Here is a 54,193-nt window from a genome sequence, read left to right on the forward strand (position 1 = left end):
AACGGTTACAACGGTTACAACGGTTACAACGGTTACAACGGTTACAACGGTTACAACGGTTACAACGGTTACAACGGTTACAACGGTTACAACGGTTACAACGGTTACAACGGTTACAACGATGACTGCAGCGTTTATTACAGCCTTGTCAATAAATGCTCATCCGCCGATGATTGATTAAAGGCGCTGCAGCAGCTCGGATTTTTTATTGGAAAATTCCTGCTCCGACAAAATCCCCATATCTCTCAGACTGGCGAGTTTTTCAATCGCGGCAAAAACATCATCACGATTACCGCCATTGTTTTGCGGTTGTGCCGGTGCCGACTGAACAGGCTCTGGCGCACGATTGCTTGTGTGGGACGCTGGTGAAGAAGCAGAGGATTGGTCAAGAAAAGGATTATGACCAGAAACAATCGGCAGACTGGTCAGATACACGGTACCAAACTGGCTGCTGAACGTCAGCGAGCTGCCACCACCCTGCTGTTGGCTAACGCCACCAATCTGGTGTTGCTGGGTGTCGTAAACACTGACTTGTCCATTGGCGTCGAGCGCCAACCGATGACAATGCGGGAAAATAGCGTAACGGATGTTATTTTGAGCGCCCGATGACGAAGGGCTACCCAACTCTGGCGGCCACCAGTTGTTAGACTGAAAACCACCACTCCCTGATGCACTGGCAGCTGGCGCTTCAAATATCATCTGGCCGCCAGCAAGAATCGACGCGATTTCACTGCACAGATTGTTGACCGTATTTTTCAGCCCATGGTTAAACATATCGCCAACCATGGTCATGCCACCACGCATCCACTGGCCACCACCACCCAGTTCCGGGCAATAAAATTGCGCCATGGTGCCATTACCATTAATCACCGCCTGGATCATGCAAATAACCGCGCCACTGGACAGCCCGTACCGACGACCCAGGTCATTAACAATGCCCTGACCATACTCTGTTAAATTGCTCATAATAACCTCCTGCTGCGTGACGACCTTTTGGCGCCACCATACAGCATCTACAACGGGAATGTGTGATATTTATAATGGTTTCCAAGGCGATTTGAGTGGCCGCCGAACACACTGAATAAACAAGTATTCCCGGCAAGAAAGTGTTGTCCGAATCACCCGCCATGGGCACTTTTATGCACCATAACAGGTCGGGCAACTCACCTGCTTGACATCATTGGAATGACCTCACCGCCATCCAGCTGACGGGCATCCTGCCATCACATAATAACCGCAACATTTGCACACTCCAGCCTGGGTTCTGTTGTAAAAGAGGGACTTTTCTGCTCGTAGACACTTTGTTGCTGGCGTTAAGGAGCGTTCTCACTGATTAAACCGGGCCTGCTGAAGGCCAGTTGGTTGCAGAACAAGGCATGAAGAGCGGGGCGTCCAGCGGGCGAGTTGCTGCAAAGCCGGAGAAGCGGTGAGCCAACCGGATCCAGACGCGACATGATCACCATAATTGACCATCACCCTGGGCACCGCTGGCCAGCAGTCGGCTCTCGCGTACCAGTAACCACAAAAAAGCCGCTACCTTGAGGCAGCGGCTTTTTTGTGGTTACTGGGCGCATCTAAAAACGTAGCGAGCAATGAAAGGACAAGGCAAAAATTGGTAAAAAAGCGCAGTTTATGAATGATAAATGAGCATTTTGAATCAATTTTTAACACCGTAATTTCGAGTGCCGTACTTTGGAGATGTACCCTTCAGGTTGTTAGGAGCGTTCCCAATTATTTGCCACAGCCTGTCAGGAGGAAAAATTCCGTCAGGCAAGGCGTTGGGCGCCGAGAATAACGCGTCCTTTTCAAATCCGACAACAGCGCCGGGCTGTCGGTCTGCCTTATCGCCCTGCGACTTCGTGACGCTTAGGCAACTTGAAGGTCCAGACTGTCCCGCCCTGGTTCAGGTTTTTCACCCGCTTCGCCACTTCGCCACCCCACAGCGGTACCGCACCACCCCAGCCAGATACCACTGCGATGTACTGTTCGCCGCCCTGTTCCCAGGTTACGGGTGTACCCACGATGCCAGAGCCGGTGTTGAACTTGTACACCATTTCACCGGTCTTGGCATCAAATGCCATCAGGTAGCCTTCCGGGTTACCGGTAAACACCAACCCACCAGCGGTTGTCATCACCCCACCCCACAGAGGTGCGTTGTTTTCATAGCGCCAGACTTCCTTGCCGCTCTTGGGATCGATCGCACGCAAAACGCCGATGTATGCATCGTTGATTGGCTTGATAGTGAAGCCAGCACCCAAGTAGGCAGCGCCTTTTTTATAGGCTGTTGGTTCGTTCCAGATGTCCATTTCCCACTCGTTGGAGGGGACATAGAACAGCCCGGTATCCTGAGAATAAGCCATCGGCATCCAGTTTTTGCCACCCAGAAAAGCAGGGGCAGCAACAACGGATTTACCTTTGTGGCCGTCTGCACTGTCGGCCGGGTTACCAGGGCGGAAGTCGTCGTTAAAGATCGGACGACCTTTTTTATCCAGTCCCTTGGCCCAGGTAATCTTGTCGACAAACGGGAAGCCACGGATGAAGTCGCCGTTTTCGCGGTTCAAGACATAGAAGAAGCCGTTACGGTCAGCTGTTGCAGCGGCTTTGATGGTTTTCTTGCCGTCTTTGTAGTCGAAAGAAACCAGTTCGTTAACGCCGTCGTAATCCCAGCCATCATGTGGCGTGGTCTGGAAGTGCCATTTGATCTCGCCGGTATCCGGGTCAATACCCAGACGGGAAGAGGAGTACAGGTTGTCGCCAGGGCGCAGGTGAGAGTTCCACGGTGCCGGGTTACCGGTACCAAAGAACAGCAGGTCGACGTCCGGGTCATAGGTGCCGCCCAGCCAAGTGGCTGCGCCACCGGACTTCCACAGGTCGCCAGGCCAGGTTTTACCTGCCTTGCCACCAGTAATGCCATTTTCCTTGCCGTTCAGGTAGCCCATATGGCCTTCAACGGTAGGACGCGTCCAGACCACTTCACCAGTTTTGGCGTCGTAGGCTTCGACTTTACCGACGATACCGAATTCACCACCGGAAACACCGGTAATGACTTTGCCTTTCACTACGATAGGAGCCGCAGAGATGGAGTAACCACCCTTGTAGTCAGCTACTTTTTTCTTCCAGACGGTTTTACCGGTGTCTTTGTCCAGCGCGACCAGTTTGGCGTCCAGTGTGCCGAAGATCACCAGGTTGTCGTACAGCGCCACACCCCGGTTGATCACGTCGCAGCAAGGCATGATGTTTTCTGGCAGACGGGCATCGTACTGCCACAACTCATCTCCTGTAGCGATATCAATCGCGAACACCCGTGAATAGGAGGCGGTTACGTACATAACGCCGTCTTTGATCATTGGCTGGGATTCTTGACCGCGCTGCTTTTCACCACCAAAAGAGAAACCCCAAACAGGCGTCAGATCCTGAACAGATTGGGCATTGACCTTGGCCAATGGGCTGTAACGTTGACCACGAAGACCCATGCCGTAGCTCACTACGTCGCTGGTGATTGCCTGGTCGTTGATAATATCTTTGTCGGTAACACCAGCCTGAACAGAACTGGCCAGAGAGACGGCCGCTACCAAAGTGGACAGCGCGAGTCCCTTCAAGCCGATAGAAGTTGTTTTCATTGTGTTCTCCTTAAAAGGATTTTCTTATTCGTGTAGGAGCCTCTGTGTCCGCTCAGAGTGGAGCAGCAGTCACAGGATGCACTGGCCCTAGAGTCCAGATACGTCACCATTGTTGGTTTTGACAGGTCATCATCCAATCCGACCTGAGGCGTGATTTGCTAGTGCCTTGGTAGCACTCCTGATACGGGAGTAGTAGGTACTTGGAGTCTGTCGGGCTTAGGACTGCGTTACTGCGGAAAGCTGAAGCTGACTTTTTTGCGCACATTCTTGGTAAACAGAACCACCATTCGCCTCCATTTCACGTAAAAATCGCTCAAACCCGTCTTTCCCATGCGACAAACGCCTAAGTCGGACAAGCTCCTGGTTTACGCTTTGAACAGCTGTCAGAGACACTTCCAGGTGACAGCTTCCAGGTACTGGAGGTCAGGTATCGCAGAGGTTGAAACTGGAGATGTCAAACTTGGATGGCAGCGGTTTGACGCCTGATGTCAGCCATCAAACGCCAAATGGCTCGGCCATCCACCATCCACACCCAGAGAGGAATGAGAGGGATTATTCAGCTTGTTCTTGTACTAAAGACTGCTCGGTTTTGAGGAATTCCACCCCGTACTGCGCCACCAGCTTCTTCATGTCGCCGCTGTTTATCATTGCAGTAACAACGTCTTCCAGTGCATACGCCAGGCTGCGGTGATCGTCCTTGACGGCCATTCCCACTTCCCAGTAACGGCTGACCAGGTTAGGCATGGGGATATCAGCCAGCTGATAACGCTCAGGATTACCCAACTGCTGCATGCCCCACTCAAGTTGGGATTTCATGCCCATCACTCCGGCTACCTCACCCGTACCCAGTGCAGTGACCGCATCGGCAGTGGTGGTGAAATGCACGACGTTATTGCGAACCTTGCCCCGAAAGGCACTGGTGAGATAAAAATCGGGCAGCGAGTCAATCTCCACACCGACCTTGTCGTACATGAAAATAGCCAGGTTCTCGATCGATTCGATCTGTTGCCGATCGATCAGCAATTCCCAGCGCTCGCGTTGATAGGGCGCAAAAAAATGCACCAGATCGTTGATCACCCTGCCATCCTGATCGACCTTGAAGGCAAATTCACGGTCATACGGCACCCGCAGCATCACGTCGGCAACATCCCGCCGTAACATGGGTTCGTCTTCAATCCGCGCCAGATAGTGGCCTTTCCAGACATGGTTACGCAGGTCGTCATCCAGATTTTCATCCGGGATCATCCAGTGCAGATGCAAACGGACTCCCAGCCCCTTGGCCAGCGTACGAGCAATATCCACGTCAAATCCCATGGCCTTGCCATCCGCTTCCCAGGAATAGGGCGGAAAATCACGATACACCGCCACACTGAGCTCACCACTCTCCTGAACATCTTCCAGTGAGCGTGAGCTGGCATGGCTACTCGCCAAAACCATAAAAGCCGCCAGTAAAACCCGCAACAGCGCGGGTTTCAGTAGCAGCACCCAGGATGTATTCGACATCACAGGCATTATCAGGACAGACAAGTGATTATTCGTCTGCAGGTCGGGTTTCAAGCCATGAACGGATAGCCCAGAGACCTTCTTGACTGAGGAAGTCGGCCATTTTTGGCATATAGGGTACGCCATTACGTACTGCGCCGTTACGCACGCGGTAGACAAACCATTCATCACCATCAACACCGTGATCCAGCAGGCGTAAATCCGGCGCGATACCACCAGAAATGGCATCGAGACCATGACAACGGGCACAGTTCTGTGCGTATGCTGATTCACCTATTTCGATCGCACGGGCGTTACCACGGTATGGATTTTCTTCGCGCCACTCATCACCCAAAGGCTCCAGACCGGTAGTATCAATCGCCTGAGGAGTCACATCACCATGCGCCCAGACGACACATGACGCAGCCATAAAACCAGCCAATGCGATGCCATGAAAGGCAGAACTGAATTTTTTCATTATTGAGTACCCGATTGTTATTTTCATTGCGCTTATTCTAGGTACGAGTAAAAACGGGCCACAGAACACTTTGGTAGCCGATTTTCAGTACCTTGGTACTAGGTTAAGCGGCGTTTTTTTCATCAGTTGCCTGTTTGTCCGACAGCGTAATCCCACTGCACTAACCCGCCTAACTGCTGGCCGCAACCTCCATTCTGATACATCAATATAGTTCCGATCAGCGCTCATGCCAGTTAAGGCTATCCAGAGGATCTCCAGATTGCAGCATCAAGAGATAGTACGAGAGGCGTAAATGTTGGGTACTTAATGCCTATACCTGTCTGTTGACGGGTTGCGTAATCTCAATCAACCATGAAGCCGCCAGACTGTGATCAGGCTTGAAAAAACAGAACAACAATAAAAATGACCCAGCGACTGAACACTATGACAAGCACCCAAACTTGCAGCATTTACCCTGTTTGCCTTGCCACCTTGCGCCGCATTCCGGCAATGCTACCAGCGCTGTTGATAACCGTACTGTCAATGGCCTGGCTATTAATGATCTTGCTAATGCCGACCGGAACCGCAGTCGCCAGCCCTCTCTCCCAGCCCCAGCAATCGATTGTCGTTGGCTATCTCGAACTGCAGTTGCCATCCCCGCCGCTCCTGTCCAACGTGCTGCCCGAGCCGGAAGACAACGGCCTGCAAGGAGCAATACTGGGAATCAGCGATAATAACGCCGGTGGGCGTTTTCTCGGGCTGGCCTACACGCTGGAGCAAGCCCGCAGCGCGGACGAAGCCGAACTGGGGGCCGCGCTCAATCGCTGGCAGCAGCAAGGTATCCAGCTAGTGCTGGTGAATGCTCCGGCAGCCACTCTGAACGCTTTTGCCAGCCAGTATCCCGAGCTGCTGTTTTTTAATGTCGGCAGTTATGACGATGAATTACGTATCCGCCACTGTCTGCCCAACGTCCTGCATACTCTGCCCAGCCGCGCCATGCTCACCGATGCTCTGGCCCAATGGCTGATCAAAAAGAAATTGAAAAAATGGCTGCTGATTACCGGCACCCGCTCACAGGACAAAGACTACGCCAACGCAGTTCGACGTTCGGCCAAGCGCTTTGGTGGCAAAATTGTCGCCGACAAAGACTGGACCTTTGATTCTGACTTGCGCCGATCGGCCCAGACCGAAGTCCCGTTGTTTACCCAGACCAAAGAATACGACGCCGTGGTAGTGGCCGATGAACTCGGCGACTTCGGCGAGTTCCTGCTCTACAACACCTGGTATCCACGCCCGGTGGTCGGCACTCAAGGACTCAAGCCGGTCGGCTGGCACCGGGTGATTGAGCAATGGGGGGCTGCACAATTACAAAGTCGCTTTGACCGCCAAGCCAAACGCTGGATGACCGACAAGGATTACGCCGCTTGGGCAGCCATGCGCTCAATTGGTGAGACTTTATCGCACCAGGTGCCCTACTCTGCCACTAGCATCCGGTCACACCTGCTAGGAAGCCAGTTTGAGCTGGCCGGTTTCAAGGGCCGCAAGCTGACTTATCGCAACTGGAATGGCCAACTGCGACAGCCCATTGCCTTGGTGCATCCTCGGGCGCTGGTTTCCCAGTCGCCGCAGGAGGGCTATCTGCACCCCCATACCGAACTCGACACCCTGGGCTTTGACCAACCCGAAAGTCAGTGCCGACTGGCCGATCAAATCGATTAAGCCACCGTGCAACCATCTGCCGAAACCCGAGGAGCCACTGGATGAATCCCTTTAAACACCTGTTAGTGTCCGTTGCACTGATCGCCCCCCTGCTGTTGGCAACCCCGGCTCAGGCGGCACTGGCCTACGTTTCTAACGAAAAGGACAACTCGCTCTCGGTCATTGATCTGAGCCGTTTTGAAGTGGTCGACACCATTGAAGTAGGCCAACGCCCGCGTGGCATTACCTTTAACCAGGACTATTCACTGCTGTATATCTGTGCCAGCGATGACGACACCGTACAAGTGCTGGATGTCGCCAGCAAACGCATTGTCGCCAACCTGCCTTCTGGTGAGGATCCGGAACAGTTTGCCCTCCATCCTGATGGCGATCGCCTCTATATTTCCAACGAAGACAGCGCTCTGGTGACGGTGGTTAATCCCCTCACCCATCAGGTCACCGGTCAGATTGATGTTGGCGTCGAACCGGAAGGCATGGCCGTCAGCCCGGATGGCAAACTGGTGGTCAACACCTCGGAAACCACCAGCATGTTGCATTGGATAGATACCAGCACCCAGCAGCTGGTGCACAATACCAAGGTGGATCAGCGACCGCGCTACGTACAGTTCAGTCAGGATGGCAGCCAGCTCTGGGCCAGTGCTGAAATCGGCGGTACGGTGTCGGTGATCGACGTCGCCAGCAAGGAAGAGATCCACAAAATCCGCTTTAATATCCGGGGTATTCATCGTGACAAGGTACAGCCGGTCGGCATCAAGCTGACGTCTGACGGTCGTTATGCCTTTGTTGCGCTTGGCCCTGCCAACCATGTTGCGGTGATTGACGCCAAAACCTGGGAAGTACTCGATTATTTACTGGTGGGTCGGCGGGTCTGGCATATGGCGCTGACGCCCGATGAAAAGTTTCTGCTCACCACCAATGGTATCAGCGGTGATGTCTCGGTGATCGATATCGAACATCTGAAAGTGACCAAATCCATCAAGGTCGGACGCTACCCCTGGGGGCTGGCGATCAAGCCGGACTGAATCATGAATCAGCCAGTACAACCGTTAGTTGAAGTGGATCAGCTTGGCCATTGCTACCCCGGTAAACAAGCGCTGGATCAGGTATCTTTCACCATTCAGTCTGGTCAATTCCATGCCCTGCTCGGCCCCAATGGCGCGGGCAAAAGTACCTTGTTCGCGCTGATCAGTCGGCTATTTCAGGTGCAACAGGGCGATATTCGGGTGAATGGCCACAGTCTCCGCCACGCCCCCGCCGCCCTGCTGGGCAGTATCGGTATGGTGTTCCAGCAAAGCACCCTGGATCTCGACCTCAGTGTCGAGCAGAACCTCGACTACCACGGCTGCCTCCACGGGCTGTCTGCCGGGATACGCAAACAACGCATACAGGAAGAATTAGCCCGAGTGGAGCTGCTGGATGCCCGTGGCAAAAAAGTCCGGGCGCTGAATGGTGGCCATCGCCGCCGGGTAGAAATCGCCAGAGCTTTATTGCATCACCCCAGTCTGCTGCTGCTGGATGAAGCCACCGTCGGTCTCGACCCTCACACACGGGCCAGCCTTAACCGCCATGTTCGTTCGTTGTGCGAGCAGCAACAGGTCACTGTACTTTGGGCTACTCATTTGATTGAAGAAATTCTGCCCGCCGACCCTGTCACTCTGCTGCATCAGGGCAAGGTGCTGGCCAACGAGTCGGCCCACAATTTGTGTTTACAAACCGGCAAGGCGTCACTGGTGGAAGCTTTTGAACTGCTGACCGCCGACCGGCGTCGTGGCGATGGAGCCAGCGTATGAACCCGGCCAGCTACTGGTATGCCTTTAGCGGCATTCTCAAACGTGAAAGCCTGCGTTTTGTGCATCAACGCAGCCGGTTTTTCAGCTCGCTGATTCGGCCATTATTATGGCTGGCGGTGTTCGCTGCCGGTTTTCGGGCCGCCTTGGGGATCTCCATCATCGCGCCATACGACACCTATATTACCTACGAGGTGTATATCGTTCCCGGCCTGGTGGCCATGATTCTGCTGTTTAATGCCATGCAAAGTTCGCTGTCGATGGTGTATGACCGGGAGATGGGCAGCATGCGCGTACTGTTAATGAGTCCGCTGCCACGCTGGTATCTATTACTCAGCAAGCTTGCCGCCAGCACCCTGGTCGCCATTCCACAGGTGTATGCCTTTCTGGCTATTGCCTGGCTGTTTGACGTCGAATCGCCATTGATCGGCCTGCTCTGGGTCGCTCCTGCAGTGATACTAACGGGGGTTTTACTCGGTGCTATCGGGCTGTTTATATCCAGCTTTATCAAACAGCTGGAGAACTTCGCCGGAGTGATGAACTTCGTTATCTTCCCGATGTTTTTTATGTCGTCCGCCCTGTATCCGCTGTGGAAAATGCAGGAATCCAGCGAATGGCTTTATTGGCTGTGCAGCGTCAACCCGTTTACATTTTGTGTGGAACTGATTCGTCATGCTTTGTATGGCAAGCTGAACGGCGAAGCACTGGCCGTAGTGAGTGGTTGCCTGCTGGTATTTACTCTGCTGGCGGTACTGACCTTTAATCCGGAACGGGGACAAATTGGCAAGCCAGGGCGTTCCTGACTCCCTGGTAAAACGAGCTTGGGGCTGATTGAAACGCGCCAGGGTCTGGGTCTGGCGGTTAAAGCAGGGGTTAAAGCAGGCAGTTTTAAAGTGCAGCTAAAAAGGCAGCGATCGATTTTAACACCGTCATTTCGACACGCAGTCATCTATAGCAGTCATCTACAGCAGTTATCTATAGCTGTGCCTGTTAATAATCAACCCAGCTATTGCCCGTACCTTCATCGTCAATGTCAACGTCTTTATCAATGTACAAAAAGTTATTGTTGCCGTTAATAATCACTTTATCCGGGGTATGGAAAAACCAGAGTTCGTTAAAATTGCCGTTCACATACACGGTGTAGCCCTGGATGTAATAGAGATAACGTTGCTCTCCAGAGAAATTCAGCGTCATGATGTTTGACGTTGTCGAACTGCTGCTACCCGACGTCGCCGTTGAAGCAGACTGCGTGCCTTCCGGTACCACCGGATCGCCACTGCCACATCCTGCCAACGCCACCAACCAAACCCCGGATACGTACCCCAACAGCCGCTGAATCTTCATCTCGCCTCCCTGGAAATGCCACTATTTGTCGTTTTATGTCAGTAAAGTGTCGTTAAAGCGCCAGTATAAGGTAAGACGGTTCATCCCGGCGACCAGCGTTACAATTATCCTAAAAGTGTGGCTCCAAGCTGCTTGAAATGTGACTTGATCAACAAACCGCACGCCTGAGCGGAGCAATTGGCACAGTGTGAACAGGCTGGCAGGTGGATAGAGACCGGGTAATCGTCCTTATTAACGAGAAAATAGTTAATCATCCGCCCAGCTATGCTGTAATCCACTCCTTACCCTGTTCACCAATGTATTCCGAAAAACATGCCTTCAAAAACTTCACCTGCAGCATCGCTTGATCTGGAGCGCTACGTTCCGGCACTGATCACCTTTCTGGCTAACAAAATGTCTGCCGGAGCGTCCAGGCTCTATCGGGATAATTTTGGTGTTGGCATCGTCGAATGGCGTTTGCTGGCGCTGTTGAAAGTGGAAGATGCCATCACCCCCAACCGTATGTGTCAGGTGATCGGTCTCGACAAGGCTGCCGTCAGCCGCTCGCTCAAATATCTGCAAGCATCCGCTTATGTGCATTTCCGCTCGGATCCCGAAGACGCCCGAAAAACCATTGTCTCGCTGACCGAATCCGGCAACGTGTTACACGACGAGATATTTCAGGTTGCCATCAAACGGGAAGCACTGCTGCTGGGCGATTTTTCTGCAGCAGAACGCGATACGCTGATCAACCTGCTGTCCCGTATGAACGCCCGAGTCGGGTTGGTAAATGCTTACGATCCGAATAGCCCAGCGAACACTCAAGAGAACTCCCAGACAAACAGTCCATCGACAGGTTGTTAACTCCAGCGCTTGGCCCCATCTCCTCTACCCTACGCTTTTAATCAACCCGCCTTCGTGCAGGTGACGGCTCACATCGCCGTCACCTGCTGTCCCGCCCTCTCTATTTTGAATAACAACCAACAAAATCCAATGGTCATATAGTTGACATAACAACTATAAAAACCATATCGTTGATACATCAACAATAATAATCAAGCCAGGAAACCACATGATCGAGACGATCGAGGTCGTGATCCTCAACAAATACCCGGCGGCAAACGCTATCTGCGGGCTCGACTTGGCACTGGAAAACGGTGCTGACCTACCCGCGTTCTCAGCCGGAGCTCACATTGATCTTCATCTGCCTTCCGGCCTGGTACGGCAATATTCGTTACTGAACGCTGGTAGCGACTGTCACCAGTACCAGATCGCAGTTTTGCGTGACCCGCATTCTCGTGGCGGTTCCGTCGAAGTTCACGAGGTGTTGCAAGCCGGTCAGCGTGTACAGATCAGCGCACCGCGTAATCTGTTTCCACTGCAATCCGGCGTCCGGCATTCTGTGCTGATTGCGGGCGGTATTGGCGTTACCCCGATTTTGTCCATGGCGCGTGAACTAAATGCGTCAGGCAGTGACTTTGAAGTCCACTACGCCGCACGCTCCAGGGCGACAGCAGCCTTCGGTGACCAATTTCAGCAAGCGCCGTTGGCAGCTCACAGCCACTGTTATTTCGATGATGACAATCAGCGTCTCGATATCGCCCGAATCATCACCTCCGCCCCAGCCAGTGCGCACCTGTACGTTTGTGGCCCTGGGGGCTTTATCGACTACGTTCTTGATGGTGCCAGGCAGCAAGGCTGGGACGAATCCCGCCTGCACCGGGAGTTTTTTGCCGCTCCAGTCCATCACCTCGACAGCGCGGCTGACAGTCCGTTTGAACTGGTGATCAAAAGCAGTGGCCAGATCATCACCGTTGCCGCCAATCAAAGCGCCTTTGAAGCACTCGATGACGCCGGTATTGATATCCCCGTGTCCTGTGAACAAGGTATTTGCGGCTCTTGCCTGACGGCGGTTGTTCATGGCATCCCGGATCACCGCGACAACTTTCTTACCGATGACGAAAAATCTGCCAACAATCAATTCACCCCCTGCTGTTCCCGAGCCAAAGGCAAGCGCCTGGTGCTGGGGCTTTAAGTACGGCAGTTGATTGCCCAACAACAAGAATGAGGAGATCCAGATGACCGTATCCATTTACATCCCTGGCGTCAGTGCCGAGGTCAACAACGGGCCAGGCCGCCAGCAGGGCGCTTACCCATTGAACCAGTGGTACGTTGCAGCACACAGCAAGGAACTGACCGACACCCCCGTGGGCCGCACCCTGCTCAACGAAGCCATTGTACTGTTCCGCAAGGGCAATGGTCAGGTTGCCGCCGTTGAAGATCGCTGTTGTCACCGTCACCTGCCGTTGTCGGCAGGCACAGTCGAAGAGAACGGCATCCGTTGCGGCTACCACGGCATGCTGTACGACGACAGCGGCCGCTGCATCGACATTCCTGGCCAGGACAAGATCCCACGCCGGGCCAAAATTCATGCTTACCACATACGGGAACAAAACAAGTTGGTCTGGATATGGTTTGGCCAGCAGCAAGACAGTGAGCCAACCTGCGAGCCACCGGCTTACCCCATTCACGATGATCCGCGCTACGTCTCCGATGGCGACGTCTATCACTACAATGCGCCTTATCAGCTGATTCACGACAACCTGCTGGATCTCAGCCATCTCGGCTATGTGCATCTGCGCACCATCGGCGGCAACGCCAAACTGCATATGAACGCCAGGATGGACGTCGAAAGCGAAGGCACCAGCGTACGCGTCGTGCGTCATATGCCCGCCTCAGAGCCACCTCCAACCTACACTGCAGCCTATCCGTTCAAGGGGCTGATCGACCGCTGGCAAGAAATTGTCTTCCACCCGTCGCACCTGGAAATCTGGACCGGTGCCGTGGATCAGAATAGCGAAGACGTCAACAACCCGGAGCGTGGCGGCTTTCATATGCGCGGTTTCCACGGCATTACCCCGGAAACCTCCACCAGTTGTCATTACTTCTGGTCAATGGCAACCAATCCGAGCCAGAACATCGAAGCAACCAAGGCCAAGGTCATTGAACAAACGGCTCTGACTTTTGATGAAGACAAGGTCGTCATTGAAGCGCAATACGAAAACATGAAACGCTTTGTCGGCGAAGCCATGATCGATATCCATGTAGACGTTGGCCCCAATCGGGCGCGCCGCATTATTGAACAGTTGAAAACTGAAGCCAGTGCCGGATAACAGCTTGCCATGCTCGATCAAACGCGACTGAAAACGCTACAAACGATGATGAGAACGATAAAAAGCGCCGTAAAAATCGGCCAGAAAGTGCCGTTTATTGAGTAATAAATGAGCATTGAGAGGCCAATTGTTATCGCTGTTATTTCGGGCGTAGCCGTTTTTGGCTGCGCACTGAAGCGCTCAGTCGCCCCACAATTTAAAAAACAACCCCCAGCCAGACGCATTAATAACAATAAACGTTTTATAAAAATAACAAGGGTACACCATGAAAATTATCAGCAACATACTGCGCAGTGCACTGTGCTTCAGTGTCAGCGGATTGATCACTACAGGCCAGCTGCAAGCAGCTGAGTTCAATTTCAAATTACACCACCTGCTGCCGCCCATGTCCGAAGTACATACCAAAATCATGCTGCCATGGGCAGAAAAAATAGAGCAGGAATCCAACGGTCGTATTCATATTGATGTATACCCGGCCATGCAACTGGGTGGTAAGCCGGCACAGCTATTTGACCAGGCGCGCAAGGGAAGCGCCGATATCACCTGGACAGTCGCGGGCTACACACCGGGCCGTTTCCGTAAATCAGAAGTATTTGAACTGCCGTTTATGGCATCCAGTGCCGAAGTCACCAGCCAGGCATTGCAACAATTTGCTACCGAAGAAATGACCGACGATTTCCGCGAAGTAAAGCTGTTGGCCATTCACACTAATGCCACCGGTGTTCTCCATTCCCGAGGTAAAGGCATCCATAAAATGGAAGACCTGGCCGGTCTGAAAATTCGTGCACCCAATAAGGCCATGGCAGAAGTTTACGCCCTGATGGGCGCATCACCGATATTTATGCCTGCACCACAAATGTCCTCTGCGTTGTCCAAAGGTGTACTGGACGTTGCGTCACTTTCATACGATATTGTTGGGCCATTAAAAATACACGAACTCACCCAATCAACCACAGAAATCAGTGGCGATCGCGGTTTGTACGGCCAAGTGTTTTTGTTCAGTATGAATAAAAAATCCTATCTCAAACTGCCCAAAGAGTTACAGCAGGTGATCGATAATAACTCGGGCATCAAACTGGCCGCCTGGATGGGTCGTATTCTGGATGAGATGGGGGCCAAAGGCAGAACGCTGGTAAAAGATTCCGGCAATGAAATCATCGTCCTGTCAGCAGACGAAACCCGCCACTGGCGTGAAACCGCACAGCCTGTGATCGATGCCTGGATGGACGATATGAACAGCGATGGCGAAGATGGCAAAAAACTCTACCAGCGAGCCAATCAGTTGATCGACCAATACGGCCGCAAGCCGTAATTCAGACAACCACTTGCTTCGCTCGTTTGCGGAGAGAAAACTCCGCAAACGAGCGTAAAAGAAAGCAAGATCGGCAACAGTCTGCCAACACTATGTCCCTTTTACCAAACTCCACCTCACTCAAACATCCGCTTAATGCATCCGCTTAATGCATCCGGATTCCCGGCATTTGTACACTTGAGCGCATATTACTGTTTCGTTTATCTGATTAAAAAACCATCTGAAAAAGAAATACCCAGCTACAATCATCAAACAGCGCTGTCATTTCGTACACTCTGAACAAAAAAACAGGTTGAAAAACACCCATGATGGCGCATTTTTTAATGTTGCTATCTTGGTAGACGGGCGAACTCTGTGCTATATAGTAAATGTCAGGAACATCTGAAAGACATTGCACCTGAAATTACAGCATAAAAAATCAACTCTGGATGTGCGTTTATCCTGCATACACTGCGCGTTATCGTCGATTTTTCCTTGTCTTTTCTGCGTCCGACACTTTTTAGACCCTGCAGATATCCACATTAAATCATTAGAGGTTTGAATGACCGTATCCATTCTCGACACTAACATCGACGAGCTGATTGAAGCTGAACAAAAGAAACTTGCTGAGTTAATTCAGGCTAAAGCAGATCAGCAGAAAAAATACGCTGCCTTGAATGACATCGCAGAAGCCTTTCAGTCGGCATTAACGCAGTACGGTGTTACCGAGAAAGAGTATTACCAGTACATTGCAGCAGATCTGGAAAACTGGATTAAAGACAACCAAGATAGTCCTATGTACGAATCACTGCTGAAACACTTCAACAAAGCAGCGCTTAAAGTACAGAAAACATCCAGTCTGCCTCAGCCCAAGCTGAAAGTGGGCAAATACCGCAATCCGGCAACTCAGGTGGTTGTCGAAAAAATCAAACGTTCGCCAAAGCTGCTGGATCAGTGGATTGCCGAATATGGTTTTGCCGTAGTAAGAACCTGGAAAGAATAAGCACACCGGGTATAACAACCCGCTTCAAGTGCTTCTTATACCTGCACCAGGAGACGACTTATCGTCTCCTGGTGTCGTTTTTGCCTATTACTTACAAATAATTACATATAACGTATCCGCCACTACCCTGAAAATTGCCATTAATCTAATTTGAAGCTGAACGTTGTCTAGATTTCGGCAATAGCATCCAGGCTTTCCGGTAAGATCTGCCCACCATCAACAATAATTTGCTGACCAGTAATATAAGACGCTTCGTCCGAAGCAAAAAACAACGCCGCATTACCAATGTCTTCCACCGCTCCCAAGCGTTTAAGCGGGATAGACGCCGCCATACTGCCAAGATATTCCTCGCCCAAACCTGCCAGTCCTTCCGTCATAATATTACCGGGCATAACCGCATTAATCGTGGTGTTGTAACGAGCCAGTTCCATCGCGGCCGTTTTGAGAAACCCCAGTTGACCCGCCTTGGAAGCGCCATAATGAGCCCAGCCAGGGTAGCCCGTCACCGGCCCGGTAATCGATGAGGTCACAATAATCCGTCCCTTACCTGCCGCTTCAAACGAGGGGATACAAGCCTTGACGCACAAGAATGTGCTTTTAAGATTGGTATCCATCACCTGATCCCATTCATCTGGCTCCAGATCGATCAGCTTTTTTTGCGGAAAGATTCCAGCGTTGGCGCACAGAATATCAACCGGGCCGAACAGCTCTTCGGTGACTGCCACCATTTCCTTGACCGATGTCCAATCTGCCACATCGCAGGTACACCAGGCGGCAGTGCCTCCTTCGGCTTCAATATCAGCAACCGTGCGCTGCGCGTCCTCTTTGCCCCGTGCGGCAATCATGATTTTGGCACCCTGACGGGCAAACACCTGGGCAATGCCTTTGCCAATACCTTTCGAGCCACCGGTCACAATCACGACCTTGTCTTTGATGGAACTGAACATGATTTTCCCTCTGTCTGCAGTTAGTTGGTTGATCACATCATTACGATATATTTTTGCTCTTGCAACATTTTAATTTGCAAGACAAAGATTTTATCGTTCTAATAACCGCATTCGTTGACAATCATCCGCAGCAGAGATCACACCATGACAGGTATTTACGACGACGATTTTGTCTACCGGCTACAACAGGGCGTGTCACAACTGGCTCCTCGCTGGGGTGCAGGAACGGATGTCAGCGTGCGTCTGCTCACCTTGTCTGAAAATGCGACTTTCCTGCTGGAACAACCCGGTAAAGACCCGCTGGTTATTCGGGTACATCGTCCGGACTACCATTCGCGAGCCGAGATTGAATCCGAGCTCAGCTGGATTCAGGCGCTGCGTGCCAGTCATGTTGTAACCACACCGGCATTGATACCACTGGACGACGGCTCACTGATCGCCAGTTTCGACGATCAGGGCCAAACCCGTTACGTTGTTGCCTTTGCCTTTATGCCGGGCAAGGAGCCGGATGCCGACGCCAATCTGATTCCCGGTTTTGAACTGCTCGGAGCCACGTCAGCCCGCCTGCACCAGCAAGCCAGCACATGGCCATTACCAACCGGGTTTAGCCGCAAAACCTGGAATTTCGACAGTGCCTTCGGTTCTCAGCCGCTCTGGGGCGACTGGCGTGCAGCACCGGGCCTGAGCGCACCAGACCAGAGCCTTCTGCAACGACTGTGTGATCAACTGCAACAACGGCTGGCACACTATGGTGCCAGCGCCGACCGCTTCGGCCTGGTACATGCCGACTTGCGTCTGGCCAACCTGCTGGTCAACAACGACCAACTGGCGGTGATTGATTTTGATGACTGCGGCTTCAGCTGGTTTATGTACGACTTTGCCGCCGCTATCTCCTTTTATGAAACGTCGCCACTGGTGCCCGACTTGCAACAAGCCTGGCTGCGCGGTTACCGCTCCGTGCGACCATTAGCGGACGAGCATATCCAGATGATCCCGGATTTTATTCTGTTCCGTCGTCTGCTACTGACTGCCTGGGTCGCCAGCCACCCGGAGACCGCAACGGCAGCTGCCGCCGGACACGAGACCTACACCGCCGGGACGGTCGAGCTGGCCAGACAATGGTTACGGCAGCAACAGGAAGATACACAATGAACCAGACCGATACCGCAGTGCGCCCCATTCTGGACATGAACGCCTTTGATGCCACACAGGCCTCCTCCAATCACCAGGTAAGCCGTCGACTGAACAATCTCGGCGCAGCCTCCGTGCTATTTTACCGCCAGCCAATCGAGATGGTCACAGCACAAGGCTGCTGGATGACTGCCGCCGATGGCAGCCGTTATCTCGACTTTTACAACAACGTGCCCAGTGTCGGCCACTGTCATCCAAAGGTGATCGAAGCGGTGACAGAGCAAATGTCCCGGCTGAACACTAACACTCGTTACCTGGTGGCCGTCGTCGACGATTACCTCGACGCCCTCAAGGCCAAGCTGCCTGACGCTCTAGCCAACGTCGTAATGACCTGCTCCGGCAGCGAAGCCAACGACCTCGCCATGCGCATTGCCCGCAAGGTCAGCGGCGGCACTGGCTTTATCGTTACTGAGGCCGCTTACCACGGTAATACCGCACTGGTCACCGAGGTATCTCCCTCCGCCTTCAGGCATGCTTCCCTGCCGGATCATGTGGTCGCCATTCCAGCACCGTCGGCTCTGGTTTACGGCAACGACATTGCCACAGGCTTTGCCAACGCCGTACGTGCAGCGGTTAAAACGCTGGCCCAACGCGGGCATCGACCCGCCGCTTTGCTGGTCGATTCCATTTTCTCCTCCGATGGCGTCTTTGCCCAACCTGCCGGATTTCTGCAAGCCGCTGTCGATACCATCCATCAAGCGGGTGGTCTTTATATTGCGGATGAAGTCCAACCGGGATTCGGCCGTCTGGGTGACGCTTTCTGGGGCTTTGATTATCATGGCGTCCAGCCGGATCTGGTCACCATGGGCAAGCCGATGGGCAACGGCTTTCCGATGGCTGCCATGGCTTCCCGACCGGAGTACCTGGCGGCGTTTTGTGAAGACACTGGCTACTTCAACACCTTTGGTGGCAACCCGGTGGCCGCCGCCGCCGGTCTTGCAGTGCTGAAAGTACTGGAACAGCAAGGCTTGCAACACAACGCGCGCGATACCGGATACTGGCTACAGCAACAGCTGAACCAACTTGCTGCTGAGCATCACCGCATAACGGATGTTAGAGGTAGTGGACTGTTTATTGGTGTGGATCTGGGTGCTGAAGATGACCCGACCCGACCCGACCCGGTATATACGGTGCAGATCATTAACCGCATGAGGGATGCCGGGGTACTGATCGGTGCCGCAGGCAAACACGCGGCAACGCTGAAAGTTCGTCCTCCGCTATGCCTGACACGCAACGAAGCACAACAGTTCGTCGATGCCCTGTCAGCCGCCTTGACCACCGACTGACATTATCATCGGCTGGTGGCTTGTATTTACCCTGCCAGCTGAATATCAACACCACCGCTTGCCAGCGCCTGACCTAACGGGCCCTGGGGAGCGATGTCGGTCACCAGCACATCGATATCCTGCCACTGCGAAAAACGCGCTGTCGCCATCCGATCAAACTTGGAGTGATCCGCCACAATCATATGACGGCTGCTCTGTCGCAGCATGCAGGCATACACTTCGGCTGCATCCATTAACGCATCCGTTGGCCCCGCCGGAGAAATGCCGCTGGCCCCCAGAATCGCCCAATCCACACTGTAGTCCGATAAAAACCTCAGGGTCTGGGCACCGTGAACCGCCCCTTCCCCGGCATGATACACACCAGGTGCCAAGACCACCTCGATCGTCGGATTCAGCGACAACGCCGTGGCCACCCCAAAAGAATGGGTAACCACGGTGATATTGTTCATTTCAAAGGCTATACGCTTGGCCACCTGAACCGTCGTTGCCCCCGATCCCATCATCAGTATGCGCGCGCCTTTCAGCAATGGCGCTGCCGCCTTGCCGATCATCGCCCGCTCTTCGACATTAGCCTTGTGGCGCTCCGACAACACTGGCTCGGCAGGCTGACGTAACAGCGCACCGCCGTAAGTCCGGTTGATCAGCTGTTGTGCCGCCAGCTCCTCCAGATCACGGCGGATGGTCTCGGTAGTGACCCCCAAGGCATCCGACAACTCACTGACCCGCATCGATGGATTCACCGACAGCTGATCAATAATGGCTTTATGGCGTGTGGTTTTCTTGCGAGACATGGCGGCGTTCCGTAATTCAGACGGGGCAGGAAGGGTGATTCCAGACAATCAGGCCGCCAGCATGCCATACCCCACACCGCTTGCAACCCGTAACCCAGTCCGTCACAACCCGCGTTTACTTCATTTCAAAGCCTTTGGAAAACAGGAAATCTTTCATATGAGGGCGCAATTTGTGACTGAACATCGGCCGCAATTGCTGCGACCAGTTGGTTTCCTTGTTATTGCCAGTGCGTTGCTGATAGTAGGACTGCATAGTCTGATCAAAAGCCGCAACCTGGGCCTCATCCTCACTGCCATTGTAATAATCCTGCTTCAGGATGGTCTCCAGTGGCAAACGCGGTTTCACCTCCGGCTGCTGATCGGGATACCCCAAACACAAACCAAATACCGGGTAGACATGCTCAGGCAACCTCAATAACGCGCTGACGTCTGCCGGGTTATTACGCAAACCACCGATATAACAGATCCCCAAGCCGACCGACTCTGCAGCCACCACCAGATTCTGGGCAATCAGAGCGGCATCTATGGTTGCCACCAGCAACTGCTCCGTCATCCCCGTCACAATCTCTGCTCCAGCGCGTTCTGCCGCTTCGAACGAGCGTTTCATATCGGCACAAAACACCAGAAACTCGGCACAACCGGCAACATAAGGCTGACCGCCAGACAAGGCCACCAACTGCTCACGGTTGCCCTGATCTACCACCCGAATAATCGAGTAAGCCTGCACATGGTTGGAGGTTGCTGCACACTGTCCAGCCGCCACCAGCGTATGCAGTAACTCGTCGGTAATCGGTTGATGGGTAAACTTGCGAATGGAACGGTGAGACTTGAGCAAATCGATAACCGTGTTCATACAACCTCGTGCAGTTCATGAATTTGAACGTAGTTGAACAAATAAAATTACCATTTGCCAATGCCATTAGCTGACGTATGACGGCCCCCCATAGATACCACCCTCGTGACTACTGAACCGGGCCTATCACGCCTTTCCAATTCATACATATTGGCAATTCACAGCGGCCCTCCCTCCCGAAGCGTTGGAGCGCTACCTAGCACCCTAACGCCAATGCCTGTTCCAGGGTGATCAGTTCAGTACTGTCCCGGTTAATTCTGAGAATTTGCCGCCGATTGTGTGACTGGCTGGCGCTGATGTGCACCCAGGCCGGTTGCCCATCGTCGCCGTATTCATGAATCAGTTGGTCTATATCCAGTTCGTGCAAATACATCACCGCTGTCGCAAACAGGTAGAAGTTGGCGGAAGCATCAGCCCGGATCGAGCGGCCAATGCGATCCCGCACCTTGTGTTCGATGATTCGCCGATAACGGGTATGACGGCTGGACTCCAGTATCTGTGAGGACAGGGCAACGTCGGCCGCCTGACCGACGACATGCTGGCTGGTTGATTTGCTGCCAATATGGCTGTTCAACAGCTCACAGCGATAACCGCTGTTGATGCTCATCGGGGTATCCAGCAAGGTACGTAATGGTTCCAGACTGGAGGTGACCAGGTAACCGAGGTTACTCACTACTTGATCGCTGGGAGCGTTTTGTCTTGCCAGCATCTCGCCGCCTTCCCGCTCAGCGGTTTGGGACACCAGAAACTCGTGCAAAGAAAAATGCTTGCTTAATTGCATGGTGCCACCCTCCTAGCGCTTGATGTACTTGCGGACACGGGACGGCAATGCCCGGTCAAGTTCGGCGGCGGTGAAATCCTGTTCGGTGTTTTCTGCCAGTTCAAGCTCAACACCGGCCTGAATAGCCATCTGCCGGGTCTGCTGGCGTGCCACTTCCATTTCTGCGCTGGCCTGTTGTTTGCGTTCAGAGACCTTGCCGTTGGAGTATTCGGTAATTGCATGCTGCACCGCCCGACCACCAAACCAGAAGCCAAACACGTATTCAAAAATCGTCCACAGCTGATCTGGTATTTTGTCCAGATTCACCCCAACACGATCCGCCGCTCCCGCTGAAAACATCAGCAAGGTAATAATGACCACCGCCCATACGGTGATAAAGGGCCGAATCGCCCCGCGCATAAACTGCACCAGCGGGTGAACGTTATCGCCGCTGCCTTCATACGCCAGCACAAATTCACGAAACTCGCGATCCGGTCGACCTGCCTGATCCAGCAGATACTTGTTCATCTCCAGTTTCCACTGCTCTTTCTGGGCTTCAAACTCGGCTTTGGTGATTTCTTTTTTATCCGCTGATTCTTTCCATCGAACAATGCTGTCGATGCCTTTGCTGACCAGGTCGGACAATATCGGGATAGGGAACGACATAACACTCTCCTTGTTTTATTAACGTCAATCCTGCCAGCGATAATCCATGACCCGTTAAGGGGATGACGCTGCAGGGCATTCGAAACTCGTCGCGACAACAAGATTAAAAGCTTGCGCGCTGCGGAACAAGTCTGCGCTGGCTACCCGAGCATGCGACAGGGGACATCTATTTAATCCTGCACGGCTCTGCGCGAGTGTTGCCGTTGTTCAGGGCAAGGCGGCGAATGCAGCGAAATGACGCGTCCTTTTCAAATTCGTCAACACCGCACTGGACGGCGGCAACCCGCGCCCTGCGGGGGCTGCCGGATGATCTCGACTCTGTGTCGCCGACGTTTGACTTGACCCGTCAGGCCTGCAAGTCGGCTTCGTGATTCGACACCATCCGGCAGCCCAGAGTGAGCACCGGATTAAATAGATGTCCCCGACAGCATAGCCGCCATAAAAAACGACGCCCAAGTGTCTGGCGCCGTTGTAAAGGGATCCGTCCTGCTGCGGGTTATTCAGCAGACGAACAGTTGGGCTGGTAGCGGCTGACCTGGGCCAGGTCGAGCAGTTCGCGCAGGGCGACGGCAATCATGGAGAATTCCAGTGCATCGGCGCTTTTTAGCTCCGTCAGCATACTTTGCCAGCGACCCACCATGATGGTCTGCTCTTCTTGCCAGCGTTGCAGTGCCGTCTCCATGGTCTCGTCTGCGGTTTTGCTGGCCAGTATGCCAACGGTGAGTGATCGCTGCTGCCAGTCGAGGTCGTCACGCAGGCTTTCTCTGGCGAGGGCTTCCCAGTGGCTGTTGGTGGGCAAGGTGTTGATTTGCTGCCCTACCCAGTTGAGCGACAGTTGTTCGCCAACATCGAAGTAGGCCGCTGCCACTTCAGCAAAGGGTCGGCCAGTTTCGGTAGCAGCTTCAATGATGCCGAGTGCGGAGTACAGGTTGACGGCACCGACGGTATAGCTGGCAAGGCCTTGCGGCACCCCCTGATCAATCCGGGCCTGGTAGCTACGCTGCCAGCGCTCCAGTGACGAGCCACGCAGGATATCGCCGAGATTGGCGGCGATGTCTTCAACCGCCGGGCCAAAACGCGCTACTTCATTGCTGATCTCGATTGCCGAGCGGCGGTTACGCAGGAACCAGCGGGTGGCTCGCCGTACCAGCCGCATCAGTTCCGACATCATGTCTTCCTGGATATCGGTGCCAATCTGATAATCGAGTTCGTTAATTTGTAACCAATGTTTTTCCAGCGCAAAAATGCCTCTGGCGGCGACGTAGGCGCGGGCAATATCAGCAATACTGGCACCGGTGGATTTATGCAGCCGATGCATAAAGGTGATGCCCATGTAGTTGACCATGTCATTGGCCAGCTGGGTGGCGATAATCTCCTGACGCAAACGATGCTGCCCCAGTTGCTCACCAAAACGTTCATCCAGTGCCTGCGGAAACGCCGTTTTAAGGATGTCGGCGACATACGGATCCGCATGAATTTCCGGGCAATTGAGCTGTTCTTTCAGATCAGCCTTGGTGTAGGAGATCAGCACTGACAGTTCCGGCAGGGTCAGCCCGGAGCCTGAGTTTTTGCGTTCGTTGAGTAACTCGTCGTCGGGGAGAAACTCCAGCGAGCGGTTGAGTTTGCCCTGGCTTTCATAGGCTTTCATCAGGCGGCTGTACTCGTCAAGGCGCGTCATGCAGTCCTTGTAAGCCAGTGAAATGGCCTGGGTCTGACGATAATTGTTACCCAGCACCAGCTGGGCGACCTCGTCGGTCAACCCCATAAAGATGGCATTACGCTGCTTGCGGGTGAGGTCGCCGTTGTCGAGTACCTCGTTGAGCATAATCTTGATATTCACTTCGTGGTCGGAGCAGTCCACACCACCGGCATTATCAATAAAGTCGGTGTAACCGGCACCACCATGTTCGGCAAACTCGATCCGGCCCAACTGGGTCACACCAAGGTTGCCACCTTCGCCGATCACCTTGGCCCGGACTTCATTACCGTTGATTCTCAGACTGTCGTTGGCCTTGTCGCCGACTTCTGAGTGTCGTTCGCTACTGGCTTTGATATAGGTGCCGATGCCGCCGTTCCAGATCAGGTCAACCGGTGCCTTGAGAATGACACTGATCAGATCATTAGGGGCCATACGATCCTGGGTAATGCCGAAGCACTGTTTCATTGGCAATGAAATGGCAATGCTTTTGGCGGAGCGCAAAAAGACACCACCACCCTTTGAAATCAGCTTGCTGTTGTAATCCGACCAGGATGAACGTGGCAACTCAAACAGACGTTTGCGTTCAGCAAAGCTGCTGACAGTATCCGGTGTCGGGTCGATAAAAATATGCAGGTGGTTAAACGCGGCAATCAGACCGATATGTTCCGACTGCAACATGCCGTTACCAAACACATCACCGGCCATATCGCCAATACCCACGACGGTAAAGTCCTTCTCTTGCACGTTGTGGCCACGTTCGCGGAAGTGCCGTTGTACCGAAACCCAGGCACCACGGGCGGTGATGCCCATTTTCTTGTGGTCGTAACCAATGGAACCGCCGGATGCAAACGCATCCCCCATCCAGAAGCCTCGGCTGACTGCAATTTCGTTGGCAATGTCGGAGAAAGTAGCGGTGCCCTTGTCAGCTGCCACCACCAGATACGGATCATCGCCGTCGTGGCGCACGACGTGTTCTGGCGGGTAAGCCTTGCCTTCGACCAGGTTGTCGGTGACATCCAGCAATGCGCTGACAAAGGTTTTGTAGCAGTTGATGCCTTCAGCAATAAAAGCATCCCGACCACCGTCCTTGGGTAACTGCTTGGCCACAAAACCACCTTTGGCCCCCACTGGAACGATAACGGCGTTTTTGACCTGCTGCGCCTTGACCAGCCCCAGCACTTCGGTACGGAAGTCATCAATACGGTCAGACCAACGCAAGCCGCCTCGGGCAACCTTGCCACCACGCAGGTGGACACCTTCAATCCTGGGTGAGTAGACAAAGATTTCGAACATCGGCCTTGGCAACGGCATTTCGCTGATCAGCGCGGGATTCATCTTCAGTGCAATATAGGGTTTTACCAGCCCGTCATCACCCTGTTGAAAAAAGTTGGTGCGCAGGGTCGCCTTGATCAGTTCGCAATAACGCCGGATGGTGCGGTCTTCGTTGAGCTGACGCACATCGTCCAGGCTATCGAGTATCTGCTGTTCAAGGCTGGCAGTATCCGCTTGACGTTGCTCCTCACTGCTGTTGTCCAGGCCAAAGCGGGTATGAAAGAGTTTCACCAGTAACGTACTGACAGGAATATAACTGCACAGGGTCTCGGCAATATAGGACTCGGAGATACCAAAACGAATCTGTTTCATATAGCGGGCATAAGCGCGCAGCAGGGCAATATCTTTCCAGCCCAGCTGGCCACCCAGAACCAGACGATTAAAGGCATCGTTCTCGGAACGGCCTTCCCAGGTGGCCCGAAAAGAGTCCTGAAACAGGGCTTTGACATCGGTAATACTGATGCTGTCAGACAGCGTGTATTGCAGCAAGAAGTTATGAATCCATACCACTTCACCACTCTGGCAGACAATCTCATACGGGTGTTCTCCCAGCACCCGCAAACCGAGGTTTTCCAGCACTGGAATCACGTCAGACAGCGGCAGAATAGAACCACGATGGAACAGTTTGAAGCGCAGGTGATCATTGTCTTCTTCCAGCTCGCGATAAAAACTCATCGCCAGCTGGCCTTGCTCCTGCTTCAGCAAGGATTCCATATGTTGAATGTCGGCGACGGCAGTTCGAGCGCCAAAGCTTTCCCGATACCCGGCCGGAAAGGCGCTGCGATAATCGTGGAATTGGCGGTTGCCCAGTTCTTCACCGACCTGTTCAATCAGGGCATCGTGCAAATCATCCGGCCAGGAACGCACCACCTGGCGGATTTTCTGCGCCACCATGACTTCGTCGAAGCTGTTGTCGCGATCCGGGTCAAGGCGCAAGGTATACTGCGCACGCGCCAGCACCGATTCGGAAAAATAGGTGGTGGATTCGATATCCAGCGGTTCGAACTCAAGCCGCAATACCCCTTCAATACGCTGGCGTAACTCGGTGTTGTAAATATCACGCGGTACATACACCAGACAGGAGACAAACTTGCTGTAGGTATCGCGACGCAGATAAACCCGAGTCTGACGCCGCTCCTGGATATTCAAAATACTGATGGCGGTTTTATAGAGCTGCTCGACCGACGACTGAAACAGCTCATCACGCGGGTACACTTCCAGAATCCGGTTCAGTTCCTTACCGTTATGACTGACCGGATTAAAATTGGCCTGATCCCGTACCTGTGCCAGTTTGTTACGTACAATCGGGATGTTATTGGGGGTTTCGATATACACCATTGAGGTATACAGACCCATAAAACGCACACCACCGATTACCTCGCCAGCATCGTTGTAGCGCTTGACCACAACATAGTCCGGGTAGGCCGGACGGTGTACCCGGCTGCGGACACCGGATTTCATAAAACTCACCGGGCTGGTGCCGGTGATAAAATCGTGAATATCGGCAGGCAGATCCTGTAATTTCAAGCGTGTACGGTCGGCCTTTTTATGGAACCGGAATGTACCCAGATCCTGTTCGCCGTCACGCACGACAAATTCGTTATCCCCTTCCCGCTCAAAGTGAAACTCATCCGAAGCCAGGAAGGTAAAATGATTCCCCCCCAGCCAGCGCATAAAGGCCAGAGCTTCTGCTATTCCTTCCACCTGAACAGTCGCCAGATGCTGGCTGACCTCGTCGGCACGACGGGTAATGGCAGTAAAATCTTCCACACAACAACGCACCTCTTCCAGCACCGAATGCAGCGACTCGGTCAATTGCTGCAACACGTCCTTGTCGGAGTGATGATCGAACTCAATATAAATAATCGCTTCCGGCAACTTGCCCTTGCCCGGTTTACGCCAGTCTGTTTCGGCTTGCAGATGACCATCACGGTCGCGGGTCGCGTGCAGAACACAGTACTGGATGGCATGTAAAGACATCTGACGGGCGTTCAGCTGCATTCGCACCGAATCCACCAGAAATGGAACGTCCTCGCACACCACTTCAACGACGGTGTGTAACGACTGCCAGCCATGGTTTTCATGATCCGGATTAAATACCCGTACCTTCACCTCGTGGGGGTGGCGCTGCTGGATAAAATGCCAGCTCGACAGCGTGGCTCCATACACATCCGCTACCGGGCGGGCGAGCAATTCATCAACGGGAGCATTAGCGTAATAGGTGTCCGCAAAACGGCGCAAGATGTTGGCTTGAGCGGGGGTATTGCGGTCAGTAATGATGTTGTGCAGAGCAGTAAGCATGATAGGCGTCCGATCAAATCGACATGTTTATTCAAGAGTAGCAGTGCTGGCGGTTATTTTCGTGACACGCTGACAAGTTACCACACCATGCCGGAATCAATTCTCCAACGAAAGCTTGAACTTAGTTCATCCGCCCCCATCTGAGCGTCAGTCCAGCCCACTATCGCCGGTGGCAGATGGCTGCTCCGATGGCTTAAAAATGTAACATGACAGGAACATTCCATGACCCAGCAAGAAGGATTTCAACGTCTTCGTACCGCCTTGCAAAGCCGGATTATTGGCCAGCCTCATCTGGTTGATCGTTTACTGATCGCACTGCTCAGCGACGGACACCTGTTAGTTGAAGGCGCTCCCGGGCTGGCCAAAACCAAGGCCATCAATGCGTTGTCCCAGAACATGGAAGGCGATTTCAAACGTATCCAGTTTACCCCCGACTTGCTGCCAGGGGACATCACCGGCACTGAAATCTATCGCCCCGAACACCACAATTTTGAATTCCAGCCCGGGCCGGTTTTCCACAACCTGATTCTGGCGGATGAGATTAACCGGGCACCGGCCAAGGTGCAGAGCGCCTTGCTGGAAGCCATGGCCGAACGTCAGGTGACGGTTGCCGGTGTCACCCGACCCTTACCGCCCCTGTTTCTGGTAATGGCGACCCAAAACCCGATTGAGCAAGAAGGCACCTATCCACTGCCCGAAGCCCAGCTCGACCGCTTTACCATGCATGTCCGTATTGATTACCCTGATGCCGATGCCGAATTAAAAATTCTGCGACTGGCCCGTGGCGAAGCCATCGACAGCACAGCAGAACCGCTGAAAATGCTGACCCAAAAAGATATTTTTGCTGCCCGCCAGCAGGCCCTGGCGTTGCATATGAGCGAAGCAGTAGAGCAGTACATTGTGCAGCTGATTATGGCAAGCCGGGATCCGGGCCGTTATAACACCGACCTGGCCAACTGGATCGAATACGGCGCCAGCCCCCGTGGCACCATTGCACTGGAGCGCTGTGCCCGTAGCCACGCCTGGCTATCCGGTCGTGATTACGTCAGCCCGGACGATGTACAAGCAGTCGTACACGATGTACTGCGTCATCGCCTGCTGCTGAGTTTTGAAGCAGAAGCCAGCGGTAAAACAACCGATCAGGTGATAGACACTCTGCTGTCGCTGGTTCCGGTGCTCTGACAGGCGACCACTCATGAGCTACCCAACCGACCAGACCCTGAACCTGTTCCATCATGGCAGTCAGTTTGATCCTGCACGGCTGACCCGTCTCAGTCAGCTAGCCCGGCGCGTGCCATTACGCAAACAGAAACGGGTACTCAGCACCCGGGCAGGCAACCACTTGTCCAGCGTCAGAGGGCGCGGTCTGGACTATGCTGAAAATCGCCAGTATTTGCCCGGTGATGATATTCGGTCGATGGATTGGCGCGTGACTGCCCGTACCGGCAGCCCTCATATCAAGGTCTACCAGGAAGAAAAAGAACGCCCCGTACTGTTGGTGACCGATTTACGCGCCAGCATGAATTTTGGCAGCCGCCGGACACTCAAGCAGCTATTGGCCGCCGATCTCACCGCATTGCTGGGCTGGGCCACCATTGCCGAAGGCAATCGCCTTGGGGCATTGATATTTAATGACGACCAGGAGCTGGATCTACGTCCGAAGCCTGGCAACAAGCAACAGCTGCAGGTCATTAATGGCCTGGCCACCCTTTACGACAAGCGACCTCCGGGGAGCCGGGAACCAGCGTTGTCAGCCGCATCTTCGCTAACGGCCAGGCAAGACCGTCCGGCCAACAGGCCCTCGTCACAACAGCGCATGACCGACATTTGTCTGCATCTGCGCCGCATCGCCAAACCGGGAACCAGCATCTACTTTATCAGCGACTGGCACGGCATGAATGCCGACGCCGAAGCCCAGCTGTTTGACCTCAGTCGCCACTGCGATCTGACCGCGATGCAGATATACGATCCGCTCGAAGCCCGCTTGCCTGCCAACGGCTGGCTGACGCTCAGCGATGGCCAGCGGCGCGATCTGATCAACAGTTCATCGCAGCAGCAGCAACACGACCATCAGCACCGGTTTGAGCAGCAACAACAACGCTTGCAACAGCACATGATGCGGTTGCGTATGCCACTGCTGACCATTTCAACCGCCGATGATCCGTTACGGGCCTTGCTCTCCGGGCTTGGCCTGACCACGGCAACAGGAGGATAAAATGGCCACCCATCCCGTCCCACACCCTGCCACTGCCGCACCGGCACAACTGCCACTGGCGGATATACATTTACCCGACCCGGTGTCTGGCTGGCCCGCTCTCGGTTGGTGGCTGCTGGGTGTTGCCGTGCTGATGGCGCTGGCTGCGGCATGTTATGTTGGTTATTTGCGCCTCTGGCTGCCCTGGCAACAACGGCGGCAAACCCGCGCCTATTGCCAGTCCTTACAAACCCGTTTGCAACAAGCCAGAACAGAATGGCTGCAGCAGCGCCAGACCGACCGTTATCTACTGACTCTGCAAGCGACGTTGAAACTCTGGTGTCAACGCTACGCCCCGCAAGCAACAACCCTGCACGGCGACGACTGGCTGGCATTTTTGCAGCGCTGCTATCCCAACCACGATTTTGATGACAATAGCCGTCGGTTGCTGCAACACGGGCACTACGCACTGCTGGCGGATATCGACGATCAACAGCTGGAAACCTTGCATCAAAGCATGCTCAATTGGCTGGTCGAAGCCACTGTCATACCCACTACACCCACTACACCCACTACACCCACTACACCCACTACACCCACTACACCAGTAATGCCATCATCCAACTCCGTCACAACGGCACACGTCATTCAGCAACAGGAACCACAATCATGAGCTGGTTCTCACTGACCGCTTTGACGTCACTGCAGTGGTACTGGCCCTGGGCCTTGCTATTGCTGCCATTACCATTACTGGTGCGGCGGTTATTACCCGCCATCAAACCGGAACAATCAGCGCTACGAGTCAGCCAGCTGGATGACTGGACTGGCCAAACGGCCACTGATTCCCGTACCCGTACGGGCTGGTGGAAGATGCTGGCCATCAGTCTGATCTGGTGTTTACTGATCATTGCACTGGCACGACCCTACCAGCTGGGAGAAGCAGTCTCCTTACCGACCAGTGGCCGGGATCTGCTGCTGGCAGTGGATATTTCCGGCAGCATGCAACGGCCGGATATGGTAATTGATGGCCACCAGGTCGATCGTCTAACGGCCGTTAAAAATGTCGTCAATCGTTTTATCGACCAGCGTCAGGGCGACCGTCTGGGGCTGATTCTGTTTGGCTCCAATGCCTATATCCAGACCCCCTTAACCTTTGATCGGGAAACCGTGCGCAAATACCTGCTTGAAGCCCAGATTGGGCTGGCAGGTGACCAAACGGCGATCGGTGATGCCATTGGTCTGGGGATCAAACGCTTGCTCAGCCATCCCGCGAATAGCCGAGTGATGGTGCTGTTAACCGATGGTGCCAATACCGCTGGAGAAATCGAGCCACTCAAGGCGGCAGAACTGGCCGCCGAGAACCAGGTACGTATTTACACCATCGCATTGGGGGCCGACTCTATGATAGTACCGGGCCTGTTTGGCAATCGTCGGGTCAACCCCTCACAAGACCTTGACGAGCCGACACTCACCACTATTGCGCAAAAAACTGGCGGTTCCTTCTTTCGTGCTCGTAATATCGATGAGCTGAACCAGATTTATGGCCTGATCGACCAGCTCGAACCCACCGAGAAAGATCCGGAAATTTTCCGCCCACAGCACAGTCTGTATGATCAGCCACTGGGGCTGGCGCTGGTGTTATCACTGTTACTGGCACTTGCCCGGATAGTGGATTTCACCTGGCTACACAATGCCATTCGTCGTTCAGGCTCACGAGGTAAACAGCAGTTGTGATGGATTCTGACGTAATGACCGCCTTTCATTTTATTCGCCCCGAGTGGCTCTGGCTGCTATTGCCAGCCGCGCTGTTATTGTGGCAAGCCAGCCGCCGCCGACTGTCATCGCAGCAGTGGCAAACCCTGATGGATCCACAATTGTTGGACTATATGGTCGAGCAGCAACCGGCCCGGGGACGACGTCCGGGACTGATCTGGCTGGCGTTGGGCTGGCTGCTGGCGACGCTGGCTGTGGCCGGGCCAACGTGGGAGAAACTGCCTCAGCCGGTGTACAAGAATCAGCAGGTGCTGGTGATACTGCTGGATATGTCGTATTCCATGGCCGCCCAGGACATCACACCCTCCCGCGCGGAACGGGCACTACAAAAGATCACCGATATTCTCAACACCCGCCGGGATGGCCAGACCGCACTGATCACTTATGCCGGTGATGCCCATACCGTTACCCCGGTGACCAACGACACTGGCACCATCGCCAATCTGCTGCCCGCCTTGTCGCCGTTTATTATGCCCAGCCCCGGCAGCCGCCCCGACCGCGCCATCGAACTGGCCCAGCAGCTGGTGCAGGACAGCGGTTATAACCACGCCGACCTGTTACTGATTACCGATGGTATCCAGTCGAAAGATGTCAACCGCATCAACCAGATACTGGATCAGAACCGCTTCCACCTCGGAGTGCTTGCAGTTGGCAGCCAGCAAGGCGCACCGATCCCGTTACCCACTGGCGGTTTCCTTCAGGACGGTGATGGCACGATTGTCTTGCCCGGCCTCGATACCCGCCCACTGAACCAACTGCAACAACAACTCGGGGTACCCTGGCATGCCATGACCTTGCTGGATGACGACTGGCAAGCGGTTGTACCGAGGACACCCGACGCGGTTGCTCCCAACTCAGCCACATCCCCAGAGTCAGCCGACAGCGCTGACGCCAGCCGCAGCGACCAGCAGCCGCAGTTTGATCTCTGGCAAGACGAAGGTTTCTGGCTACTGTTGTTGTTGCTACCACTGGCGTTGGCAGGATTTCGCCGTGGTGTTCTGGCCAGTTGGTGGCTGCTGCTGTTACTGCCGTTCGGCTTGTTATCGGCACCTCCCGGCTATGCCGATAGTACCGCTGATATCCCGACCGCCAGCGCTACCACCGCAGCCACCAGCACGGGCCTGCAATGGCAAGATTTATGGTCAACGCCGGATCAACAGGGTGCCGAATTACTGCAAACCGACCCTGCCGCTGCCGCCAGCAAATTTGAAGACCCGGGCTGGCGTGGCACGGCGGCTTATCGTGCCGGAGACTATCAGGCAGCAGCCGACGCCTTCGCCAGTGACAGCAGTGCCACTGGCCACTACAACCAGGGTAATGCCTTGGCACAGCAAGGCCGCTATGAAGATGCATTGGCCGCCTACGATAAAGCACTGCAGCAACAACCGGAGATGGAGGATGCGCGTAAAAACCGCGATCTGGTCGAGCAAGCACTGAAGCAGCAACAGCAAAACCAACAGCAAAACCAACAGCAAAACCAACAGCAGAATCAGCAACAGAATCAGCAACAGAATCAGCAACAGAATCAGCAACAGAATCAGCAACAGAATCAGCAACAGAATCCATCGGATCCATCAAAAGACGATGCGTCAGCACCGTCCGGTGGGCAAAATCAGTCTGGCGACAAGCAACAGCCGCCATCCTCCGCTGATGGCAAGCAAGGTCAGCACCCGAGTCAGGATCAGCAACCTGATAATCAACAACAGGGTCAGCAACAACAGGGCCAACAACAAAACCCACAACAAAACCCACAACAGGGACAAGAGTCAGAGCAATCCGCGTCAGAGCAACCGGATCAACCACAGCAAGATGCCAGCAACAACCAGCAGGCCAAAGATGGCGATCAATCCGACTCGCAAAGCGGCAAAGATTCAGCATCCGTGTCCGACGATGCCGCCGATGGCACTCAAACCCCGCAACGCGCACTTGGTGATATTCCCACCGATAGCCTCCAGCACCTGAGTCCAGAAGAACAAGCCAGCCTGCGCCAATGGCTCAACCGGGTTCCCGACCAGCCGGGCAAGCTGCTGCAGCGCAAGTTTTTATACCAGTATTCCCAGCAATCGAAAGATCAGCCGCCAGAGGACGTTTTATGGTAATTCAGCGAGGATTCCGGCTGCAGATCCGGTTCGGTTCAACTTTCCAATACCAGACCCCGCCGCTATTCAAAACCCCGGCACAGCCGCTACGCGCAGTACTGTTATTACTGGCACTGATGCTGATCAGCCCGCGCTTGCTGGCTGACAGCTTTACCGCCAGCGTTGACCGCAGTCGTTTAGCGGAACAGGAAACCCTGCAATTGACCTTGAGCCATGACCCGCAAATCATTATTGGTTCACCGGATCTGACGGCCATCAAACAGGATTTCGATATTGTGCAAGGGCCAAACCGCATGAACAGCATGCGCTCGGTTAATGGCGACAGTAGCTCACGCACCGAATGGACCATGACACTGGTGCCCAAACGCACGGGCACACTGACTATTCCGGCAATTGAATTCAAGGGCGAACGCAGCCAGCCACTCACTATCCGGGTTGATCCGTTATCCAGCAGCATCAAGGAACAGGACGACAAATACGCCTTTTTTGATATCCAGCTGGATCAACAATCAGAGCACTATGTACAGGGACAAATTCTCTACACCGAGAAACTCTACTACCGGGTGAACCATCGCGATGCCAATCTCAGCGACCTTGATGTTGAAGACGCCCGCGTCGACATGCTCGGCGAGCCCAAACAATACACCAGTATGCTCAACGGCGAACGGGTCGGCGTTTATGAGCGGCGTTACGTTATTTACCCGGAAAAAGCCGGCAAGCTGGTGATACCCGGTCAACGCTTCCAGGCCGTCGGCATTGTGCAAAACAGCGGCGATCCCTGGGGTGGTAAACGCACCATGATTTCCGCCGTCACGCGGCCGCTCGAACTGGAGATTCTGCCGATTCCTGCCACCTACCCTACTGCTCCCTGGCTACCCGCGCATCAGCTCAGCCTGACAGAACAGTTCAGTGCCGACCCGGAGCAATGGCAGGTTGGAGAACCGATTACGCGGACGCTGATTATTAATACAGAAGGGATGTCGGCCAGTCAGATCGTCTTGCCGGATTTGCCGCAACCCACCGGCCTGAAGCAGTATCCAGATCAGTCGGAGTACCATGATGACGTCAGTGACAACGGCATCAGCGGCCAGTTTCAACAAGCCGTAGCCATGGTGCCCACCGTGGCTGGCAAGGTAATCCTGCCCGCAGTGCGCATTCCATGGTGGAACACCCAAAGTAATCAACTGCAATACGCTACCCTGCCAGCACGCACGCTGACAGTCTTACCGAATCCGGCTCATACCAGCACTAACCCGCCACCCGGTGGCAGCACGCTTGCAGCTGCCGGGATCAACCACCCGCAGACGACATCCGCTCAAGCCCAGTCAAGCCAATCAGCAGCGAACAGCACGGATGGCATGGCGGCCAGCCATCGGGAAAGTATTCATGGTATCAATACAACAGGGCTGATTGGCTGGATTCTCGCGCTGATTCTGCTGTGTACCAACCTGCTGACGCTGTACTGGTGGAGGCGCCGTAATCATCGACCGTCAGCACCGACCAGCGGTCATACAGCTGGCGGTCTGGGCAGCTGGTCCAGTCTGACAACCGCATGTAACCAGGGTAACACCCGTGCAATCCGTACCGCCCTGTTGGCCTGGCTCCACCACGAGATGGCAGATACCCGGATACAGCGGCTCGATCAACTGGCAGAACACGCCCATGATCCGCAGCTGGCGACACTACTGCAACAGCTGGATGCCAGCCTTTACGCCTCCGTAGCGGATAACGCGAGGTTCGATGGCAAACAGTTGCATACCCGACTGGATAATTGGCGCAAGCAACAGGGTATGCAGGGAAAAGCGCCTGATCACGGCCTGAACGACAGCCTTTATCCAGCCTGAGACCATAACACCCGCGCTGCGATGGCTTGCTGAGCGGGAGACAAGGGGACTGAAAAAGGGGCTTGCCCAAACAGGCCACGCCAGAACCAGCCGTCGTCCAGCGAGTCGCGGCATTGTTGCAACTGACTGGTGTAACGACGGGCGCGCTGGTCAACCTTGCGGGCGATATCCAATAACCATTTTTTATGCTGATAGCTGCCTTTCAGGTAACCACCAGCGCCTTCGTGATAAGCCAGATACAGGCGATAGGCATCGTTGGGGCGAATATGCGCACGCTTGACACTGTTGAGGTTGTACCAGCCAACAAAGTCGACGGCGTCTTCAAAATCATCCCGATCGGCACTCCAGCGGCCGGTTTTTTGCTGGTATTCACGCCAGGTGGTATCCAGAGCCTGGGCATAACCATAGGCCGTGGATGGCCGACCACCTGGAATAATCCAGAAGTACCATTTGCGCGGTGGACGGTTATCGCCGATGAAGCGGGACTCCTGATGAATAAACGCCATGGTGACCGGAATGGGAATGCCATAATGATCTTCCACTGCTTTTGATGCGGAATACCAGTCGTACTGTTCATCAAAGATGGCACAGACGTCGTTGATATTTTTTGGCTGTGGTGTGGAGCAGGCGGAAAGCAACGCCGCGAGTAACACCGGCAGTAAAAACGCGTTGATGCGTTTACCAACACGACCCGTCATGGCCAACTTGTGTCTGAGTACTGCTTGCGATGTCTGTGGTGCTTGTATTCGTTTTTGTATGAATGCATATCCTGGTCGCTTCACATCCCTGCCTCCTGTTAACCAATATCAGCGTCCCCGTATTCACTGTCTTAACCATCATTGACGCAAGCAGACATCATTCACATCTTTCGGCCCCGAGGAACCTCCTACCATGTCTATCAGCATGTATATCAGACATGAATACCATGTTCTTCCAGTACGGCCAGTAACCGGGTCTCATCCCAGACGCTGACCCCAAGCTGAGTCGCCTTGGCCAGTTTTGAGCCTGCTTTTTCACCCGCTACCAGAAAGTCGGTTTTGGCCGAAACACTGCCGGTCACCTTGGCACCCAGGGTTTGTAAATGGGCTTTGGCTTCATCACGGGACAACGCCGTCAACGTACCGGTAATCACGGCCGTTTGCCCGGCCAGTGGCAAGTCTTCGGCAGCCGCTCTGGCCGGCTCCCCTTCGGGCCAGACCACTCCGGCGTTTTTGAGTTGCTCGATCACGGTACGGTTGTGGGCTTCAGCAAAAAAGTTGACGACATGACTGGCAACAACGCTGCCCACATCGGCAACGTCCAGTAATTGCTCAATACTGGCATCCATAATCCGCTGCAAAAAACCGAAATGATCCGCCAGACTCTGAGCAGTCACTACGCCGACTTCGCGAATACCCAGCGCATACAAAAAACGGCCCAGTGTGGTCTGTTTGGCCTTGTCGAGTGCCGCCAGTACGTTGGTTGCCGATTTTTCCCCCATACGCTCCAAACCGGACAACTGCTCCAGCGTCAGGTGAAACAGGTCATCGACGGAATCAATCAGATCGGCCGCCACCAGCTGTTCAATCAGTTTATCGCCGAGGCCTTCAACATCCAGCGCCTTGCGCGAGGCAAAGTGCTTGATCGCTTCCTTGCGTTGCGCGGCACACACCAGGCCACCGGTACAACGGGCCACGGCTTCACCTTCCACCTTTTCAATCAGCGAGTCACACACCGGGCAGCTGTCCGGTATCAGAATGGCATCGGTGTGTTCCGGCCGTTGCTCCAGTACCACGGAGACCACCTGGGGAATCACGTCACCCGCCCGGCGCACAATCACAGTATCGCCAATACGCACACCCAGGCGCGCCACTTCATCCATATTATGCAGCGTGGCATTGCTGACGGTCACTCCGGCCACATGCACGGGTTCCAGTCGTGCCACCGGGGTTACTGCGCCGGTACGACCAACCTGGAAGTCGACCCCGAGCAAGCGGGTCATCTGCTCCACCGCCGGAAATTTATAGGCAATCGCCCAACGTGGCGCGCGGGCGACAAATCCCAGCTGTTGCTGCAATGCCAGCGCATTCACCTTGAACACTGAACCATCAATTTCGTAGCCCAGTTGGTGGCGTTTTTCTCCTAACAGCCGATAGCAATCGAGCGCCTGTTCCAGACCATTCGCAGTGCGGGTTTCCGGGTTAATGCGGATACCCCAACCCTGAATCTGATCCAGAATCCCGCGATGTGTCGTTGCCAGTCCAAATTCATCCGACACGATGCCGATGCTGTAAGCACAGAATTCCAGCGGCCGTTTGGCGGTAATACGAGCGTCAAGCTGACGTAGTGAGCCAGCCGCCGCATTACGCGGGTTGGCAAACACTTTTTCGTCCGCAGCCCTGGCTTTGGCGTTGTAGGCCTCGAACCCGGCTTTGGGCATGTACACTTCACCACGCACTTCAATACGTCGCGGCCAGGCGTCACCCTGGAGGCGTAAGGGTACGTTGTTGATGGTACGTACGTTACGGGTGATGTCTTCGCCGGTCTGGCCATCACCTCGAGTTGCTGCCCGTACCAGCTTGCCCTGCTCATAAAGCAAACTGACGGCCAGGCCATCCAGTTTCGGTTCGCAGATCAGTTCAATCTCGGCCGTCGTTTTCAGGCGATCGCGGATACGCTGATAAAACGCAGCAAACTCTTCCGCGTTCATGGCGTTATCCAACGACAACATGGGTAGTTCATGTTGAACCTGATCAAACGCCGCCAGTGGCTCTGCCCCTACTCGCTGGGTTGGAGAGTCGGCAGTTATCCATTGAGGATATTGCGCTTCCAGCGTCTGTAGTTCTCGCATCAGGCGGTCGTATTCCGCATCCGGAATCGCCGCTTCATCCAATACGTAATAACGGTGATTATGGTCGTTGATTTGCTGACGCAGCTGTTCAATACGTGTGCGGGCTTGCGTCGGTAACACATTGGACTGGGTTGACGATGTATCTGGGGAAGACATGACTATCTGGCTCACACTGGCAAGCGCGGTCAGTGCCGCGTCTGAAGGGTTCGGTTGTTCGGCAATAAGCGGGCAACGAAGTTAACGTCGCTTGCCCGCAGCCTGTTTTTTCGCCAGCAAGGCTTGCCGACGTTCATATTCGAGAATTTGCTGACGATCATGCTCGACCGTTTGTTTGGTGAAGGTACTGTGAGTCGCATCCTTGAGCTCGGCGTTGAGATGGTCTGCCAACAGCCGAGCCATTTCAGACATCGCCTGATAAGCCTCTAACGGACGCTTTGCTCCCGGCAAGCTTAAAAAGAACGTCAACCCGGAAAAGTGCTCATCTTCCATGCTAGCCGGGCTAAAAACACCGGGTTCATAGGTTTGAGCGACTGAAAACTGGATTGGCCCCTTGCCATCTGCATCTTCAAATCGATGAAAGATTTGTTCCTGGCCGTAACGTAAATCGCAACCATCAAACAGGTGTAAGAGAGAACGGCCTGAAAATCCGGTTTCATCGCGGGCGCGGGCATGAATCACCAGTACCACCTCTGCCGCCGCACGGGTGGACAGTTGTTCAGCATCGTCCCCGGCATAGATAATCAACTCACTGCCCTGATCAACGCCCTGCTCTTCCTGCTGGGCAATTTCATCTTCCAGGTGGATGGTCTCTTGCTCACCCGCTTGACCGCTCTCTTGACAGTTTGCATCGGCCAGCAGTGGGTCTGCTTCGTCGTCCTTTGCCGTCAGCGGTTGCTCGTCAGCGGTATCCTGCACCTCAACGTGCAACTCCGGTTCGATAATGACATTGCGTTCGCCCAACGCTTCTACCGTCATCAACAGCGGCACGGCTTCATCCAGATTGACTGGCCGGGCTTTCGGAATAATGGCGGCAGGAGCCTGATCTGCGGATGTTTCCTCCAGCTCACGGCTGCGAGCATTCAGCCAACTATGGAGATTTTGCTGCAGGGCCTGCTCATCGGATTCGGGGCCATCGGGTTCGAGTGCATGAAATGCTTCACTGCGGGGTGCTGACCGCTCATCGCTATCACTGACCGACTCGCTGAGCGACTCGTCGCCAGCTCCGCTCTCCATCAGAGGATGCTCTGCAGCATGACGTTGCTCATTCAAGGCGCTACGATCGTCCTCTGATATCAAGTCAGGCGCGCCATCTGCTGTATTTGCAAATCCATCAAGCCGGGTATCCGTATCTGGTGCACTGACGCGGGCGTCTGCGTCTGCCTCCGCTGCTGCCGGATTACCGACAACCCGAAAACGGCCACCGGGTAATTCCGGGTTGTGGTTACCTTCCGGAAATTTGAAATCTTTGCTGATATCCAGCTTCAGTGCCATGGCGCGAGCACGTTTCATACGTCGTATGCCATCCACTACAATAATCACGACTGCCAGTAAACCCAGCAATATCATGACCGTTTTCCAGGTCAATTCCATAACGTCCTCATCGTTGGTGTTTTGTCGGGCAACTGGATCTGATGTCTCATACAACCCGTTGTAGGCTGCCCGTTATGCTTCCGGTTCTATTCCCAGATTATCGCTACTGTTCGATCATTTCTGTGGCTGCCTCTACATCAACGGAGACCAGTCTTGATACGCCCGGTTCCTGCATGGTGACTCCCAGCAGCCGGGATGCCATTTCCATCGCAATTTTGTTGTGGGTAATAAAAATAAACTGCACCTTGCCTGACATCGCTTTTACCAGTTTGGCATAACGTCCGACATTGGCATCATCCAGTGGTGCATCCACTTCATCGAGCATGCAAAACGGTGCCGGATTCAACTGGAAGATGGAAAACACCAGGGCAATGGCCGTTAATGCTTTCTCACCACCAGACAACAGGTGAATGGTGCTGTTTTTCTTGCCCGGAGGGCGCGCCATAATGGCGACACCGGTATTCAGCAAATCGTCATCGGTCAGATCCAGCCAGGCATGACCACCACCAAAGACTTTGGGAAACAGCTCTGCCAGTCCGTTATTGATTTTATCAAAGGTCTCTTTAAAGCGGGTACGGGTCTCCCGGTCAATTTTATGGATTGCGCTTTCAAGTGTCGCCAGCGCGGTTTCCAGGTCGTTGTTCTGGGCATCCAGATATGTCTTGCGCTCGGATTGCAGGCGGTATTCATCAATCGCTGCCAGGTTGATATTGCCGAGCCGGCGAATACGTTCGCCAAGATCAGCCAGATCTTGCTGCCACTGCTCGGGATCCGCTTCATCTGGCATGTTATCCAGTACTTCTTTCAGGGTGAGTTTCTCTTCCTGCAGTTGTTCAATCAGTGCCTGACGACGTATATCCAGTGCCTGGCATTCCATTCGTACCGCTTCAAGCTGGTTACGTACATCCAGTGCTTGCTGTTCCGCCTGGCTACGTTGTTGTTCCAGCTGACGCAAGCCAGTCTCTGAACCTTCCAAGCGGGAACGAGCTTCCTGTACCTGCTGTTCGGCTTGCTGACGCTGTTCCAATAGTTGCTGCAATTCTTCTTTCAAGTGCGTCAGATCAATACTGTGATCCTGTTTCTGGCTTGACAGTATAGTCTGTTTTCGACTGCGCCACTGTTCCAGCTGGACGCTTAATCGCTGGATGGCGGTGTTCAGCCCCTGAATGCGGCTATCCAGCTCACGCTGGCCCAGTTCTGCCTGATGGGCTCCCTGCTGCCGCTGCTGTAACACTGTACGGGCATCGTCCAGTTGCTGTTGCTTACTGTCCCGCTGCAACAGCAGCTGATCTCGTTCATCGCCGTACAGTTCTATGGCATCACTGGCTTGCTGCCATTGCATACGGGTTTCTTCCAGCTCTTGCTGTAATAACGCCTGCTGTTCACGAGCTTCAGCCAGATCATCGTCGATACGCTGGCTGCGTTGCGCAAACTGTTCTGCTCGTGCCTGATGGGCTGAAAGCTGGGCCTGTAAGGTCATCAGTTGGCTGTTCACTTGTTGCCATTCACGCTGGGCGGCGTCGCGTTGCTGCTCCAGTCCGTGCAGGCGCATACGTGCCGCTTCGTATTCTGCTTCCCAATCTTCAACATCCATATCGAGCTGGTCCCATTGTTCCAGCAGTAATTCCAGTTCCTGCTGGCGGCCCAGTACACTGCCCTGACTTTCCGCCTGGCGTTGCACTCGTAACCAGTCACGACCCACCCGTACCGCATCGGGCGTCATCCAGCTTTCACCCGGAGCCAACTCCTGCCGCCGGGCCAGCGCCTGATCGAGTGAACCAATGGTTCGAACCGGAGCCAGTAAATCGCCCAGTTGGTAGGGAGATTGCAGCCGTTGTAACAATGAGTCAGACGCGAGCGGAGAATCTGACGGCGGTAGTTCGAGACCCGACCAGAGCACCAGGTTGCCTTCCTGCAAGCTGTCCAGCCATTGGCTGGCCATGTCCAGATTATCGATCACCAGCGCCTGCAGGTAGTCGCCTAATACCGCTTCCACGGCGGTTTCCCAGCCACTTTCAACCTGCAGTCGTTCTGCCAAACGGGGTTTGCGTGACAATTGTCGGCTTTCGAGCCAACGTGCCATGGCATCACTGCTTTGCCCCAGCGCCGCTTTTTGCAGGGCTTCCAGCGTGGCCTTGCGGTTACTGAGCAGGTTCAGCTGCTGCCGACCGGTTTCCACCTGTTGCCGCTGTTGCTCGATATCGGCACGGACTCGTTCGGCCTGCTCCCGGCTGCTGTCGACACGTTGCTGCTGTTCTTCCGCTTGCAGTTCATATTCGGCGGCTTCCTCTTGCAGTAACTGGATTTCGTCGAGTTCGGGGTTGTTTTGCAACTGCTGTTGCTCACCTTGCAACTTGTGTATCTGTTGTTGCAATCGCAGCAACTGCTGGTCGAGGGATTGAATGCGTGTGTGCGCGACGTCCGCTTGCCGGGCGGGCTCACCGGCACGCTGGGTAAACTGCTGCCAGTCATCCTGCCAGCGGGATTGTTCGCGTTCGGCATCATCAAGCTGGTCTTTGGCCTGGAGTAATAATTCTGCCAGCAGTTCCTGTTCTGGCTCCTGTTGCAGTCGCTCGGCTTCGAGGTTATCCAGCTGCTGCTGGTCGGCTTCCAGGGCAATCTGACAGGCTTCCAGCTGCCGTTCGGCTTCCGCCAGATTACGATCCAGCTCCAGCGACATTTGCGACTGGTGTTCTATCTTTTGTTCTTGTCGGGCAATTCGAGCACCAACTTCGTAAAAGCGACCCTGAACAGCCTGGAACCGCTCATGGTCTTCACTCTGTAACAGCCGCAGCGCTTCGGAATCCGCGTCAATCCTGACTTGTTCAGAGCGGTGTTTTTCAAAACGGGTGTCCAGTTCTGTAATGAACAACTCCCGTTTACGATAGTCCTGATCCAGCTGCTGCCATTTCAGGGCTTGCAGCTGAGCCTTCTTTTGCCGCTCTTCGGCTTTCAGCGCCTTGTACTTTTCAGCCGCTTCGGCCTGACGTTGTAAATGACCGAGCTGGCGCGTGAGTTCATCGCGGATGTCTTGCAGACGTTCAAGATTTTCCAACGTGCGTCGCATGCGGTTCTCGGTCTCGCGACGACGATCCTTGTAGCGAGAGATACCTGCGGCCTCTTCGACGTACACCCGCAGCTCTTCTGGTTTGGCCTCAATCAGGCGGGAAATCATGCCCTGTTCGATAATGGCATAGGAACGCGGCCCCAGGCCGGTGCCAAGAAACAGGTCGGTAATATCCTTGCGACGGCAGCGGCTGCCATTCAGAAAGTAGGTGGACTGGCCATCTCGGGTAACCTGACGGCGTACGCTGATTTCGGTGTAGGCGGCGTACTCGCCCCTTAAGGTCTGATCACTGTTGTCAAACACCAGATCGACGCTGGCCTTGCCAACCGGTTTGCGCTCGGAAGATCCATTAAAAATGACGTCCGTCATGGCGTCGCCGCGCAGGTATTTGGCCGAGCTTTCCCCCATCACCCAGCGGACGGCATCAATGGTGTTGGACTTGCCACAACCATTGGGGCCAACGATACCAGTCATGTTGGTATTAAAGCTGACAGTGGTCGTGTCAACAAAAGATTTGAAGCCAGAGAGTTTGATGGCCTTCAGGCGCATAGGAATCCGGTGGGCTGGAGACGACAGCCCGCTATGATAGCGGTGTTGATCTGAAGTGGCTAACCCGGCGGGCTACGGCCACTTCGGGTATGTTACACAGACTCTTTCAGTGTGTTGGCTTCGATTGCCTGAACCACCAGCGAGCAATGACGTTTGCAATACTCATTGACCAACGCCGGTATCTCATCATTTTGGTCGCTGAGTGTGCATTCGATCAGGCGAGTAACAAACAGGCTGGTTTCGTCCATTTCGCCAAGGTTTTTGCGTAATGCCAATGCCAGCGCACGATGCAAGGGAGGTTGCAGATTGTCGAGTGCGGTTTTCAAATACTCATTACCAGCGGCGACGGCAGCACTGGAAATCAGTTCAAAATTGGCTTCGATAAAAAGATGGTGATCATGTACAGCGGCCGTGTTACGCAGCTTGTTGACCAGCAACTCCAGCTTTTTCTTGTCTTCTTCTTTCCAGCTCCAGGCCAGCTTTTCGGCCAGCATTTCAAGCAGATTACCGTACAGGCGATAAAGGCTGCGTACCCGGTCAGCATTCAATTCAGTCACATAGGCACCACGGCGCGGCTGAATAGTCACCAGGTGGCGACGCTCCAGAATCAACAGTGCTTCACGTACAGAGCCACGACTGACTTGCAATTCACTGACGATACGGGCTTCCTGAATACGTTCATTATTCACCAGATCACCCTGAATAATGCGATCTGCAAGGTGGTTGGCTATTTGTTCTGCAAGACTTTCGGCGACGACAAACGCCATAATCAGTTCCTCTAAAGCGTACATATGACTTGAAACGATCAACCTGCCAAAGCTCAACAGCGTTGATTTCAATCACGTTTCAGTCAACAAATTATCGGTAATCATGGTTCCACTGACAAATATCACAAACCGCTAGCTCTAAAAACGGAAGATGCCTCGCAGTTGTCTGCCATGACGTCCTTACATCCGTGAGATGACAATCCTGGCGTCTGAAAGCCTGTTGGATCGACCTCACCTTCTTACAACGATCCTCTCAATAGAGGCCAGACATCCGCGATTAACGCAATATCTTCAATACAACAGGGTGGAACAGATGAACATTAACAAAACCGGAAAACGCGGAGGCAGCAAAAACAAACCGTGCCCGTAGCTGCAACAAGAGTAAAACTCTGGCAGTCATTTGAATAGAACCGCCGCTCAGCTCGCTTGCGCTGAGTTCATCGCCAGCAAGTTTGCCAGACCATATGGCAACGCGGAAAGCATCAAGCATACTATCTGAACGCCATTTTTCATTTTCTCCAACCAGTTCCACTGCGGTACTGATTTGGGAACATCTTGCTGCGCGTCAAGAGACACTCACAGCCGATATGACCCTTTAATGGGCAAAATCTATAGTTCAAACCCATTTTCTCAGGCAAAAGTACCAATTTTTACTAATGCAAAATCAACTTTGTGTTTTTATACTGCCTGCTGGAAATACACTGACAGTATAAAAACGGTCGCCTTTTGTATGGACTCGTAACTGTTTGCCCGCAAATACCCAGCAACCTCTCGTCGGTCTCTCAGAGATGTGCGGAGCATATTGACACATATGCAACCAAGTCAACAGATACAAGCATATATGTGTGACGCCAACACTCCGAGTGAGACACACAAGCGGTTTTGCATACCTAACCAGCAGCGACAACATGAATAGCGCACCGACCGACAGTGAAAATAAAACATCGATGGATTTTTTGACCAGTCTGGGACAACGAATTGCTGCGATGGCCGACCTGGTCGGCAGCAAGAAAAAACTCGCCGATGCCGCAGGTATCTCGGAATCACAACTCTATCGTTGCATCAAGGGTGCCAGTGCGACAACCGTTGAGCCTCTGGTCGCCATGGCCAAGGCAGCGAACGTTTCTATTGAATGGGCGGTATCCGGTGAAGGGCTGATGCATGCGGATCAATATGACACCTTGTCTGTCAACGACAGCAAGCTGAAATCGATCCCGTGCTATACCGCCTCTCACCAGCATTGCCAAACCCGGACAGCGAGTCCGGAATTTGCACTGCCGAGCCACTGGGTCAAACAGCGAGGTCTGAACGACCAGTCTCTGGTGATACTGACGGCCAGGGGCGACAGTATGAATCCGACCATTCCCGACGGCAGCCTGGTGCTGATCGACACCCAGAACAGGTCGCTTCTGGATGGTCGCCTCTATGCCTTGCGGGAAGAAAATTTCGAAATGATCAAACGCATCCAGAGAGTACCGGGACAAGGGGTCTGGCTACTGTCGGACAACAAGCACTACAACGACGTATTACTGGAACAAAACGACATGAACCAGCTGGAAATTATCGGTCGGGTTGTCTGGATCGGCACCGATGTGTGAGGCCTGGTTCAGGTATCAACGGATCGGCGCGCCCGAATCGCAATCAAAACACCGGCCACAATCAGCCCCATGGCCAGTAACATCAAGGTTGTTAAACGCTCGGATAACACCAGCGCCCCCATCAATACTGCCAGCCCCGGCACCAATAGCTGTACCTGAGCAGCACGATGGATCCCCAGCCAGGGCAAAACCCGATACCAGCCAAAGTAACCCAACCCTGAGGCTATGGCACCCGATATCACAGCAAGCAGTAAAGGCTGCCAATTCGACCACTCGGGTTCAGCTGTAAAAGGTATTAATAGTATCGACAGCAGACTAGCGGCGACAAAGGCAGCTTGCACATCTGCCAAAGGTGTTGACGAACCCTGGCCCAGCACCACAAAACCAGTCCAACCGAGTGCAGCCGTGACCATTAACAGCACTGCCCACCAGGAAGACAGTGCACTGCCAGGCAGCAGCAGCAAGGCCAGCCCGGTAATCGAGACCAACATCCCCACCAGTTGCCAGGCTCCAGGCCGTGCGCCGCGCCAGATATTTACCCATTGCAACCCAAGCTGTACTGTGGCGAACAATACGAAAGCCCCGACACCGGTATCCAGACTGACATACGCCATGGAAAATGCCGACGCATAAACAAATAACCCCAGCCCCAGTAACCAGAAGCGCCGGCTGTTCGGGCAGACACGATTGCGGCTCCCCAAGCGGATATTCTGATACCACAGCAACACACTCAATACCACCGCACCCGCCACCAGACGGATGATCGTAAAGCTTTCGGAATCAAAACTGTATTCCCTCAAAGCCCAGCGGCATAAAAGAGAATTGGCTGCAAAAGCCAGTAATACCAGTGCGGTCTGAACCACCATCATATGCTCACTTATTATTAACTTTATTGGCAATATGGCCATAGTGACATCATTGCTGGACTATCTCTGAAAATCATCTTGCTTCGCTAGATTCATGCTGCAGCGACAGGTACAAGTACCCTAAGCTTGGGGCATGGCTCTGGGTATGTTACATGCGCAGAGCAGAATGGCCGCAACCAATAACAAGCCCGAGCAACAACCAGAGCAACAACCAGAGCAATAATAAAATAGTCACGGAGCACTGAAGACGAACAGTAACGCTGCCACTTAACACTACTCGATCCATGGCAACAGCTTCAGAAGGCTGCCGAAACACGCTGAACATTATCACAGCGATGACTCTGTCGCTTATCAGGGAGATATCGATGAATGCGTTTACAAAAGCAGCAGAGATTTGGGTACCCAACCATACGGAGTCTGACCGCTCCAGTCATTTACTCGCGTCAGCCAGTTACTACGGAGAACTGGGCCATTTTGCCGAAATCAGTGCGACCATGACCTTTGGTTATGGCGAGGGCTTACCTGGTAGTGCCTGGCAATGTGGCCACCCGGTTCTCTGGTCTGATCTCAGAAGTGACCGCTTCAAACGCAGCAATTTTATTTCTGATACCGGAATAGACTCAGGTCTTGCAATTCCGATCTTTGCCGGTGATTTTCTTCAAGCGGTTGTGGTGCTCTTTTGTGGTAACCCCGGAACCGCCAGTGGCGCTGTCGAAATCTGGCAAAATGATACCCAAAGCCCACAGCAGTTAAACCTGATGGAGGGTTATTACGGTCTACTGGAGCAATTTGCCGCCATATCTCGCAATATGACCATCCAACAGGGAGAAAGTCTGCCAGGCAAGGCATGGCAGCTGGATCAGCCACTGCTACTACAGAATCTGGCGAATCGTCACCGCTTTATCCGTGCTCATTCCGCCGAAGAATACGGGCTCGCAACCGGTCTTGCTTTGCCGTATATCGATAATCACAAGAATAGCCATGTGGTTTGCCTGTTATCCACACTGGGTACGCCTATCGCCAGCCAATATGAAGTCTGGCTGCCAGATGACAACCAGCTGAAATTCCACGATGGCTTTGCCATTGATGGCTCAGATCTCCACCAGCGCTATGATGGGGATCAGATTGAGCGCGGAGAAGGTCAGCTTGGCAAAGTCTGGCTCAGTGGTGTCCCCCAGCTGGCCAGTCAGAATCTGCCCGCCCCGGTACTTTGTTTACCGGTGATCAATGCCGGTCGCTTGAGCGGCATTGTTCGCCTGGTTCTATAACAACGCGGAAGCACACACCCACCTGCGCCTGGTGTGCAAGAGTCACCCAACCCGAAGGGGCCGTTCCAATCAGGCCGACGTTATGCAACCTTCCTGTCAACCTGGTATCTCATGCGTAGATCGCCACCCAGTCACTGTATTTTTCAGCCGGTTTGATCTGCGGTTCGGTAACTACAGACAGAGCAAGCCAGCGATGTCCCCTATACGAACAACAGCAACGAGCACAGTCCATAAGTAACCCCAGGTTTGATTCATCACCTGGCCAGCAGAGAAAGAGCTAACCCATGATTAAAAAGTCTGCCCTGATCCTGATCAGTGCACTCACCCTGAATAGCCTGATTGCCAGCGCCAATCCATCACCACACTGGAGTTACGAGGGTGACGATGGCCCCGAGCATTGGGCCACCCTATCTGCAGACTATACAAGCTGCGGCAGTGGCCTGAACCAGTCGCCATTGAATCTGACCGAGATGATCGCAGCCGATCAGATACCTCTGGTCTTGAATTACCATCCCGGCGGTAAGGAAATCCTCAACAACGGTCACACGGTGCAGGTGAATTACGCCGCTGGCAATACCTTGAATGTGGGTTCTCGCAGCTTTAACCTGATTCAGTTCCATTTCCACACGCCGGCTGAAAACCGTATCGAAGGCAAGTCGTATCCCATGGCCATGCATCTTGTCCATGCCACTCCGGAAGGTCGGCTGGCGGTACTGGCCATCATGCTCCAGGCCGGTGAAGAAAATAAGGAATTGGCCAAAGTCTGGGGCGACCTTCCCCTGTCTGGTGAGAAAAAGGAATTGGACAACAGGCTGGACATATCAAAATTGCTGCCCGAATCCCTGGATTACATACAATACAACGGCTCCCTGACGACCCCACCCTGTACTGAAGGCGTCAGCTGGTTTGTACTGAAAACCCCGATTGAAGCCTCTGCTGATCAAATTGTCGTCTTCACACGTTTGATCGGTGAAAACAGCCGTCCGATTCAACCTCTGAATGCCCGAGTGGTCATCCAGTAGCCCGCCATCTCACCCTGGCCGCTAAACAAAAAAAGCCCGCAGCGGTTATCGCTGCGGGCTTTTTCCATTCTTTGCAACAACAGACGGTCGAGCCCAGACAGGCTGTTGATGCATTGAATACTTGACGATAATCAGAGGCGTTCCCACACGGTGGCGATACCCTGGCCCAAACCAATACACATGGTCGAGACGCCATAGCGTCCACCTTCCTGCTCAAGCACGTTGATCAGAGTGGTGGAAATACGGGCACCGGAACACCCCAGCGGGTGACCCAGAGCAATCGCACCGCCATGGATATTGATACGATTTTCAGCAATTTCGGTCAGCTTCAGATCCTTGATACAAGGGAGTGACTGGGCCGCAAAGGCTTCGTTCAATTCCCAGTAATCAATATCGCTGGTTTCCAGACCGGCACGCTTCAAGGCTTTTTTGGTCGCTGGCACCGGGCCGTAACCCATAATCGCCGCATCTACACCGGCAACCGCCATGGAAACGATACGAGCACGCGGCTTGAGGCCCAGCTCTTCGGCTTTTTCAGCACTCATCAACAACATCGCAGCAGCGCCGTCAGTGATCTGGGAAGACGTACCCGCCGTCACCGTACCACTCTTGGGATCAAATGCCGGACGCAAGGCACCCAGGGTCTGTAACGTGGTTTCCGGGCGAATGGTTTCATCTTCACTGATCAGCACCTGTTTGCCATCCGCATCGTGGCCATACATCGGGACGATTTCATTCTTGAACTTGCCATCCAGCGTTGCCTGGTGGGCACGTTGATGCGACCGCACCGCAAAGGCATCCTGCTGATCACGACTGATGCCATGCATCTTGCCGAGCATTTCTGCGGTCAGCCCCATCATGTTGGAGGCCTTAGCAAAGTGCTTGGACGATGCCGGATTATGATCAAAGCCATGGGTCATTTCTACGTGGCCCATATGCTCTACACCACCCACCACAAACACATCACCGTTGCCGGTCATAATGGCCTGGGCAGCGGTGTGAATGGCGCTCATGGCAGAACCACACAGGCGGTTAACAGTTTGCGCACCGGCTTCTTTGGGAACTTTGGTCAGCAGACCAATTTGACGAGCAACGTTAAAGCCTTGCTCTTTGGTCTGATTCACACAGCCCCAGATGATGTCTTCCACCAGCTTGGGCGGGACATCCGGGTTACGTTCAAACAGCGCGTCGATAATCGTGGCGGACAGGGTTTCTGCACGGACATGACGGAAAGCGCCACCACGGGAACGGCCCATGGGCGTACGAACCGCGTCGATCACTACAACGTCTTTGGGATTCAGGGTTGTCATAAATTTCTCCAGGTTCGCGCTTATTCCGCACTGTCTGTCGTGACGGCGGCGTTGGCTGCTGCCGGGAAGTAGGATTCACCATTGGCGGCCATAACACGCATCCGGTCAGTCGGCTCATACAGTTTGCCCAGATGAGCAAATGTGTCGCACAGGGCAACAAAGCTGGACAGGCCAACAGTATCCATGTAACGACAGGCTCCACCACGGAATGGCGGGAAACCAATACCGAAGATCAGGCCCATATCCGCTTCTGCTGCCGTATCCACAATGCCTTCTTCCAGACAGCGGGCAACCTCGATACACATCGGAATCATACAGCGGGCAATTATCTCGTCGGCGTCAAACTCAGTCGCAGCAGCCACAACCGGTTTGATCAGCTCATAGGCTTGCTCATCAACGACTTTTTTCGGTTTGCCTTTCTTGTCGGTTTCGTATTTGTAGAAACCAACACCGTTCTTCTGGCCATAACGATGGTTTTCAAACATCACTTCCATGGAAGTTTTGTAATCGGCTTTCATGCGATCCGGGAAGCCTGCTGCCATCACCTCGTTGGCGTGAACACCGGTATCAATACCAACGACGTCCAGCAGGTAAGCAGGGCCCATTGGGAAACCGAACTTTTCCATCACCTTGTCGATTTTCTGGAAATCAGCACCATCCCGTACCAGAGCCGCAAAACCGGCGAAATACGGGAACAAAACCCGGTTCACCAGAAAACCGGGGCAATCGTTGACGACAATCGGGGTCTTGCCCATTTTTTTGGCGTAGGCAACGACGGTCGCAACCGCTTCAGCAGAGGTTTTTGATCCACGAATCACTTCCACCAGCGGCATCATATGTACCGGGTTAAAGAAGTGCATGCCGAGGAAGTTTTGCGGCCGCTTGAGGTCTGCCGCAAGCAGGTCAATAGAAATGGTCGAGGTGTTGGAAGTGACGATGGTATCGTCGCTGACCTTGTCTTCCAGTTCCGCCAGAACGGCTTTTTTGACGTTCGGGTTTTCAACCACCGCTTCTACCACGGTATTCACAGCGCCGAAGTCGCCGTAGCTCAGGGTTGGGCGAATACGGTTCAGTGATTCGCCCATTTTCAGAGCCGTCATTTTGCCTTTTTCGACGCGACGGGAAAGCAGCTTGTTAGCCTCGTTCAGGCCCAGCTCAATACCGGCTTCGTTGATGTCTTTCATCAGGATCGGCGTGCCTTTATAGGCGCTCTGGTAGGCAATTCCACCGCCCATGATACCGGCACCCAACACCGCTGCCATGTTGGTTGGCTTGGCGATCTTGTCGTATTCCTTGGCTTTCTTTTTCAGCAGCTGATCGTTCAGGAACAAACCGATCAATGCCTGGCTTTCAGTGGTTTTAGCCAGCGTTGCAAAGCCTTTGGATTCCACTACCAGCGCTTTGTCGCGGCTCATGGAGCAATGCTTTTGCATCGTTTTGATGGCGGTGATCGGCGCCGGGTAATGACCCTTGGTCTGCCCCATCACAAAGCCCTTGGCCGTTTCGAACACCATCATCGATTCCATGGTGTTCAGCGTCAGCTTGGCGGTTTTTTCAGCCCGGCGTTGCTGCCAGTTGATGGCACCAGCAATTGCAGATTTGAGCATTTCAAGCGCCTGTGGGCGCAGTGTGTCAGCACTGAATACTGCATCCACGGCACCGTCGGCCAGCGCCTTGTCGGCTTTCTGCTCGTTGCCCATGCAAATCCATTCGATCGCGTTGTCGGCACCAATCACACGCGGCAAGCGCACGGTGCCGCCGAAGCCAGGCATAATGCCCAGTTTGACTTCCGGCAGACCAATTTTTGCACTGTCTGCCATCACCCGAATATCGGTGGACAGCACCAGCTCCATACCACCCCCCAACGCAACACCGTTGATCACTGACAAGGTCGGTACTGGCAAGTCTTCAAGTGCCGAAAATACACTGTTGGCATAGCCCAACCACTCAACGATCGTCTCTTCAGGGCCGGCAAAATAACTGCCGAATTCGGTGATATCGGCACCTACGATAAACGAGTCTTTGCCAGACGTTAGCAGCACGCCCTTGACTGCATCATTGGCTGCAATCGCAACAGTGGCAGCCTGTAATTCTTCCAGCGTGGCACGGTTGAATTTGTTGACGGACTCGCCTTGCAGGTCGAACCTGAGTTCGGCGATGTCACCTTCGATCATGCTGACCGTGATGGCTTTACCTTCGTAAATCATCAACTGATCTCCAAGTGGTGGTTAGCGTAAGGACTGCCTGTTGACAATCCGATCCATTGTTCGTGCGTTTGCATCATGCTCTGATTGGTCATAATGCGGCACAGCCATTTCAAACATCCGATTAATACGATCGTTTGAATTCTATGGCAACCTTCGTTGAATCCAAGAATAAAGTCAATAGCAAGATTAGACCTTCACAGCAGAGCCACAACACTGACTCAACACCAAACAGGTCACTGACTGTTCGCGTCTATGACGGTTGCGGTTACGCCTTGGTGGCCATACAGCAGGTCTCAACAAAAGCACGGACAGAATCGGCAATGATGCGAACAGAAAATACACCCAGACGAGCCAAGTTGAATATCTGCTTCAATAAAGTTACTTTTCGTATCAAAGCGTTCTACTACCAACGTACGAGATCGCGACATTTGCTAGCAGATACCGTAGTATTGTTCGAACCCGCTTTACTTGCAGCGATGCGTCAAGCCTGTCTTTTGAGAGCATTATTCTCATCATCAGACCGACGGTACTGCTGAAGACCATAAAAATAATCATAAAAAGACTGAGGTCATGATGACTAGATATCTCCAATCGCTAGGCCTTGCCCTGGCACTCCTGCTGACATCCGTCTCCTCCCATGCGGCCGCCAATGAGCTGATGATCCAGCTACAGCATATGCGCCTTGCCTCTATTGGTGTGATGACTGACTTTTTTATGTATACCGGCCTGGATGGTGACAGCAAGTACGGTCGCCGTATGAATGCCAATATGGAATCGTTTAATGCCTCACTAACCCAGGCACGGGAAAACGTTGCCAGCCAAGAGCTGATCAGTCACTTGAACGATATTGAGCAAGAGTGGCTGAGCTTTACCCAGTCTCTGAACAGCAACCGCAATCTGGTTGAAAACCAGGGTTTTCCCAGCGTTCAGATGGTTGACGAGCTGGGTCGCCTCAACAACGCGCTGGTTACTCGTATTTCATCGGCCTACCATCAGGTTGCCGGTGTCAACGATACCAACCCGGCGATAGAAAAAGTCCGTGATATGGCCATGCTGTTGCAGGAAATGACCACCCAATATGCAGCGTCGGCCGCTATGGATGACTCCGAGGTTTATCTGGGTGAATACAAGCGCACCATGCAGAAGATGACTTCGGATTTTGAATTCCGACTGGCAGATCTCAAGGCCGTGGCCTATCAGCGCTCCACTCATATTCTGATGGACAACATCAACAGCAAGTGGCGTTTCCTGCGCAATTCCATTACTCGTCAACACGAAATGGATGTTCCTTTCCTGGTGATCAGTTACAACGATCGTATTATTCGCCACTTGGAAGAACTGGAAGGCAAGATTGGCAGTTGATCTGATCCAACCGATCCGACACCCATAAAAAGTAGCCCTCATCAGGCTAATGCTGTTCACTTAAGCCATTTACTCATCTGAGCAGTATCTGGAAAATCCGATGTCAGACCATGACATCGGATTTTTTTATGTCCATTCAGCAAGATCTTCTCGACCTAGACGAACT

42 protein-coding genes are annotated in these 54,193 nt (G+C 53.7%); 22 read left to right on the forward strand and 20 right to left on the reverse strand.

Annotation, left to right across the window (positions count from 1 at the left end; genetic code table 11):
- Window positions 1-177: 177 nt before the first annotated feature.
- From WG929_RS18325 to pedF, 4 genes are all read right to left on the reverse strand, one after another.
- Window positions 178-966, reverse strand: a complete 789-nt coding sequence (locus WG929_RS18325; RefSeq protein ID WP_416207231.1) for an SHOCT domain-containing protein — start codon at window positions 964-966, stop codon at window positions 178-180.
- An 875-nt stretch (window positions 967-1,841) separates the two neighbouring features.
- Entirely contained in the window at window positions 1,842-3,620 is a 1,779-nt protein-coding gene (locus WG929_RS18330) for a PQQ-dependent methanol/ethanol family dehydrogenase (protein ID WP_416207232.1), read from the reverse strand.
- A gap of 552 nt (window positions 3,621-4,172) precedes the next feature.
- Window positions 4,173-5,147 (reverse strand): transporter substrate-binding domain-containing protein, encoded by a 975-nt coding sequence (locus WG929_RS18335; protein WP_416207233.1) that lies wholly within the window; start codon window positions 5,145-5,147, stop codon window positions 4,173-4,175.
- Between the two features lie 4 nt (window positions 5,148-5,151).
- Window positions 5,152-5,580: a cytochrome c-550 PedF gene (gene pedF / locus WG929_RS18340; protein ID WP_416207234.1), complete on the reverse strand. Its 429-nt coding sequence runs from the start codon at window positions 5,578-5,580 to the stop codon at window positions 5,152-5,154.
- Between the two features lie 423 nt (window positions 5,581-6,003).
- Here pedF and WG929_RS18345 point away from each other — a divergent pair, with 423 nt between their 5' ends.
- From WG929_RS18345 to WG929_RS18360, 4 genes are read left to right on the forward strand one after another with little or no spacing between them, the layout of a single operon-like run.
- On the forward strand, window positions 6,004-7,278 hold the full coding sequence (locus WG929_RS18345) for an ABC transporter substrate-binding protein (protein ID WP_416207235.1): 1,275 nt from the start codon (window positions 6,004-6,006) through the stop codon (window positions 7,276-7,278).
- 41 nt (window positions 7,279-7,319) lie between these two features.
- Window positions 7,320-8,300 (forward strand): YVTN family beta-propeller repeat protein, encoded by a 981-nt coding sequence (locus WG929_RS18350; RefSeq protein WP_369854748.1) that lies wholly within the window; start codon window positions 7,320-7,322, stop codon window positions 8,298-8,300.
- Between the two features lie 3 nt (window positions 8,301-8,303).
- The gene (locus WG929_RS18355; protein ID WP_369854749.1) at window positions 8,304-9,068 is read left to right on the forward strand and encodes an ATP-binding cassette domain-containing protein; all 765 of its coding nucleotides are present in this window, start codon (window positions 8,304-8,306) and stop codon (window positions 9,066-9,068) included.
- Window positions 9,065-9,868, forward strand: coding sequence for an ABC transporter permease (locus WG929_RS18360; RefSeq protein ID WP_369854750.1), 804 nt, complete (start codon window positions 9,065-9,067; stop codon window positions 9,866-9,868). The genes WG929_RS18355 and WG929_RS18360 overlap by 4 nt, the downstream gene beginning before the upstream one ends.
- 187 nt (window positions 9,869-10,055) lie before the next feature.
- Here the strand turns inward: WG929_RS18360 and WG929_RS18365 are convergent, their stop codons facing one another.
- Complete coding sequence (locus WG929_RS18365) at window positions 10,056-10,409, reverse strand: hypothetical protein (protein ID WP_369854751.1); 354 nt, start codon at window positions 10,407-10,409, stop codon at window positions 10,056-10,058.
- 312 nt (window positions 10,410-10,721) lie between these two features.
- On the opposite strand from WG929_RS18365, the gene WG929_RS18370 reads away from it, so the two are divergent.
- From WG929_RS18370 to WG929_RS18390, 5 genes are all read left to right on the forward strand, one after another.
- Window positions 10,722-11,252: a MarR family winged helix-turn-helix transcriptional regulator gene (locus WG929_RS18370; protein ID WP_416207236.1), complete on the forward strand. Its 531-nt coding sequence runs from the start codon at window positions 10,722-10,724 to the stop codon at window positions 11,250-11,252.
- Between the two features lie 208 nt (window positions 11,253-11,460).
- Window positions 11,461-12,423: a PDR/VanB family oxidoreductase gene (locus WG929_RS18375; protein WP_416207237.1), complete on the forward strand. Its 963-nt coding sequence runs from the start codon at window positions 11,461-11,463 to the stop codon at window positions 12,421-12,423.
- Window positions 12,424-12,466: 43 nt separating this feature from the next.
- Complete coding sequence (locus tag WG929_RS18380; RefSeq protein WP_369854754.1) at window positions 12,467-13,561, forward strand: Rieske 2Fe-2S domain-containing protein; 1,095 nt, start codon at window positions 12,467-12,469, stop codon at window positions 13,559-13,561.
- 265 nt (window positions 13,562-13,826) lie between these two features.
- Window positions 13,827-14,873 carry a TRAP transporter substrate-binding protein gene (locus tag WG929_RS18385; protein ID WP_416207238.1) on the forward strand — a complete coding sequence of 349 codons (1,047 nt, stop codon included), beginning with the start codon at window positions 13,827-13,829 and terminating at the stop codon, window positions 14,871-14,873.
- 541 nt (window positions 14,874-15,414) lie between these two features.
- Window positions 15,415-15,855, forward strand: a complete 441-nt coding sequence (locus WG929_RS18390; protein WP_369854756.1) for a hypothetical protein — start codon at window positions 15,415-15,417, stop codon at window positions 15,853-15,855.
- Window positions 15,856-16,022: 167 nt separating this feature from the next.
- Here the strand turns inward: WG929_RS18390 and fabG are convergent, their stop codons facing one another.
- Window positions 16,023-16,802, reverse strand: a complete 780-nt coding sequence (gene fabG / locus WG929_RS18395) for a 3-oxoacyl-ACP reductase FabG (protein ID WP_369854757.1) — start codon at window positions 16,800-16,802, stop codon at window positions 16,023-16,025.
- 144 nt (window positions 16,803-16,946) lie between these two features.
- Here fabG and WG929_RS18400 point away from each other — a divergent pair, with 144 nt between their 5' ends.
- Complete coding sequence (locus tag WG929_RS18400) at window positions 16,947-17,954, forward strand: phosphotransferase enzyme family protein (protein WP_369854758.1); 1,008 nt, start codon at window positions 16,947-16,949, stop codon at window positions 17,952-17,954.
- Entirely contained in the window at window positions 17,951-19,279 is a 1,329-nt protein-coding gene (locus tag WG929_RS18405) for an aspartate aminotransferase family protein (protein WP_416207239.1), read from the forward strand. Before WG929_RS18400 ends, WG929_RS18405 begins: the two co-directional genes overlap by 4 nt.
- A 26-nt stretch (window positions 19,280-19,305) precedes the next feature.
- Here WG929_RS18405 and WG929_RS18410 read toward each other — a convergent pair whose 3' ends face one another.
- From WG929_RS18410 to WG929_RS18425, 4 genes are all read right to left on the reverse strand, one after another.
- Window positions 19,306-20,070 (reverse strand): DeoR/GlpR family DNA-binding transcription regulator, encoded by a 765-nt coding sequence (locus WG929_RS18410; protein ID WP_369854760.1) that lies wholly within the window; start codon window positions 20,068-20,070, stop codon window positions 19,306-19,308.
- A gap of 115 nt (window positions 20,071-20,185) precedes the next feature.
- On the reverse strand, window positions 20,186-20,923 hold the full coding sequence (gene nfsA / locus WG929_RS18415; protein WP_416207240.1) for an oxygen-insensitive NADPH nitroreductase: 738 nt from the start codon (window positions 20,921-20,923) through the stop codon (window positions 20,186-20,188).
- A gap of 196 nt (window positions 20,924-21,119) precedes the next feature.
- Entirely contained in the window at window positions 21,120-21,704 is a 585-nt protein-coding gene (locus WG929_RS18420; protein ID WP_416207241.1) for a D-Ala-D-Ala carboxypeptidase family metallohydrolase, read from the reverse strand.
- 12 nt (window positions 21,705-21,716) lie between these two features.
- Window positions 21,717-22,349 carry a hypothetical protein gene (locus WG929_RS18425; RefSeq protein ID WP_416207242.1) on the reverse strand — a complete coding sequence of 211 codons (633 nt, stop codon included), beginning with the start codon at window positions 22,347-22,349 and terminating at the stop codon, window positions 21,717-21,719.
- A gap of 224 nt (window positions 22,350-22,573) precedes the next feature.
- On the opposite strand from WG929_RS18425, the gene WG929_RS18430 reads away from it, so the two are divergent.
- Window positions 22,574-22,720 carry a hypothetical protein gene (locus WG929_RS18430; RefSeq protein ID WP_416204887.1) on the forward strand — a complete coding sequence of 49 codons (147 nt, stop codon included), beginning with the start codon at window positions 22,574-22,576 and terminating at the stop codon, window positions 22,718-22,720.
- 125 nt (window positions 22,721-22,845) lie between these two features.
- Here WG929_RS18430 and WG929_RS18435 read toward each other — a convergent pair whose 3' ends face one another.
- Window positions 22,846-27,681 carry an NAD-glutamate dehydrogenase gene (locus tag WG929_RS18435; RefSeq protein WP_416207243.1) on the reverse strand — a complete coding sequence of 1,612 codons (4,836 nt, stop codon included), beginning with the start codon at window positions 27,679-27,681 and terminating at the stop codon, window positions 22,846-22,848.
- Between the two features lie 222 nt (window positions 27,682-27,903).
- Here WG929_RS18435 and WG929_RS18440 point away from each other — a divergent pair, with 222 nt between their 5' ends.
- The 6 genes from WG929_RS18440 to WG929_RS18465 are packed head-to-tail and all read left to right on the forward strand — an operon-like array spanning window position 27,904 to window position 35,591.
- Entirely contained in the window at window positions 27,904-28,863 is a 960-nt protein-coding gene (locus tag WG929_RS18440; RefSeq protein WP_416207244.1) for an AAA family ATPase, read from the forward strand.
- Between the two features lie 13 nt (window positions 28,864-28,876).
- Window positions 28,877-29,896, forward strand: coding sequence for a DUF58 domain-containing protein (locus tag WG929_RS18445; RefSeq protein ID WP_369854766.1), 1,020 nt, complete (start codon window positions 28,877-28,879; stop codon window positions 29,894-29,896).
- A gap of 1 nt (window position 29,897) precedes the next feature.
- The gene (locus WG929_RS18450) at window positions 29,898-30,548 is read left to right on the forward strand and encodes a DUF4381 domain-containing protein (protein WP_416207245.1); all 651 of its coding nucleotides are present in this window, start codon (window positions 29,898-29,900) and stop codon (window positions 30,546-30,548) included.
- Window positions 30,545-31,609, forward strand: coding sequence for a vWA domain-containing protein (locus tag WG929_RS18455; protein ID WP_416207246.1), 1,065 nt, complete (start codon window positions 30,545-30,547; stop codon window positions 31,607-31,609). The genes WG929_RS18450 and WG929_RS18455 overlap by 4 nt, the downstream gene beginning before the upstream one ends.
- Window positions 31,609-33,747, forward strand: coding sequence for a VWA domain-containing protein (locus WG929_RS18460; protein ID WP_416207247.1), 2,139 nt, complete (start codon window positions 31,609-31,611; stop codon window positions 33,745-33,747). Before WG929_RS18455 ends, WG929_RS18460 begins: the two co-directional genes overlap by 1 nt.
- Window positions 33,741-35,591 (forward strand): BatD family protein, encoded by a 1,851-nt coding sequence (locus tag WG929_RS18465; protein ID WP_416207248.1) that lies wholly within the window; start codon window positions 33,741-33,743, stop codon window positions 35,589-35,591. The genes WG929_RS18460 and WG929_RS18465 overlap by 7 nt, the downstream gene beginning before the upstream one ends.
- Here WG929_RS18465 and WG929_RS18470 read toward each other — a convergent pair.
- The 6 genes from WG929_RS18470 to WG929_RS18495 all read right to left on the reverse strand — a co-directional run bounded on the left by WG929_RS18470 (window position 35,579) and on the right by WG929_RS18495 (window position 44,926).
- Entirely contained in the window at window positions 35,579-36,373 is a 795-nt protein-coding gene (locus tag WG929_RS18470) for a transglycosylase SLT domain-containing protein (protein WP_416207249.1), read from the reverse strand. The two genes, WG929_RS18465 and WG929_RS18470, sit on opposite strands and share 13 nt — an antisense overlap.
- Before the next feature lie 128 nt (window positions 36,374-36,501).
- The gene (ligA, locus tag WG929_RS18475; RefSeq protein ID WP_416207250.1) at window positions 36,502-38,577 is read right to left on the reverse strand and encodes an NAD-dependent DNA ligase LigA; all 2,076 of its coding nucleotides are present in this window, start codon (window positions 38,575-38,577) and stop codon (window positions 36,502-36,504) included.
- Between the two features lie 81 nt (window positions 38,578-38,658).
- On the reverse strand, window positions 38,659-40,011 hold the full coding sequence (locus WG929_RS18480) for a cell division protein ZipA (protein WP_416207251.1): 1,353 nt from the start codon (window positions 40,009-40,011) through the stop codon (window positions 38,659-38,661).
- 103 nt (window positions 40,012-40,114) lie between these two features.
- Window positions 40,115-43,627: a chromosome segregation protein SMC gene (gene smc, locus WG929_RS18485; RefSeq protein ID WP_416207252.1), complete on the reverse strand. Its 3,513-nt coding sequence runs from the start codon at window positions 43,625-43,627 to the stop codon at window positions 40,115-40,117.
- Between the two features lie 92 nt (window positions 43,628-43,719).
- Window positions 43,720-44,394 (reverse strand): GntR family transcriptional regulator, encoded by a 675-nt coding sequence (locus WG929_RS18490; protein WP_369854775.1) that lies wholly within the window; start codon window positions 44,392-44,394, stop codon window positions 43,720-43,722.
- Window positions 44,395-44,671: 277 nt separating this feature from the next.
- Window positions 44,672-44,926, reverse strand: a complete 255-nt coding sequence (locus WG929_RS18495; RefSeq protein WP_369854776.1) for a hypothetical protein — start codon at window positions 44,924-44,926, stop codon at window positions 44,672-44,674.
- Window positions 44,927-45,302: 376 nt separating this feature from the next.
- Between WG929_RS18495 and WG929_RS18500 the strand changes: the two genes are divergently transcribed.
- Complete coding sequence (locus WG929_RS18500; RefSeq protein WP_416207253.1) at window positions 45,303-45,992, forward strand: LexA family transcriptional regulator; 690 nt, start codon at window positions 45,303-45,305, stop codon at window positions 45,990-45,992.
- A gap of 8 nt (window positions 45,993-46,000) precedes the next feature.
- Here the strand turns inward: WG929_RS18500 and WG929_RS18505 are convergent, their stop codons facing one another.
- A complete protein-coding gene (locus WG929_RS18505) occupies window positions 46,001-46,861 on the reverse strand; it encodes a DMT family transporter (RefSeq protein WP_416207254.1) in 861 nt (286 codons plus the stop codon).
- 362 nt (window positions 46,862-47,223) lie between these two features.
- On the opposite strand from WG929_RS18505, the gene WG929_RS18510 reads away from it, so the two are divergent.
- Complete coding sequence (locus WG929_RS18510) at window positions 47,224-48,126, forward strand: GAF domain-containing protein (protein WP_416207255.1); 903 nt, start codon at window positions 47,224-47,226, stop codon at window positions 48,124-48,126.
- A 284-nt stretch (window positions 48,127-48,410) separates the two neighbouring features.
- On the forward strand, window positions 48,411-49,148 hold the full coding sequence (locus WG929_RS18515) for a carbonic anhydrase (RefSeq protein WP_416207256.1): 738 nt from the start codon (window positions 48,411-48,413) through the stop codon (window positions 49,146-49,148).
- A 131-nt stretch (window positions 49,149-49,279) separates the two neighbouring features.
- On the opposite strand, the gene fadA is transcribed toward WG929_RS18515, so the two are convergent.
- Together fadA and fadB are read right to left on the reverse strand one after the other, a co-directional pair.
- Complete coding sequence (fadA, locus tag WG929_RS18520; protein WP_416207257.1) at window positions 49,280-50,458, reverse strand: acetyl-CoA C-acyltransferase FadA; 1,179 nt, start codon at window positions 50,456-50,458, stop codon at window positions 49,280-49,282.
- Between the two features lie 20 nt (window positions 50,459-50,478).
- Complete coding sequence (gene fadB, locus WG929_RS18525; RefSeq protein ID WP_416207258.1) at window positions 50,479-52,665, reverse strand: fatty acid oxidation complex subunit alpha FadB; 2,187 nt, start codon at window positions 52,663-52,665, stop codon at window positions 50,479-50,481.
- A 570-nt stretch (window positions 52,666-53,235) separates the two neighbouring features.
- Here fadB and WG929_RS18530 point away from each other — a divergent pair.
- On the forward strand, window positions 53,236-54,027 hold the full coding sequence (locus WG929_RS18530) for a hypothetical protein (RefSeq protein WP_416207259.1): 792 nt from the start codon (window positions 53,236-53,238) through the stop codon (window positions 54,025-54,027).
- Window positions 54,028-54,193: the final 166 nt, after the last annotated feature.

It is taken from the genome of Oceanobacter antarcticus (genome assembly GCF_044962685.1).
In the GTDB taxonomy this organism is placed as follows: domain Bacteria; phylum Pseudomonadota; class Gammaproteobacteria; order Pseudomonadales; family Oceanobacteraceae; genus Oceanobacter; species Oceanobacter antarcticus.

What these genes read in the sequence shown, in the direction of transcription:
- WG929_RS18425 (WP_416207242.1), bottom strand. Translation starts at nt 22,349, where the DNA reads ATGTCGTTCCCTATCCCGATATTGTCCGACCTGGTCAGCAAAGGCATC.
- fadB (WP_416207258.1), bottom strand. Translation starts at nt 52,665, where the DNA reads ATGATTTACGAAGGTAAAGCCATCACGGTCAGCATGATCGAAGGTGAC.
- WG929_RS18510 (WP_416207255.1), top strand. Translation starts at nt 47,224, where the DNA reads ATGAATGCGTTTACAAAAGCAGCAGAGATTTGGGTACCCAACCATACG.
- WG929_RS18500 (WP_416207253.1), top strand. Translation starts at nt 45,303, where the DNA reads ATGAATAGCGCACCGACCGACAGTGAAAATAAAACATCGATGGATTTT.
- WG929_RS18490 (WP_369854775.1), bottom strand. Translation starts at nt 44,394, where the DNA reads ATGGCGTTTGTCGTCGCCGAAAGTCTTGCAGAACAAATAGCCAACCAC.
- WG929_RS18515 (WP_416207256.1), top strand. Translation starts at nt 48,411, where the DNA reads ATGATTAAAAAGTCTGCCCTGATCCTGATCAGTGCACTCACCCTGAAT.
- fabG (WP_369854757.1), bottom strand. Translation starts at nt 16,802, where the DNA reads ATGTTCAGTTCCATCAAAGACAAGGTCGTGATTGTGACCGGTGGCTCG.
- WG929_RS18505 (WP_416207254.1), bottom strand. Translation starts at nt 46,861, where the DNA reads ATGATGGTGGTTCAGACCGCACTGGTATTACTGGCTTTTGCAGCCAAT.
- smc (WP_416207252.1), bottom strand. Translation starts at nt 43,627, where the DNA reads ATGCGCCTGAAGGCCATCAAACTCTCTGGCTTCAAATCTTTTGTTGAC.
- WG929_RS18400 (WP_369854758.1), top strand. Translation starts at nt 16,947, where the DNA reads ATGACAGGTATTTACGACGACGATTTTGTCTACCGGCTACAACAGGGC.
- WG929_RS18360 (WP_369854750.1), top strand. Translation starts at nt 9,065, where the DNA reads ATGAACCCGGCCAGCTACTGGTATGCCTTTAGCGGCATTCTCAAACGT.
- WG929_RS18365 (WP_369854751.1), bottom strand. Translation starts at nt 10,409, where the DNA reads ATGAAGATTCAGCGGCTGTTGGGGTACGTATCCGGGGTTTGGTTGGTG.
- WG929_RS18385 (WP_416207238.1), top strand. Translation starts at nt 13,827, where the DNA reads ATGAAAATTATCAGCAACATACTGCGCAGTGCACTGTGCTTCAGTGTC.
- WG929_RS18355 (WP_369854749.1), top strand. Translation starts at nt 8,304, where the DNA reads ATGAATCAGCCAGTACAACCGTTAGTTGAAGTGGATCAGCTTGGCCAT.
- WG929_RS18435 (WP_416207243.1), bottom strand. Translation starts at nt 27,681, where the DNA reads ATGCTTACTGCTCTGCACAACATCATTACTGACCGCAATACCCCCGCT.
- WG929_RS18390 (WP_369854756.1), top strand. Translation starts at nt 15,415, where the DNA reads ATGACCGTATCCATTCTCGACACTAACATCGACGAGCTGATTGAAGCT.
- WG929_RS18375 (WP_416207237.1), top strand. Translation starts at nt 11,461, where the DNA reads ATGATCGAGACGATCGAGGTCGTGATCCTCAACAAATACCCGGCGGCA.
- WG929_RS18405 (WP_416207239.1), top strand. Translation starts at nt 17,951, where the DNA reads ATGAACCAGACCGATACCGCAGTGCGCCCCATTCTGGACATGAACGCC.
- WG929_RS18445 (WP_369854766.1), top strand. Translation starts at nt 28,877, where the DNA reads ATGAGCTACCCAACCGACCAGACCCTGAACCTGTTCCATCATGGCAGT.
- WG929_RS18330 (WP_416207232.1), bottom strand. Translation starts at nt 3,620, where the DNA reads ATGAAAACAACTTCTATCGGCTTGAAGGGACTCGCGCTGTCCACTTTG.
- WG929_RS18370 (WP_416207236.1), top strand. Translation starts at nt 10,722, where the DNA reads ATGCCTTCAAAAACTTCACCTGCAGCATCGCTTGATCTGGAGCGCTAC.
- WG929_RS18345 (WP_416207235.1), top strand. Translation starts at nt 6,004, where the DNA reads ATGACAAGCACCCAAACTTGCAGCATTTACCCTGTTTGCCTTGCCACC.
- WG929_RS18350 (WP_369854748.1), top strand. Translation starts at nt 7,320, where the DNA reads ATGAATCCCTTTAAACACCTGTTAGTGTCCGTTGCACTGATCGCCCCC.
- WG929_RS18420 (WP_416207241.1), bottom strand. Translation starts at nt 21,704, where the DNA reads ATGCAATTAAGCAAGCATTTTTCTTTGCACGAGTTTCTGGTGTCCCAA.
- WG929_RS18380 (WP_369854754.1), top strand. Translation starts at nt 12,467, where the DNA reads ATGACCGTATCCATTTACATCCCTGGCGTCAGTGCCGAGGTCAACAAC.
- nfsA (WP_416207240.1), bottom strand. Translation starts at nt 20,923, where the DNA reads ATGAACACGGTTATCGATTTGCTCAAGTCTCACCGTTCCATTCGCAAG.
- WG929_RS18450 (WP_416207245.1), top strand. Translation starts at nt 29,898, where the DNA reads ATGGCCACCCATCCCGTCCCACACCCTGCCACTGCCGCACCGGCACAA.
- WG929_RS18325 (WP_416207231.1), bottom strand. Translation starts at nt 966, where the DNA reads ATGAGCAATTTAACAGAGTATGGTCAGGGCATTGTTAATGACCTGGGT.
- WG929_RS18530 (WP_416207259.1), top strand. Translation starts at nt 53,236, where the DNA reads ATGATGACTAGATATCTCCAATCGCTAGGCCTTGCCCTGGCACTCCTG.
- pedF (WP_416207234.1), bottom strand. Translation starts at nt 5,580, where the DNA reads ATGAAAAAATTCAGTTCTGCCTTTCATGGCATCGCATTGGCTGGTTTT.
- WG929_RS18430 (WP_416204887.1), top strand. Translation starts at nt 22,574, where the DNA reads ATGCAGCGAAATGACGCGTCCTTTTCAAATTCGTCAACACCGCACTGG.
- WG929_RS18455 (WP_416207246.1), top strand. Translation starts at nt 30,545, where the DNA reads ATGAGCTGGTTCTCACTGACCGCTTTGACGTCACTGCAGTGGTACTGG.
- ligA (WP_416207250.1), bottom strand. Translation starts at nt 38,577, where the DNA reads ATGTCTTCCCCAGATACATCGTCAACCCAGTCCAATGTGTTACCGACG.
- WG929_RS18480 (WP_416207251.1), bottom strand. Translation starts at nt 40,011, where the DNA reads ATGGAATTGACCTGGAAAACGGTCATGATATTGCTGGGTTTACTGGCA.
- WG929_RS18460 (WP_416207247.1), top strand. Translation starts at nt 31,609, where the DNA reads ATGGATTCTGACGTAATGACCGCCTTTCATTTTATTCGCCCCGAGTGG.
- WG929_RS18465 (WP_416207248.1), top strand. Translation starts at nt 33,741, where the DNA reads ATGGTAATTCAGCGAGGATTCCGGCTGCAGATCCGGTTCGGTTCAACT.
- WG929_RS18440 (WP_416207244.1), top strand. Translation starts at nt 27,904, where the DNA reads ATGACCCAGCAAGAAGGATTTCAACGTCTTCGTACCGCCTTGCAAAGC.
- WG929_RS18410 (WP_369854760.1), bottom strand. Translation starts at nt 20,070, where the DNA reads ATGTCTCGCAAGAAAACCACACGCCATAAAGCCATTATTGATCAGCTG.
- fadA (WP_416207257.1), bottom strand. Translation starts at nt 50,458, where the DNA reads ATGACAACCCTGAATCCCAAAGACGTTGTAGTGATCGACGCGGTTCGT.